The 54,505-nt window shown below is 60.0% G+C and carries 58 protein-coding genes and 1 pseudogene (1 of these 59 cut by a window edge); 37 read left to right on the top strand and 22 right to left on the bottom strand.

Annotated elements, in window-relative coordinates; genetic code table 11:
* The 5 genes from HX783_RS07925 to HX783_RS07905 all read left to right on the top strand — a co-directional run.
* Nucleotides 1–91, top strand: partial view of a cytochrome bc complex cytochrome b subunit gene (locus HX783_RS07925; RefSeq protein WP_159954232.1) — the final stretch only. 1,121 nt of this gene lie to the left of the window's left edge; only the last 91 of its 1,212 coding nucleotides appear in the window; its start codon lies off the left edge, out of view; the stop codon is at nt 89–91.
* Nucleotides 91–870 carry a cytochrome c1 gene (locus HX783_RS07920; protein ID WP_159954233.1) on the top strand — a complete coding sequence of 260 codons (780 nt, stop codon included), beginning with the start codon at nt 91–93 and terminating at the stop codon, nt 868–870. The genes HX783_RS07925 and HX783_RS07920 overlap by 1 nt, the downstream gene beginning before the upstream one ends.
* Before the next feature lie 149 nt (nt 871–1,019).
* Nucleotides 1,020–1,637, top strand: a complete 618-nt coding sequence (locus tag HX783_RS07915) for a glutathione S-transferase N-terminal domain-containing protein (RefSeq protein WP_159954234.1) — start codon at nt 1,020–1,022, stop codon at nt 1,635–1,637.
* A 17-nt stretch (nt 1,638–1,654) separates the two neighbouring features.
* A complete protein-coding gene (locus HX783_RS07910) occupies nt 1,655–2,074 on the top strand; it encodes a ClpXP protease specificity-enhancing factor (RefSeq protein WP_177016515.1) in 420 nt (139 codons plus the stop codon).
* A gap of 158 nt (nt 2,075–2,232) precedes the next feature.
* Nucleotides 2,233–2,982 carry a FadR/GntR family transcriptional regulator gene (locus HX783_RS07905; protein WP_177016514.1) on the top strand — a complete coding sequence of 250 codons (750 nt, stop codon included), beginning with the start codon at nt 2,233–2,235 and terminating at the stop codon, nt 2,980–2,982.
* Between the two features lie 162 nt (nt 2,983–3,144).
* On the opposite strand, the gene HX783_RS07900 is transcribed toward HX783_RS07905, so the two are convergent.
* A complete protein-coding gene (locus HX783_RS07900; protein WP_177016513.1) occupies nt 3,145–4,302 on the bottom strand; it encodes a phospholipase in 1,158 nt (385 codons plus the stop codon).
* Nucleotides 4,303–4,538: 236 nt separating this feature from the next.
* Here HX783_RS07900 and kdgD point away from each other — a divergent pair, with 236 nt between their 5' ends.
* The 5 genes from kdgD (at nt 4,539) to HX783_RS07875 (ending at nt 11,184) form a co-directional block, all read left to right on the top strand.
* Nucleotides 4,539–5,450, top strand: coding sequence for a 5-dehydro-4-deoxyglucarate dehydratase (gene kdgD, locus HX783_RS07895; RefSeq protein ID WP_159954238.1), 912 nt, complete (start codon nt 4,539–4,541; stop codon nt 5,448–5,450).
* 54 nt (nt 5,451–5,504) lie between these two features.
* Nucleotides 5,505–6,950 carry an aldehyde dehydrogenase family protein gene (locus HX783_RS07890; protein WP_110622098.1) on the top strand — a complete coding sequence of 482 codons (1,446 nt, stop codon included), beginning with the start codon at nt 5,505–5,507 and terminating at the stop codon, nt 6,948–6,950.
* Nucleotides 6,951–7,136: 186 nt separating this feature from the next.
* A complete protein-coding gene (locus HX783_RS07885) occupies nt 7,137–8,501 on the top strand; it encodes an MFS transporter (RefSeq protein ID WP_177016512.1) in 1,365 nt (454 codons plus the stop codon).
* An 11-nt stretch (nt 8,502–8,512) separates the two neighbouring features.
* Nucleotides 8,513–10,066 (top strand): galactarate dehydratase, encoded by a 1,554-nt coding sequence (gene garD, locus HX783_RS07880; RefSeq protein ID WP_177016511.1) that lies wholly within the window; start codon nt 8,513–8,515, stop codon nt 10,064–10,066.
* A 176-nt stretch (nt 10,067–10,242) separates the two neighbouring features.
* Nucleotides 10,243–11,184, top strand: a complete 942-nt coding sequence (locus tag HX783_RS07875; RefSeq protein WP_177016510.1) for an AEC family transporter — start codon at nt 10,243–10,245, stop codon at nt 11,182–11,184.
* 122 nt (nt 11,185–11,306) lie between these two features.
* On the opposite strand, the gene HX783_RS07870 is transcribed toward HX783_RS07875, so the two are convergent.
* The 6 genes from HX783_RS07870 to gatC all read right to left on the bottom strand — a co-directional run bounded on the left by HX783_RS07870 (nt 11,307) and on the right by gatC (nt 16,507).
* A complete protein-coding gene (locus HX783_RS07870; RefSeq protein ID WP_159954242.1) occupies nt 11,307–11,687 on the bottom strand; it encodes a carboxymuconolactone decarboxylase family protein in 381 nt (126 codons plus the stop codon).
* Nucleotides 11,684–12,739 (bottom strand): calcium/sodium antiporter, encoded by a 1,056-nt coding sequence (locus HX783_RS07865; RefSeq protein WP_177016657.1) that lies wholly within the window; start codon nt 12,737–12,739, stop codon nt 11,684–11,686. Before HX783_RS07865 ends, HX783_RS07870 begins: the two co-directional genes overlap by 4 nt.
* Nucleotides 12,740–12,789: 50 nt before the next feature.
* Nucleotides 12,790–13,161, bottom strand: coding sequence for a septal ring lytic transglycosylase RlpA family protein (locus HX783_RS07860; protein ID WP_159954243.1), 372 nt, complete (start codon nt 13,159–13,161; stop codon nt 12,790–12,792).
* A gap of 134 nt (nt 13,162–13,295) precedes the next feature.
* Entirely contained in the window at nt 13,296–14,741 is a 1,446-nt protein-coding gene (gene gatB / locus HX783_RS07855; protein WP_159954244.1) for an Asp-tRNA(Asn)/Glu-tRNA(Gln) amidotransferase subunit GatB, read from the bottom strand.
* Nucleotides 14,742–14,751: 10 nt separating this feature from the next.
* Complete coding sequence (gene gatA / locus HX783_RS07850) at nt 14,752–16,203, bottom strand: Asp-tRNA(Asn)/Glu-tRNA(Gln) amidotransferase subunit GatA (RefSeq protein WP_177016509.1); 1,452 nt, start codon at nt 16,201–16,203, stop codon at nt 14,752–14,754.
* A gap of 16 nt (nt 16,204–16,219) precedes the next feature.
* A complete protein-coding gene (gatC, locus tag HX783_RS07845) occupies nt 16,220–16,507 on the bottom strand; it encodes an Asp-tRNA(Asn)/Glu-tRNA(Gln) amidotransferase subunit GatC (protein ID WP_003171764.1) in 288 nt (95 codons plus the stop codon).
* A gap of 210 nt (nt 16,508–16,717) precedes the next feature.
* On the opposite strand from gatC, the gene mreB reads away from it, so the two are divergent.
* The 8 genes from mreB (at nt 16,718) to tldD (ending at nt 27,934) form a co-directional block, all read left to right on the top strand.
* A complete protein-coding gene (mreB, locus tag HX783_RS07840) occupies nt 16,718–17,755 on the top strand; it encodes a rod shape-determining protein MreB (protein WP_002555108.1) in 1,038 nt (345 codons plus the stop codon).
* A 139-nt stretch (nt 17,756–17,894) separates the two neighbouring features.
* The gene (gene mreC, locus HX783_RS07835; protein ID WP_177016656.1) at nt 17,895–19,022 is read left to right on the top strand and encodes a rod shape-determining protein MreC; all 1,128 of its coding nucleotides are present in this window, start codon (nt 17,895–17,897) and stop codon (nt 19,020–19,022) included.
* A complete protein-coding gene (gene mreD, locus HX783_RS07830; RefSeq protein ID WP_017138250.1) occupies nt 19,022–19,510 on the top strand; it encodes a rod shape-determining protein MreD in 489 nt (162 codons plus the stop codon). Before mreC ends, mreD begins: the two co-directional genes overlap by 1 nt.
* 51 nt (nt 19,511–19,561) lie before the next feature.
* Nucleotides 19,562–20,158, top strand: a complete 597-nt coding sequence (locus HX783_RS07825; RefSeq protein WP_177016508.1) for a nucleoside triphosphate pyrophosphatase — start codon at nt 19,562–19,564, stop codon at nt 20,156–20,158.
* 70 nt (nt 20,159–20,228) lie between these two features.
* Nucleotides 20,229–21,686: a ribonuclease G gene (gene rng, locus HX783_RS07820; protein WP_159954247.1), complete on the top strand. Its 1,458-nt coding sequence runs from the start codon at nt 20,229–20,231 to the stop codon at nt 21,684–21,686.
* 76 nt (nt 21,687–21,762) lie between these two features.
* A complete protein-coding gene (locus HX783_RS07815; RefSeq protein WP_177016507.1) occupies nt 21,763–25,578 on the top strand; it encodes a YhdP family protein in 3,816 nt (1,271 codons plus the stop codon).
* 48 nt (nt 25,579–25,626) lie between these two features.
* The gene (locus HX783_RS07810; RefSeq protein ID WP_177016506.1) at nt 25,627–26,475 is read left to right on the top strand and encodes a carbon-nitrogen hydrolase family protein; all 849 of its coding nucleotides are present in this window, start codon (nt 25,627–25,629) and stop codon (nt 26,473–26,475) included.
* A gap of 16 nt (nt 26,476–26,491) precedes the next feature.
* Nucleotides 26,492–27,934, top strand: coding sequence for a metalloprotease TldD (tldD, locus tag HX783_RS07805; protein ID WP_159954250.1), 1,443 nt, complete (start codon nt 26,492–26,494; stop codon nt 27,932–27,934).
* Nucleotides 27,935–27,979: 45 nt separating this feature from the next.
* Here the strand turns inward: tldD and yjgA are convergent, their stop codons facing one another.
* Nucleotides 27,980–28,501, bottom strand: coding sequence for a ribosome biogenesis factor YjgA (gene yjgA / locus HX783_RS07800; protein ID WP_017138246.1), 522 nt, complete (start codon nt 28,499–28,501; stop codon nt 27,980–27,982).
* Between the two features lie 108 nt (nt 28,502–28,609).
* Here yjgA and pmbA point away from each other — a divergent pair, with 108 nt between their 5' ends.
* From pmbA to HX783_RS07770, 6 genes are all read left to right on the top strand, one after another.
* Complete coding sequence (gene pmbA, locus HX783_RS07795; protein ID WP_177016505.1) at nt 28,610–29,956, top strand: metalloprotease PmbA; 1,347 nt, start codon at nt 28,610–28,612, stop codon at nt 29,954–29,956.
* 149 nt (nt 29,957–30,105) lie between these two features.
* Nucleotides 30,106–30,501: a FagA protein gene (locus HX783_RS07790; protein WP_177016504.1), complete on the top strand. Its 396-nt coding sequence runs from the start codon at nt 30,106–30,108 to the stop codon at nt 30,499–30,501.
* Nucleotides 30,494–31,870: an aspartate ammonia-lyase gene (locus tag HX783_RS07785; protein ID WP_159954253.1), complete on the top strand. Its 1,377-nt coding sequence runs from the start codon at nt 30,494–30,496 to the stop codon at nt 31,868–31,870. The genes HX783_RS07790 and HX783_RS07785 overlap by 8 nt, the downstream gene beginning before the upstream one ends.
* A 27-nt stretch (nt 31,871–31,897) precedes the next feature.
* Nucleotides 31,898–32,341: a hypothetical protein gene (locus HX783_RS07780; RefSeq protein ID WP_159954254.1), complete on the top strand. Its 444-nt coding sequence runs from the start codon at nt 31,898–31,900 to the stop codon at nt 32,339–32,341.
* 1 nt (nt 32,342) lies between these two features.
* Nucleotides 32,343–32,954, top strand: a complete 612-nt coding sequence (locus tag HX783_RS07775; RefSeq protein ID WP_177016503.1) for a superoxide dismutase — start codon at nt 32,343–32,345, stop codon at nt 32,952–32,954.
* 32 nt (nt 32,955–32,986) lie between these two features.
* Nucleotides 32,987–33,880, top strand: coding sequence for a ZIP family metal transporter (locus tag HX783_RS07770; protein ID WP_177016502.1), 894 nt, complete (start codon nt 32,987–32,989; stop codon nt 33,878–33,880).
* A 37-nt stretch (nt 33,881–33,917) separates the two neighbouring features.
* On the opposite strand, the gene HX783_RS07765 is transcribed toward HX783_RS07770, so the two are convergent.
* The 10 genes from HX783_RS07765 to HX783_RS07720 form a co-directional block, all read right to left on the bottom strand.
* On the bottom strand, nt 33,918–34,190 hold the full coding sequence (locus HX783_RS07765) for an HPr family phosphocarrier protein (protein WP_177016501.1): 273 nt from the start codon (nt 34,188–34,190) through the stop codon (nt 33,918–33,920).
* A 16-nt stretch (nt 34,191–34,206) separates the two neighbouring features.
* Nucleotides 34,207–35,064, bottom strand: coding sequence for an RNase adapter RapZ (gene rapZ, locus HX783_RS07760; protein WP_159954257.1), 858 nt, complete (start codon nt 35,062–35,064; stop codon nt 34,207–34,209).
* A gap of 2 nt (nt 35,065–35,066) precedes the next feature.
* A complete protein-coding gene (gene ptsN / locus HX783_RS07755; RefSeq protein ID WP_177016500.1) occupies nt 35,067–35,531 on the bottom strand; it encodes a PTS IIA-like nitrogen regulatory protein PtsN in 465 nt (154 codons plus the stop codon).
* A gap of 9 nt (nt 35,532–35,540) precedes the next feature.
* Nucleotides 35,541–35,846 carry a ribosome hibernation-promoting factor, HPF/YfiA family gene (gene hpf, locus HX783_RS07750; protein WP_003171804.1) on the bottom strand — a complete coding sequence of 102 codons (306 nt, stop codon included), beginning with the start codon at nt 35,844–35,846 and terminating at the stop codon, nt 35,541–35,543.
* A gap of 75 nt (nt 35,847–35,921) precedes the next feature.
* Nucleotides 35,922–37,415, bottom strand: a complete 1,494-nt coding sequence (locus HX783_RS07745) for an RNA polymerase factor sigma-54 (RefSeq protein WP_024073469.1) — start codon at nt 37,413–37,415, stop codon at nt 35,922–35,924.
* A gap of 184 nt (nt 37,416–37,599) precedes the next feature.
* Nucleotides 37,600–38,325 carry an LPS export ABC transporter ATP-binding protein gene (lptB, locus tag HX783_RS07740; protein ID WP_003171806.1) on the bottom strand — a complete coding sequence of 242 codons (726 nt, stop codon included), beginning with the start codon at nt 38,323–38,325 and terminating at the stop codon, nt 37,600–37,602.
* Entirely contained in the window at nt 38,325–38,900 is a 576-nt protein-coding gene (lptA, locus tag HX783_RS07735; RefSeq protein WP_159954260.1) for a lipopolysaccharide transport periplasmic protein LptA, read from the bottom strand. The genes lptB and lptA overlap by 1 nt, the downstream gene beginning before the upstream one ends.
* Complete coding sequence (lptC, locus tag HX783_RS07730; RefSeq protein WP_159954261.1) at nt 38,887–39,459, bottom strand: LPS export ABC transporter periplasmic protein LptC; 573 nt, start codon at nt 39,457–39,459, stop codon at nt 38,887–38,889. Before lptC ends, lptA begins: the two co-directional genes overlap by 14 nt.
* Before the next feature lie 8 nt (nt 39,460–39,467).
* Nucleotides 39,468–39,992 carry an HAD family hydrolase gene (locus tag HX783_RS07725; protein ID WP_177016499.1) on the bottom strand — a complete coding sequence of 175 codons (525 nt, stop codon included), beginning with the start codon at nt 39,990–39,992 and terminating at the stop codon, nt 39,468–39,470.
* Nucleotides 39,993–40,967, bottom strand: a complete 975-nt coding sequence (locus HX783_RS07720; protein ID WP_159954263.1) for a KpsF/GutQ family sugar-phosphate isomerase — start codon at nt 40,965–40,967, stop codon at nt 39,993–39,995.
* A 298-nt stretch (nt 40,968–41,265) separates the two neighbouring features.
* Here HX783_RS07720 and HX783_RS07715 point away from each other — a divergent pair, with 298 nt between their 5' ends.
* The 7 genes from HX783_RS07715 (at nt 41,266) to murA (ending at nt 45,943) form a co-directional block, all read left to right on the top strand.
* Nucleotides 41,266–42,075 (top strand): ATP-binding cassette domain-containing protein, encoded by an 810-nt coding sequence (locus HX783_RS07715; protein ID WP_159954264.1) that lies wholly within the window; start codon nt 41,266–41,268, stop codon nt 42,073–42,075.
* Nucleotides 42,075–42,872, top strand: coding sequence for a lipid asymmetry maintenance ABC transporter permease subunit MlaE (gene mlaE / locus HX783_RS07710; protein ID WP_177016498.1), 798 nt, complete (start codon nt 42,075–42,077; stop codon nt 42,870–42,872). The genes HX783_RS07715 and mlaE overlap by 1 nt, the downstream gene beginning before the upstream one ends.
* Entirely contained in the window at nt 42,872–43,339 is a 468-nt protein-coding gene (gene mlaD / locus HX783_RS07705; protein ID WP_005784855.1) for an outer membrane lipid asymmetry maintenance protein MlaD, read from the top strand. The genes mlaE and mlaD overlap by 1 nt, the downstream gene beginning before the upstream one ends.
* 11 nt (nt 43,340–43,350) lie before the next feature.
* Complete coding sequence (locus tag HX783_RS07700; protein WP_177016497.1) at nt 43,351–43,998, top strand: phospholipid-binding protein MlaC; 648 nt, start codon at nt 43,351–43,353, stop codon at nt 43,996–43,998.
* A complete protein-coding gene (locus tag HX783_RS07695) occupies nt 43,995–44,300 on the top strand; it encodes a lipid asymmetry maintenance protein MlaB (protein WP_159954267.1) in 306 nt (101 codons plus the stop codon). The genes HX783_RS07700 and HX783_RS07695 overlap by 4 nt, the downstream gene beginning before the upstream one ends.
* Nucleotides 44,301–44,414: 114 nt before the next feature.
* Nucleotides 44,415–44,654, top strand: coding sequence for a BolA family protein (locus HX783_RS07690; RefSeq protein WP_008434291.1), 240 nt, complete (start codon nt 44,415–44,417; stop codon nt 44,652–44,654).
* 23 nt (nt 44,655–44,677) lie between these two features.
* Nucleotides 44,678–45,943, top strand: a complete 1,266-nt coding sequence (gene murA / locus HX783_RS07685; protein ID WP_159954268.1) for a UDP-N-acetylglucosamine 1-carboxyvinyltransferase — start codon at nt 44,678–44,680, stop codon at nt 45,941–45,943.
* A gap of 26 nt (nt 45,944–45,969) precedes the next feature.
* On the opposite strand, the pseudogene HX783_RS30215 reads toward murA, so the two are convergent.
* Nucleotides 45,970–46,062: pseudogene (locus tag HX783_RS30215) on the bottom strand (N-acetyltransferase); the annotation flags it as partial.
* A 115-nt stretch (nt 46,063–46,177) separates the two neighbouring features.
* On the opposite strand from HX783_RS30215, the gene hisG reads away from it, so the two are divergent.
* From hisG to hisC, 3 genes are all read left to right on the top strand, one after another.
* Nucleotides 46,178–46,813: an ATP phosphoribosyltransferase gene (gene hisG / locus HX783_RS07680; RefSeq protein WP_003188599.1), complete on the top strand. Its 636-nt coding sequence runs from the start codon at nt 46,178–46,180 to the stop codon at nt 46,811–46,813.
* 126 nt (nt 46,814–46,939) lie between these two features.
* On the top strand, nt 46,940–48,259 hold the full coding sequence (hisD, locus tag HX783_RS07675; protein WP_159954269.1) for a histidinol dehydrogenase: 1,320 nt from the start codon (nt 46,940–46,942) through the stop codon (nt 48,257–48,259).
* A gap of 3 nt (nt 48,260–48,262) precedes the next feature.
* Complete coding sequence (hisC, locus tag HX783_RS07670) at nt 48,263–49,315, top strand: histidinol-phosphate transaminase (RefSeq protein WP_177016496.1); 1,053 nt, start codon at nt 48,263–48,265, stop codon at nt 49,313–49,315.
* 128 nt (nt 49,316–49,443) lie between these two features.
* Here the strand turns inward: hisC and HX783_RS07665 are convergent, their stop codons facing one another.
* Nucleotides 49,444–50,718 carry a uracil-xanthine permease family protein gene (locus tag HX783_RS07665; protein WP_177016495.1) on the bottom strand — a complete coding sequence of 425 codons (1,275 nt, stop codon included), beginning with the start codon at nt 50,716–50,718 and terminating at the stop codon, nt 49,444–49,446.
* 2 nt (nt 50,719–50,720) lie between these two features.
* Nucleotides 50,721–51,359, bottom strand: a complete 639-nt coding sequence (upp, locus tag HX783_RS07660) for a uracil phosphoribosyltransferase (RefSeq protein ID WP_024073483.1) — start codon at nt 51,357–51,359, stop codon at nt 50,721–50,723.
* Between the two features lie 164 nt (nt 51,360–51,523).
* Here upp and HX783_RS07655 point away from each other — a divergent pair, with 164 nt between their 5' ends.
* Together HX783_RS07655 and HX783_RS07650 are read left to right on the top strand one after the other, a co-directional pair.
* Entirely contained in the window at nt 51,524–52,081 is a 558-nt protein-coding gene (locus HX783_RS07655; protein WP_010213093.1) for a hypoxanthine-guanine phosphoribosyltransferase, read from the top strand.
* A 3-nt stretch (nt 52,082–52,084) separates the two neighbouring features.
* Nucleotides 52,085–52,552: a WbuC family cupin fold metalloprotein gene (locus tag HX783_RS07650; RefSeq protein ID WP_177016494.1), complete on the top strand. Its 468-nt coding sequence runs from the start codon at nt 52,085–52,087 to the stop codon at nt 52,550–52,552.
* A gap of 3 nt (nt 52,553–52,555) precedes the next feature.
* Here HX783_RS07650 and HX783_RS07645 read toward each other — a convergent pair whose 3' ends face one another.
* Nucleotides 52,556–53,749, bottom strand: a complete 1,194-nt coding sequence (locus HX783_RS07645; RefSeq protein WP_177016493.1) for a M20 aminoacylase family protein — start codon at nt 53,747–53,749, stop codon at nt 52,556–52,558.
* 151 nt (nt 53,750–53,900) lie between these two features.
* Here HX783_RS07645 and HX783_RS07640 point away from each other — a divergent pair, with 151 nt between their 5' ends.
* The gene (locus HX783_RS07640) at nt 53,901–54,386 is read left to right on the top strand and encodes a hypothetical protein (protein ID WP_159954274.1); all 486 of its coding nucleotides are present in this window, start codon (nt 53,901–53,903) and stop codon (nt 54,384–54,386) included.
* Nucleotides 54,387–54,505 lie beyond the last annotated feature (119 nt).

Genomic DNA, 54,505 nt, shown 5'->3' with positions numbered 1-54,505 from the left:
CACCTTCCTGTACTTCGCCTACTTCATTCTGATGCCGTTCTACACCCGGCTCGAGAAGACCAAACCGGTTCCGGAAAGGGTGACTGGCTGATGAAAAAATTATTTGTTGCATTGATGCTTGCGGCGCTGCCGCTACTGTCCTTCGCCGCCGAGCATGGCGCAGAGCTGGAGAGCGTCGACATCGACGTCTCTGACAAGGCCGCCATGCAGGATGGCGCGCGTACGTTCGCCAACTACTGCATGGGTTGTCACAGCGCCAAGTTCCAGCGTTATGAGCGTGTCGCCGATGACCTGGGAATACCCCACGAACTCATGATGGAAAAACTGGTGTTCACGGGCGCCAAGATCGGCGATCACATGAACATCGGCATGCAGCCTGCCGACGCCAAGGCCTGGTTCGGTGCTGCACCGCCTGACTTGACCCTGGTGGCGCGCGTGCGCGGCACCGATTGGCTGTATGGCTACCTCAAATCCTTCTACGAGGACCCGGCGCGCCCTTGGGGTGTGAACAATAAAGTCTTCCCGAACGTCGGCATGCCTAACGTTCTGGTCGGCCTGCAGGGTCGCCAAGTGGTAGGATGCAAGCAGGTTCAGGTCGTTGAAGACGGCAAGAAGCAATATGATCCGTTGACCGGCACGCCTTTGACTCATGAAGCGTGCGATCAACTGACCATCGTGCCCAAGACCGGTACGCTGAATGAAGAGCAGTTCGACGAGAAGGTCAAGAATCTGGTGACCTTCCTGGCCTACTCGGCCAACCCGGTCAAACTGCAACATCAGCGCATCGGCACCTATGTATTGCTGTACCTGGCTTTCTTCTTCGTGTTCGCCTATCTGCTTAAACGCGAATACTGGAAGGATGTGCATTGATCCAACCGTAAGCAATTGCTGTTAATCTTGCGCGCCCAGCGGCATCTCTGAACACGTAGCGCTCTGGTTCAACCAGGCACTGCAGAGATGCTCTCTGGGCGCGCTCGTTTTTGAGCTTTCGATAATTTCAACAAGCGAGGAGGACCGCCATGGGCGTGACCAATCGGTTGGCCTGTTACTCCGACCCCGCCGACCACTATTCCCACCGAGTACGCATCGTGCTCGCAGAGAAGGGTGTCAGCGCCGAGATCATCAGTGTGGAGGTGGGTCGTCATCCACCAAAACTGATCGAAGTGAACCCTTACGGCAGCTTGCCCACCCTGGTCGATCGTGACCTGGCGTTGTGGGAGTCAACCGTGGTGATGGAATACCTGGATGAGCGTTACCCTCATCCGCCTTTGCTGCCGGTGTACCCGGTGGCGCGTGCCAACAGCCGCCTGCTGATCCATCGGATCCAGCGTGACTGGTGCGGGCTGGTGGATGTGATTCTGGATTCACGTACAAAAGAAGCCGTTCGAGTGCAGGCACGCAAGGAATTGCGTGAGAGCCTGACCGGTGTTTCGCCGCTGTTCGCCGACAAACCTTTTTTCCTCAGCGAGGAACAAAGTTTGGTGGATTGCTGCCTATTACCCATACTCTGGCGCTTGCCGATTCTCGGTATTGAACTGCCGCGGCCGGCCAAGCCGTTGCTTGATTACATGGAGCGCCAGTTTGCGCGTGAGGCTTTCCAGGCGAGTCTGTCTGGTGTCGAACGCGATATGCGCTAAGGCTTAAGGAGCCGCTGATGAACTCCAGTCGACCCTATTTGGTCCGCGCGCTCTATGAGTGGATTGTGGACAACGATTGCACCCCGCACATGCTGGTCAACTCTGAATTTCCGAAAGTTGACGTACCGCAGGGTTTTGCCAGTGATGGGCAAATTGTGCTGAACGTATCGCCGAGTGCCGTGCGCCACCTGCACATGGACAACGAGGCGGTGAGCTTTGAAGGGCGTTTTGGCGGCGTGCCGCATACGCTGTTCGTGCCGATTGGCGCGATTCTCGGGATCTATGCCCGTGAGAATGGCCAAGGCATGGTGTTTGATCTGGAGTCGCCTTTCGAGGACGACGAATCGATCGAAGGCGAAGACGGTGATGATTTGCCACCACCCGATTCCGAGCCACCGCGTCCAAGCGGTCGGCCGAGCCTGAAAGTGGTGAAGTAAGCGGCTTTCACCCTCGGGTGGGTCGTAAAGATGCCTCGACATATGTCGGGGCATTTTTTTGCGTGAAGGATGTGGATGAAAGTCGCGACAGAACGGTGATCGTACAACCGCCATGGGCTATGATGCGGGCTCAAGTTCGCCGAGAAAGATGGTTCATCATGGAAAACGCCAACACCGCCCTTCGTCTTCCCCGCAAGCGCCGCAGCCTTGCCCAGGAATTGGTCACGGTGTTGTCCGAGCAGATCCGCGACGGCCAACTCAAGCGTGGCGATAAGTTGCCCACCGAGTCGGCCATCATGGAAGCCCATGGCGTCAGCCGCACCGTGGTGCGTGAAGCCATCTCGCGCTTGCAGGCGGCGGGGCAGGTGGAAACCCGCCATGGTATCGGCACCTTTGTGCTGGACACGCCAAGCCCCAGCGGTTTTCGCATTGACCCGGCCACGGTGGTGACATTGCGTGATGTGCTGGCGATTCTGGAACTGCGCATCAGCCTGGAAGTGGAGTCGGCAGGCCTTGCCGCGTTGCGTCGCAGCGACGAGCAACTGGCCGCCATGCGTGCCGCCCTCGATGCCCTGAATGAAAGCGCGGCGCACGCCGGCGATGCAGTGGCCTCAGACTTCGCGTTCCACCTGGAAATTGCGCTGTCCACCGGCAACCGCTACTTCACCGACATCATGACCCACCTGGGCACCAGCATCATTCCGCGTACTCGCTTGAATTCGGCGCGCCTGGCCCATGATGACCAGCAGCACTACATGGGCCGCCTGAGCCGCGAACACGAAGAGATTTATGAGGCGATTGCCCGCCAGGATTCGGATGCGGCGCGGGCAGCCATGCGCTTGCATTTGACCAACAGCCGCGAGCGGCTGCGCCATGCCCATGAAGAGGCAGAGGCGCAGCGCGTTTAACCGGGCAACCGAGTTGCGCCGGGTGTAAATTGATCCAAGTGTGGGAGCGGGCTTGCTCGCGAATGCGGTGTGTCAGTCTGCACATGCATCAACTGAAAGAACGCCTTCGCGAGCAAGCCCGCTCCCACATTTGATCTCCTTGGCCTGGAGGTTTGCGTCTATTTAGCTGGCCGGCTGGTTAGGCTTGTAAGACTGAAGCAGCAAGTAAGTACTCCAACCCCACCAATCATTGGTCCAGTGTTTGTCGTTGAGGTCATTCACGTCCTTGCGACGCAGCACCTTGTCTCCCTCCATCTTGAACAGCGGCGAGAAGTTGTTCGCCGGGTTCTGCGCGGCATTCAGGTCCGGCACGTACAGCGGCGCCTTGAAGTTGGCCGGGGAGGGCGCGACACCGCTGATAAAGGTCTCGAAGATCTCATCAGCCGAGGCCTGCACCGCGCGTTTGACCATCGCCCGATTGTCCGCGTCGATGGCGTCGAAGTAGCGTTTATCCCCATAGGCATGCCATTGATCACCCTTGGCATTGCGCACCTTGAGCCCGAACTTGCTGTCTTCATCGTGCATGAAGCGGCTGATCAGCGAGCCCAGTTCGCCCGGCGTCACCACCGCCGCCAATTGTTTGCGCGGCACGCGCAGATGGCCGGCGGAAAACAGGTCGGTCAAAAAGTGATCAGCAAAGCTGTTCATTGCATAGGCCAGTTCCAGTGCCTGGTCGGTGCCGGTTTGATGGGCCACGACTGCTTGTTGCAACGCCGCCGTATGCCCGGCCAGGTAGGCCGACAGCGCCCATTCGCCGAAGTGGTCGGCGTTGTCCGCGGCCAGCTTCAAATAGCGCCCCAGCGGAATCAAGGCCGACACCGCACTGCCACCGCCGGTGATGCGGTTCCATTCTTCAGACAACGTATCGCCCAGCGCGTCATAGGCTTCGTGGGGTTGTTTGCCGTCCTTGATCGCCTGCTTGACCGCGTTGATCTCCTTTTGCATCACCGCGAGGATCTTCCCGGCTTCTTCCCGCGAGGCGGGCAGCACTGCCAGCGAATTGAACGCGGCGCCAAAGCGTTGCACGCGCTCTGCAGGCGTGGCGCCGTCGCTGATGGGTTGGCCAGGGATGCCATAGAAGTCACCGCCCAAGGCGATCACTTGGCCGTAGGTGAGCGCCAGCCCGTTGGGCAGGTGCAGCTCGACTTGGTGGGCGGGAATCGCCGGGGCATCTTTGACGAAACGCAACAGCGTTTCATCGCCGATAGCCGTGTGTTCACCGCCTTCGAAACGCAGAGTCGGTGGGTTTTTTTCGGGTGCTGCGAGTTCAAGACCTGACATGTTAGCTCCTTGCTATGTCGTAGGAATCTTCCTTAATAACTGTATGTATATACAGTTAACTGGAGCATAGAGGAATAATTTCCTACGTCAAGAAGTCAGATTTAAACGCTCAGCCTCGGATGAAGCCCGATGAATTGCTGTTGACGAATCTTTTTATAGTTGTACGATGACGTACGACATCACCAAAACCAACAACAACCTTTCGACAGAAAGTCTTCGCCCAGGGTGTTCGAATAATGAATCCACAAGAACTGAAGTCCATCCTCTCCCACGGTCTGCTGTCTTTCCCCGTGACCGATTTCAATGCGCAGGGTGACTTCCACCAGGCGGGTTACATCAAGCGTCTGGAATGGCTGGCCCCGTACGGCGCCACGGCCTTGTTCGCCGCCGGCGGCACCGGTGAGTTTTTCTCCCTGGCCGCCAGCGAATACTCCCAAGTGGTGAAGACCGCTGTTGATACCTGCGCCACCAGCGTGCCGATCCTCGCCGGTGTCGGTGGTTCGACGCGCCAGGCCATCGAGTACGCCCAGGAAGCCGAACGCCTGGGTGCCAAAGGCCTGCTGTTGCTGCCGCACTACCTGACCGAAGCCAGCCAGGACGGTGTTGCCGCCCACGTGGAAGCGGTGTGCAAGTCGGTCAAGATCGGCGTGGTGGTCTACAACCGCAACGTCTGCCGCCTGACCGCGCCATTGCTGGAACGCCTGGCCGAACGCTGCCCGAACCTGATCGGCTACAAAGACGGCCTGGGTGATATCGAGTTGATGGTGTCCATCCGCCGTCGCCTGGGTGACCGTTTCAGCTACCTCGGCGGCCTGCCGACTGCAGAAGTTTACGCCGCTGCCTACAAGGCCCTGGGCGTGCCGGTGTACTCCTCGGCGGTGTTCAACTTCATCCCGAAAACCGCGATGGACTTCTACCACGCGATTGCTCAGGACGATCACGCCACCGTCGGCAAGATCATCGACAACTTCTTCCTGCCTTACCTCGACATCCGTAACCGCAAAGCCGGTTATGCCGTGAGCATCGTCAAGGCCGGTGCAAAAATCGCCGGCTACGACGCAGGCCCGGTCCGCACGCCGCTGACCGATCTGCTGCCGGAAGAATACGAAGCCCTGGCCGCGCTGATCGACAAGCAAGGTCCGCAGTAACTCATCAACAAGGCCGCTGAGAGATCAGCGGCCTTTTGCGTCAGGAGAAGATTTGTGTCCCAAGCCAAACGTTTTGAGAACTACATCAACGGCGAGTGGGTGGCCGGTGCCGACTACTGCAACAATATCAACCCGTCGGAGTTGTCCGATGTCATCGGCGAATACGCCAAGGCTGACGTAGCCCAAGTCAACGCCGCCATCGACGCCGCCCGCGCTGCTTTCCCAGCCTGGTCGACCTCCGGCATCCAGGCTCGGCACGATGCCCTGGATAAAGTCGGCAGCGAAATCCTCGCCCGCCGCGAAGAACTCGGCACCCTGCTGGCCCGGGAAGAGGGTAAGACCCTGCCCGAAGCCATCGGCGAAGTGACCCGCGCCGGCAACATTTTCAAGTTCTTCGCCGGTGAATGCCTGCGCTTGTCCGGTGACTACGTGCCGTCGGTGCGCCCGGGCGTCAATGTTGAAGTCACCCGCGAAGCCCTGGGTGTGGTCGGCTTGATCACGCCGTGGAACTTCCCGATTGCCATCCCCGCCTGGAAAATCGCCCCGGCCCTGGCCTACGGCAACTGCGTGGTGATCAAACCGGCCGAATTGGTGCCGGGTTGCGCCTGGGCCCTGGCCGAAATCATTTCCCGCGCCGGCTTCCCTGCCGGTGTGTTCAACCTGGTAATGGGCAGCGGCCGCGTGGTCGGCGACGTGTTGGTCAACAGCCCGAAAGTCGACGGCATCAGCTTTACCGGCTCGGTCGGCGTTGGTCGTCAAATCGCCGTCAGCTGCGTGTCGCGCCAGGCCAAAGTGCAGTTGGAAATGGGCGGCAAGAACCCGCAGATCATTCTCGACGACGCCGACCTCAAGCAGGCTGTCGAGTTGTCGGTACAGAGCGCGTTCTACTCCACCGGCCAGCGTTGCACCGCCTCCAGCCGCTTGATCGTCACGGCCGGTATTCACGACCAGTTCGTCGCGGCCATGGCCGAGCGCATGAAGTCGATCAAAGTCGGCCACGCGCTGAAAAGCGGCACCGACATTGGCCCGGTGGTTTCCCAGGCCCAGCTGGATCAGGACCTGAAATACATCGACATCGGCCAAAGCGAAGGCGCGCGGCTGGTCAGCGGTGGCGGCCTGGTCACCTGTGACACCGAAGGTTACTACCTGGCGCCGACGCTGTTTGCCGACAGCGAAGCCGCCATGCGCATCAGCCGTGAAGAAATCTTCGGCCCAGTGGCCAACGTGGTGCGCGTAGCGGACTACGAGGCGGCGCTGGCCATGGCCAACGACACCGAGTTCGGCCTCTCGGCGGGTATTGCCACCACCTCGCTGAAGTACGCCAACCACTTCAAGCGCCACTCCCAGGCCGGGATGGTGATGGTCAACCTGCCGACCGCCGGTGTGGATTATCACGTGCCGTTCGGTGGGCGTAAGGGTTCGTCGTACGGTTCGCGTGAGCAAGGTCGCTACGCGCAAGAGTTCTACACCGTGGTGAAAACCAGCTACATCGGGTCGTAACACGCAACACCCGTGGGAACTGGCTTGTGTGGGAGCTGGCTTGCCTGCGATAGCGGTACATCAGTCATAGAGAGGTTGACTGGTACACCGCTATCGCAGGCAAGCCAGCTCCCACATCGAGCGGCTCCTGCACTTAAAACAGAAATGCTTACCCGCAAAAAAAATAATTAGTGGGAGTACATCTTCATGCAAGCGACCAAGCCGACCCACGTCCGCTATTTGATCCTGCTCATGCTGTTTCTGGTGACCACGATCAACTACGCCGACCGGGCTACTATCGCTATCGCCGGCTCCAGCCTGCAAAAAGACCTCGGCATCAGCGCGGTCACCCTCGGTTATATCTTCTCCGCATTCGGTTGGGCCTACGTGGCCGGGCAAATCCCCGGCGGCTGGCTGCTGGACCGGTTCGGCTCGAAAAAAGTCTATGCCCTGAGCATCTTCACCTGGTCGCTGTTCACCATCCTGCAAGGCTATGTCGGCGAGTTTGGTGTCTCCACTGCCATCGTCGCGCTGTTTATGCTGCGCTTCATGGTGGGCTTGGCCGAAGCGCCGTCGTTCCCCGGTAATGCGCGCATCGTGGCCGGCTGGTTCCCCACCGCCGAACGCGGTACGGCCTCGGCGATCTTCAACTCGGCGCAATACTTCGCCACGGTGCTGTTCGCGCCGCTGATGGGCTGGATCGTCTACACCTTCGGCTGGCAGCATGTGTTTATCGTGATGGGTGGCATTGGCGTACTGTTCTCGCTGATCTGGCTGAAAATTATCCACAGCCCGCGCCAGCACCCGATGATCAACGACGCCGAACTCAAGTACATCTCCGAGAACGGTGCGATGGTCGACATGGACCAGGAAAAAGCCAAGGGCCAGAAAACCGACGGACCCAAGTGGGATTACATCCGCCAACTGCTGACCAATCGCATGATGCTCGGCGTGTACCTGGGCCAGTACTGCATCAATGGCATCACCTATTTCTTCCTGACCTGGTTCCCGGTGTACCTGGTGCAGGAACGCGGCATGACCATTCTCAAGGCCGGTTTCATTGCGTCGCTGCCGGCGATCTGCGGGTTTATCGGCGGCGTATTGGGCGGGTTGATTTCCGATTACCTGCTGCGCAAGGGCCACTCGCTGACCTTCGCGCGCAAGGCGCCGATCATTGGCGGCTTGCTGGTGTCGTGCAGCATCGTCGCGTGCAATTACGTGGATATCGAATGGATGGTGGTGGGCTTCATGGCCTTGGCCTTCTTCGGTAAAGGCGTTGGCGCACTGGGTTGGGCGGTGGTGTCCGACACCTCGCCGAAACAAATCGCCGGGCTCAGTGGCGGCCTGTTCAATATGTTTGGCAACCTGGCGTCCATCAGCACGCCGATCGTGATTGGCTACATCATCGCCACCACCGGCTCGTTCAAGTGGGCCTTGGTATTTGTCGGTGCCAACGCGCTGCTGGCGGTGTTCAGCTACCTGGTGATCGTTGGCCCGATCAAGCGTGTGGTGCTCAAAGAGCCGCCCAGCAAAGGGCCTGAGCTGACCCAATTTACCCAAGCGCATTCCTGAGGGGCGATGTAATGCAGTTGATTGAACATGCCGACTCGCCGCGCTCGATCCGTTTGCACGAGCGCGACAACGTGGTGATCGTGGTCAACGACCAGGGCGTACCGGCCGGGACCGAGTTCCCGGACGGCCTGGTGACCGTGGATTTCATCCCGCAAAGCCATAAGGTGACCCTGGAAGACATCCCCGAAGGCGGTCAGATTATTCGCTACGGCCAGACCATTGGTTACGCCCTGGCGCCGATTCCACGTGGCAGTTGGGTGCAGGAAGACCAACTGCGCATGCCCACCGCGCCGCCGTTGGACAGCTTGCCGCTGTCCACTGAAGTGCCTGAAACCCAGGCGCCGTTGGAAGGCTTTACCTTCGAGGGGTATCGCAATGCCGACGGCACCGTGGGCACGCGCAATATCCTCGGCATCACCACCACGGTGCAGTGCGTCACCGGCGTGCTGGACCATGCGGTCAAGCGCATCAAGGACGAGTTGCTGCCCAAGTACCCACATGTCGATGACGTGGTGGCGCTGACCCACAGCTACGGCTGCGGCGTGGCGATTACCGCGACGGATGCTTACATCCCGATTCGCACCGTGCGCAACCTGGCGCGCAACCCGAACCTGGGCGGCGAAGCGCTGGTGATCAGCCTGGGCTGCGAGAAGCTGCAGGCCGGGCAGGTGATGCACGACAACGACAGCTCCGTCGACCTGAGCGAGCCGTGGCTGTATCGGCTGCAGGATTCCAGTCATGGCTTTACCGAGATGATCGAGCAGATCATGGCGCTGGCCGAGGTGCGCTTGAAGAAACTCGACCAGCGCCGCCGCGAAACCGTGCCGGCGTCGGAGCTGATCCTGGGCATGCAGTGCGGCGGCAGCGATGCGTTTTCCGGCATCACCGCCAACCCGGCGCTCGGCTATGCCTCGGACCTGCTGCTGCGAGCCGGGGCGACGGTGATGTTTTCCGAAGTCACTGAAGTGCGTGACGCCATTTACCTGCTGACTTCTCGTGCCGAGAGCAAAGAAGTTGCCCAGGCCCTGGTCAGGGAAATGGACTGGTACGACCGTTACCTGGCCAAAGGCGAGGCGGACCGTAGCGCGAACACCACGCCGGGCAACAAGAAAGGCGGGTTGTCGAATATCGTCGAGAAGTCCCTGGGCTCGATCGTCAAATCCGGCAGCAGCGCGATCAACGGCGTGCTCGGCCCGGGCGAGCGCTTCAAAGGCAAAGGTCTGATTTTCTGCGCGACGCCGGCCAGTGACTTTGTCTGCGGCACCTTGCAGCTGGCGGCCGGGATGAACCTGCACGTGTTCACCACCGGGCGTGGCACGCCTTATGGGTTGGCGATGGCGCCGGTGGTGAAGGTCTCGACGCGTACGGAATTGGCGCAACGCTGGCCGGACCTGATCGATATCGATGCCGGACGCATCGCTACCGGGCGTGCGAGCATTGAGGAATTGGGCTGGGAGTTGTTCCACTTCTACCTGGACGTGGCCAGCGGCAAGAAACAGACGTGGGCGGAGCGGCATAAGCTGCATAACGACATCACCCTGTTCAACCCGGCACCGATCACCTGAAACCGCGTGATCGTTCCCACGCTCCGCGCGGGAATGCCTCTTTGGACGCTCCGCGTCCGCTGTGAAGGGGCGCGGAGCGCCCCGGGCTGCGTTCCCACGCAGAGCGTGGGAACGATCCGGGTGAATCTGGCTTATCATTAGCCACCTGACGACACCCACCCAAGGTTCTCCCCGGCATGCTGGCTATCTTCCTCACCACCCTCACCATCACCGCGCCGGTGTTTGCCATGCTGTTTCTCGGTGTGCTGCTCAAGCGCATCAACTGGATCAACGACAACTTTATCCACACCGCCTCGTCCCTGGTGTTCAACGTCACCATGCCGGCGCTGCTGTTTCTCGGCATTCTGCATGCCGACCTGCACGCGGCGCTCAAGCCGGGTTTGCTGATTTACTTCGCTGTCGCCACGCTGCTGAGTTTTGCCCTGGCCTGGGGCTGGGCGATTTTCCGCTGCCCGCCCGAAGACCGCGGCATCTACACCCAGGGCGCGTTTCGCGGCAATAACGGCGTGATCGGCCTGGCGCTGGCGGCCAGCATGTACGGCGACTACGGCATTTCCCTCGGCGCGATCCTCGCCGCCCTGGTGATCCTGTTCTACAACACTCTGTCGACCATCGTGCTGGCGGTGTACAGCCCCGTGATCAAATCCGACCCGTGGAGCATCTGCAAAAGTGTGGTGGCCAACCCGCTGATCATCAGCGTGATTGCGGCGGCGCCGTTCGCGATTTTCAAGATCGGCCTGCCGGGCTGGCTGGAGTCGTCCGGGCAGTACCTGGCGGACATGACCTTGCCGCTGGCGTTGATCTGTATCGGTGGCACCTTGTCGTTGGCGGCCTTGCGCAAAAGCGGGAGCATGGCGTTGAGTGCCAGCCTGGTGAAGATGGTGGGCCTGCCGGTGTTCGCGACGCTGGGTGCGTGGTTGCTGGGCTTTCGAGGGCCGGAACTGGGGATTCTGTTTTTGTACTTCGGCGCACCGACGGCGGCGGCGAGTTTTGTCATGGCCCGGGCGGCCGAGGGCAATCATGAACTGGCGGCGGCGATTATTGTGATTACTACCTTGATGGCGGCGGTGACCACCAATATCGGGATTTTTGTGTTGCAGGCGGGTGGTTGGATCTGAATGTTGTGGTGGGTTCGAGGGCCATTCGCGAGCAAGCCCGCTCCCACATTTGACTGAGTTCCGGCATGAAAATGCGGTCGAATGTGGGAGCGGGCTTGCTCGCGAAAGCTATCTGACAGTCACTACTTATCTGCCTGATACGCCTCAATCACTTCCTGCGCTGCCCGAAACGCATCAATCGCCGCCGGCACGCCCGCGTACACCGCGCAATGCAGCAGCGCCTCGCGAATCTCCTCCACCGTGCACCCGTTGTTCAGGGCGCCACGTACGTGGCCCTTGAGTTCCTGCGGGCACTTGAGCGCAGTGAGGGCGGCGAGGGTGATCAGGCTGCGCGTCTTCAGCGGCAGGCCTTCACGGTTCCACACGCTGCCCCATGCGTGTTCGTTGACGAAATCCTGCAGCGGCTGGGTGAACTCGGTGGCATTACCCAAGGCGCGGTCGACAAACACATCGCCCATAACCTGGCGACGCATTTCAACCCCGGGCTTTTTCTGATCGGTCATTGCGATTCCCTCTTGTGTTGGCGGCGCCAGGCTTGCAGCGAGCTGAACAACAGGAACGCCACCAGCGCCGGCAGGACGTAATACAGCATCAATTGTTCAAGCTTGGTCGCCAGCGGCATGCCAAAGGTGAACGACACCACATGCAGCCCATACGCCAGGTACAGGCCCAGGAACACCAGGCCTTCGGCGCGGGTGACGCGGTAGCCGGTATAAAACACCGGCAGGCACAGCACAATCACACCGAGCATCACCGGCAAATCAAAATCCAGCGCATTGGGCGACACGGACAGCGGCGACGGCGCCACGAGGGCGGTAAACCCGAGCACCCCAAGCAGGTTGAACAGGTTGCTGCCGATCACGTTGCCCACGGCAATCTCGCGCTCGCCGCGCAGCGCGGCAATCAGTGACGTGGCCAGGCACGGCAGCGAGGTGCCGACACCAATCAGCGTGAGGCCGATGATGCGCTCGGACAAGCCCAAGTCGCTCGCCACGTCCACTGCCGCGCCCAGCAGCAAATGCCCGGCCAGCACCAGGATCAACAGCCCGCTCAGCATCAGCGATGCGCTGCTCAGCCAGGGCGCCCTGGCCACGGTGTCCAGTGTGCGCGGGCGGCGGGAGTGGCGGGTCTGATAGTGCAAAACACCCAGGTAGGCCGCCAGTGCAATCAGCAGGAACAGGCCATCGAGCGGGGTCAGTTCTTCGTTGGCGGCCAGGGTAAACACCAGCAGGCCGGCACAAATCATCACCGGGATATCCAGGCGCACCAACTGCCGGGACACGCGCAATGGGATGATCAGCGCGGCGAGGCCCAGAGTGACCAGCGTGTTGAAGATACTGCTGCCGATCACGCTGCCCACTGCGATATCGGTATTACCGGCCAGGGTGGCCTGCAGGCTCACGGTCATCTGCGGCGCGCTGCTGCCGAAGGCGACGATGCTCAGGCCGATGATCAGTGGCCGCACCTTGAGGCTGGCCGCCAGGCGCACGGCGGCGCGCACCAGGATTTCGGCGCCGACGATCAGCAGCACCAGGCCGCTGACCAGTTCGATCAGGCTCCAGGATGAGAGGGCGGTTAATGCGGAAATGGCCAAGGCTCCCTTGATTAGTTGCTCATGGCTTGCACGCGAACCCGCGCAGTGCCGCTGCCCAGCATACCGAGTTGTTCGGCGGCCCTGCGTGAAACGTCGATCAGGCGCCCACGGGTATGTGGGCCGCGATCATTGATGCGCAGTACCACGGATTTGTTGTTGTCGAGGTTGGTTACCTTGACCTGTGTGCCGAAGGGCAGGCGCCGATGGGCGGCGGTCAGGGCATTCTGGTTGAAGGGTTCACCGCTGGCGGTTTTGTTGCCATGGTGCTTGGCGCCGTAATACGAGGCGGTGCCGGTTTCGTCGTAGCCGTTGGGGTCGATGAGGCCGCTGGCGCAACCGGCCAACAGAGAGAACAGGGCCAGCAGGCCGAGTAGACGCTTCATTCAAGGTGTCCCCGGTGATCGTTCCCACGCTCCGCGTGGGAATTCAGCCCGTGACGCTCCGCGTCACAAAAGCGGACGCGGAGCGTCCTGTGAGGCGTTCCCACGCAGAGCGTGGGAACGATCAGTGTTGCGAATCAGCCTTCGAGCTTGCTCTTCAGCAGTTCGTTCACTTGTTGCGGGTTGGCCTTGCCTTTGGACGCTTTCATTGCCTGGCCGACAAAGAAGCCGAACATCTTGCCGCGCTTGGCTTCGTCGGCGGCGCGGTATTGCTCGACCTGTTCGGCGTTGGCCGCCAGCATTTCATCGAGTACGGCCGAAATCGCGCCGCTGTCGGTGACTTGCTTGAGGCCGCGCTTCTCGATGATGTCGTCGGCATTGCCTTCACCGCTGGCCATGGCTTCAAACACGGTCTTGGCGATTTTGCCGGAGATGGTGTTGTCCTTGATGCGCAGCAGCATGCCGCCCAGTTGCTCGGCGGTGACAGGGGCTTCGTCGATTTCCAGGCCCTGTTTGTTCAACAGGCTGCCCAGCTCAACCATCACCCAGTTGGCTGCCAACTTGGCGTCGCCGGCAATGCTCACGACTTTTTCGAAGTAGTTGGCTTGCTCACGGCTGGAAGCCAGCACGCTGGCATCGTAGACCGACAGGCCGAACTGCGCCTGGAAGCGCTCGCGTTTCTGCTGCGGCAATTCCGGCAGGGTGGCGCGGATGTCATTGAGGAACGAATCTTCAAGGACCACCGGCAACAGGTCCGGGTCGGGGAAGTAACGGTAGTCGTTGGCTTCCTCTTTGCTGCGCATGGCGCGGGTTTCGTCTTTGTTCGGGTCGTACAGGCGCGTTTGCTGGATCACCTTGCCGCCGTCTTCGATCAGCTCGATCTGGCGACGCACTTCGCTGTTGATCGCCTTTTCGATAAAGCGGAACGAGTTGACGTTCTTGATCTCGCAGCGGGTGCCGAACTCGACCTGGCCTTTTGGACGGATCGACACGTTGCAGTCGCAGCGCAGCGAGCCTTCGGCCATGTTGCCATCGCAGATGCCCAGGTAACGCACCAGCGCGTGGATGGTCTTGACGTAGGCCACGGCCTCCTTGGCGCTGCGCATGTCCGGCTCGGATACGATTTCCAGCAACGGCGTGCCGGCACGGTTCAAGTCGATGCCGGTAGCGCCCGGGAATTCTTCGTGCAGGCTCTTGCCGGCGTCTTCTTCCAGGTGCGCGCGGGTCACGCCGACACGTTTGATGGTGCCGTCTTCCAGCGGGATGTCCAGGTAGCCCTTGCCGACGATCGGCAACTCCATCTGGCTGATCTGGTAGCCCTTGGGCAGGTCCGGGTAGAAGTAGTTCTTGCGCGCGAACACGTTGTGCTGGCCGATCTCGGCGTCAATCGCCAGGCCGAACATCACCGCCATGCGCACCGCTTCCTGGTTCAGCACCGGCAAGACGCCGGGCATGCCCAGGTCTACCAGGCTGGCCTGGGTATTCGGCTCGGAGCCGAAGGTGGTGGCGCTACCGGAGAAAATCTTCGATTGGGTGGCGAGCTGGGTATGAATCTCCAGCCCGATCACAACTTCCCATTGCATAGTGTTCTCCTCAGAAGCCGGTAGGGGTGCGGGTGTGCCAGTCGGTGTTCAACTGGTACTGGTGCGCCACATTGAGCAGGCGGCCTTCCTGGAAATACGGGGCGAGCAATTGCACGCCGACCGGCAGGCCATCGACGAAACCGGCGGGCATGGACAAGCCCGGCAAGCCCGCGAGGTTGGCGGTGATGGTGTACAGGTCTTCCAGGTACTCGGCGATCGGGTCGCCGGTCTTGGCGCCGATCTTCCAGGCCGGGTTTGGCGTGGTTGGGCCGAGGATCACGTCGACTTCTTCGAAGGCGGCCATGAAGTCGTTCTTCACCAGACGACGGATTTTTTGCGCCTTGAGGTAGTAGGCGTCGTAGTAGCCGGCCGACAGGGCGTAGGCACCGACCATGATCCGGCGTTGTACTTCGGCACCGAAGCCTTCGCCACGGGAGCGTTTGTACAGGTCGGTGAGGTCTTTCGGGTTTTCACAGCGATAGCCGAAGCGCACGCCGTCAAAGCGCGACAGGTTGGAAGAGGCTTCTGCCGGCGCGATCACGTAGTACGCAGGAATCGCGTGCTGGTTGTTCGGCAGGCTGATTTCCTTGATCACGGCGCCGAGCTTTTCCAGCTCCTTGACGCTGTTGTGCACCAGTTCGGCGATACGCGGGTCGAGGCCGGCGCTGAAATACTCTTTCGGCACGCCGATGCGCAGGCCTTTGATCGAGGTATTCAGGCTGGCGCTGTAGTCCGGCACTGGCTCATCGATGCTGGTGGAGTCCTGTGTGTCGAACCCGGCCATACCTTGTAACAAAATCGCGCAGTCTTCAGCAGTGCGCGCCAGAGGGCCGCCCTGATCCAGGCTGGACGCGTAGGCGATCATGCCCCAACGGGAAACGCGACCGTAGGTCGGCTTCAAGCCGGTGAGGTTGGTGAAGGCCGCTGGCTGGCGGATCGAGCCACCGGTGTCAGTGGCTGTAGCGGCCGGCAGGAAGCGCGCGGCAACGGCGGCAGCCGAACCGCCGGACGAACCGCCGGGCACGTGTTCCAGGTTCCACGGGTTTTTTACCGCGCCGTAGTAGCTGGATTCGTTGGCCGAACCCATGGCGAACTCGTCCATGTTGGTCTTGCCCAGGGTCACGGCCCCGGCGGCAGCCAGCTTGGACACCACGGTGGCGTCGTAGGGTGCTTTAAAATTGTCGAGCATCTTCGAGCCGCAACTGGTGCGAATGCCCTGGGTGCAGAACAAGTCTTTGTGGGCGATTGGTGCGCCCAGCAGTGCGCCATTCTCACCGTTGGCGCGACGAACGTCGGCGGCCTTGGCCTGGCTCAGGGCCAGCTCTTCGGTGAGGCTGATGAAGCTGTTGACCTTGGGATCGTGCTCGGCAATGCGCGCAAGCAGGGTCTTGGTCAGCTCTTCGGAAGAAAACTTTTTGTCGGCGAGACCGCGGGCGATCTCGGCCAGAGTCATGTGATGCATGAAAGGCTCTTTCCCTTTAGTCGATGACTTTCGGAACCAGGTACAGGCCGTTTTCGACCGCTGGCGCGATGGACTGGTAGGCTTCGCGATTATTTCGCTCGGTCACAACGTCTGCGCGCAGGCGCTGGCTGGCTTCCAGCGGGTGAGCCAGGGGCTCGATGCCGTCGGTATTGACGGCCTGCATTTGGTCAACCAGCCCGAGAATGCTGTTCAGGGCTGCGGTGGTCTGTGGAAGATCGGCTTCATTCAAGCCAAGCGAGGCCAGATGAGCGATTTTTTCCACGTCGGAGCGTTCAAGCGCCATGGGATTCTCCAGTGGAAAACAGAACGGAGGGCGTCCGTGTGTTAGATTGTCGGAACACTACCGCATTTCTACGGTCATATGGCCGCGATTGTGGGGGTTGGTGCACAGAAAGTCGGCCAATTTAGCACATTGGCGCCTTGCCCAAAATCCCTGTCGTTGTTAGAGTTTGCCGCACTTTTTTACCCACGCGTTGCCTAGGGTCCTTTCCCCATGTTCAAGAAACTGCGTGGCATGTTTTCCAGCGATCTTTCCATTGACCTGGGCACTGCCAACACCCTTATTTACGTGCGCGAGCGCGGAATCGTTCTGAATGAGCCATCGGTTGTGGCCATTCGGACCCATGGTAATCAGAAAAGTGTCGTTGCCGTTGGCACCGAGGCCAAGCGCATGCTCGGCCGAACACCAGGCAATATTGCTGCCATTCGTCCGATGAAAGACGGCGTGATCGCCGACTTCAGTGTCTGCGAGAAGATGCTGCAGTATTTCATCAACAAGGTTCACGAAAACAGTTTCCTGCAGCCCAGCCCTCGTGTGCTGATCTGCGTTCCGTGCAAGTCCACCCAGGTTGAGCGTCGTGCCATCCGTGAATCGGCCCTTGGCGCCGGCGCACGTGAAGTGTTCCTGATCGAAGAGCCAATGGCTGCTGCGATCGGTGCCGGCCTGCCGGTTGAAGAAGCACGCGGTTCGATGGTGGTGGATATCGGTGGTGGTACTACCGAAATCGCCCTGATTTCCCTGAACGGTGTGGTGTATGCCGAATCCGTACGCGTAGGCGGCGACCGCTTCGACGAAGCGATCATCACCTATGTGCGCCGTAACTACGGCAGCCTGATCGGCGAATCAACCGCCGAGCGTATCAAGCAGGAAATCGGCACCGCCTACCCAGGCGGCGAAGTGCGCGAAGTTGATGTTCGCGGTCGCAACCTGGCCGAAGGCGTTCCACGTGCCTTCACCCTGAACTCCAATGAAGTGCTGGAAGCTCTGCAAGAGTCCCTGGCCACCATCGTTCAGGCCGTGAAAAGCGCCCTGGAGCAATCGCCTCCGGAACTGGCTTCCGATATCGCCGAGCGTGGCCTGGTGCTGACCGGTGGTGGTGCCTTGCTGCGTGACCTCGACAAACTGCTGGCCCAGGAAACCGGCCTGCCGGTAATCGTCGCCGAAGACCCGCTGACCTGCGTCGCCCGTGGCGGTGGCCGTGCACTGGAAATGATGGATAAACACACCATGGACCTGCTCTCCAGCGAATAAGATTGCCTGGATGGTTCATGCTTCGTCCGCAGGCAGCACTTTGCAGTGCTGCCTGTTGGCGTTTATCTTCTTCAATCTGCATCCAGGCCGGTTTGATGCCGTATGAATAAAGAGAACATTTGCCTGGGAGGAGCGGCTTATTAAACCGCTTTTCGCCAAAGGCCCCTCATTGGGCGTGCGCTTATTGGTGCTGGTCGTGCTTTCGGTCGCGCTGATGGTGGTCGATGCCCGCTTTGCACTGCTCAAGCCCGTGCGTAGCCAGATGTCGCTGGTGTTGATGCAGACTTACTGGATCACCGACCTGCCGCAACGTCTCTACCAGGGCGTGGCCAGCCAATTCGGCAGCCGCACTGAGCTGGTCGCCGAGAACGAAAAACTCAAGACTGAAAACCTGCTGCTGCAGGGGCGCATGCAAAAGCTGGCGGCCCTCACCGAGCAGAACGTTCGGCTGCGCGAGTTGCTCAATTCTTCCGCACTGGTCAACGAGAAGGTCGAAGTGGCCGAGTTGATCGGCATGGACCCAAATCCGTTTACCCATCGCATCATCATCAACAAGGGTGAGCGCGACGGTGTGGTCCTTGGCCAGCCGGTGCTCGATGCCCGTGGCCTGATGGGCCAGGTGGTCGAGTTGATGCCCTACACCTCGCGGGTATTGCTGCTGACGGACACCACCCACAGCATCCCGGTGCAGGTGAATCGCAACGGCTTGCGCGCGATTGCCAGCGGTACCGGTAACCCGGAGCGCCTTGAGTTGCGCCATGTTGCCGATACTGCCGACATCAAGGAAGGCGACCTGTTGGTCAGTTCCGGCCTGGGCCAGCGCTTCCCGGCGGGTTACCCGGTGGCGACGGTGAAGGAAGTGATCCACGATTCCGGTCAGCCGTTCGCCATCGTGCGTGCCGTGCCGACGGCTGCCTTGAACCGTAGCCGCTACCTGCTGCTGGTGTTCAGTGACAACCGCACCCCCGAAGAGCGGGCCAATGACGCCGCCCAGGCGCAGGAAGCGGAAGACAAGCAGAACGGCGCCGTACCCACCATCCCCGCTACGGTGCCGAAACCGGCGTTTGTCGGGCCGCCCGCACCGTCGGCAACCCCGGCCGCACCCGTCGCGACGCCTGCCAAGCCAGCAGCTCACAGCACGCGTGCGGCCAAACCACCGGCGTCTACACCCGCTGCCACCGCGCCAGCGGCTAAACCGCCTGCTGCCACACCGGCAACCCGGCCAGCGGCTACCGCCCCGGCAACCACGCGGCAGAGGGAGGAATAATGGCCGGTACTCATTCGCGCAATGGCTGGATCGTCTGGCTGACGTTCGCAATCGGTTTGCTGCTCAGCGTTTCGCCGCTGCCGCAATTCATGGAAATCCTGCGTCCTTTATGGCTGGCCTTGCTGCTGGCTTTCTGGTCGCTGACCTTGCCGCATAAAGTCGGGATGGTCACCGCGATGTGCCTGGGCTTGGCGGAAGATGTGCTCTATGGCACCTTGCTGGGCCAGAACGCGTTGATCCTCACCCTGATCACCTTCCTGGTGCTGTCGTTGCAACAACGCTTGCGCATGTTCCCGATGTGGCAGCAGTGCCTGGTGATCCTGGTGATCTTCGGCCTGGCGCAGTTGGTGCAACTGTGGCTCAGCGCCTTGACCGGTAACCGCCAGCCGACCCTGGCGTTGGTGCTGCCGGCGCTGGTCAGTGCGTTGCTGTGGCCATGGGTCAGTTTCGGTCTGCGTGGATTACGTCGTCGCTACAAAATCAATTGAATGGATTGCGAGGCTCTGCCTGGTTATCGAACCCTACAGGGAGAGTCTGGAATGAATTCGCTTTATCTGGCCTCGGGCTCCCCAAGGCGGCGTGAACTGCTGACCCAGATCGGTGTGCCCTTCACCGTGGTCAGCGCCGCTATTGATGAAACTCCTCTTACAAACGAACCTGCTGTGGCCTACGTCGAGCGCCTTGCGCGCGGCAAGGCTACGGCGGGTTTTGCTGCGCTTGAACGCACCGCGGACACCTGCGTGCTGGGCGCTGACACGGCCGTGATCGTAGATGGGCAGATCCTCGGCAAGCCGGTGGATCAGGCCGACGCCCTGGCGATGTTGATGGCCTTGGCCGGGCGTGAGCACGAGGTGCTGACCGCCATTGCCGTCACCGACGGTTCGCGCTGCGAAACACGCTGTGTAAGCAGTCGTGTACGGTTTCGCGGTATTTCTGTCGAGGAGGCGACAACCTACTGGCACAGTGGCGAACCTCAGGACAAGGCAGGCGGCTATGCTATCCAGGGGCTTGGTTCGGTGTTTGTCGCCGGGCTCAATGGCAGTTATTCCGCCGTGGTAGGCCTGCCGGTGTGCGAAACCGCGCAACTGCTTGGCCAATTCGGCATACCCTGTTGGCAAAACCTTACCGCGCGCTGAACGCCTTACTTGCGCGCCAAGCCTTAAGCGATCGGTCACTATTGTGAAAACGCCTGAACGAGACCCAGCCATGAGTGAAGAGATTCTGATCAATATCACGCCGATGGAATCGCGCGTGGCGGTGGTAGAGAACGGTGTTCTGCAAGAAGTGCACGTCGAGCGCACCCAGAAGCGCGGCATTGTCGGCAATATCTATAAAGGCAAAGTGGTACGCGTGTTGCCGGGGATGCAGGCTGCTTTCGTCGATATCGGCCTGGACCGCGCGGCGTTTATCCATGCCTCGGAAATCTCCTTGCGCGAAGGCCCGGCGGTCGAAAGCATCAGTGCGCTGGTGCATGAAGGGCAGAGCCTGGTGGTGCAAGTCACCAAGGACCCTATCGGCTCAAAGGGCGCGCGGCTGACGACTCAGCTGTCGATTCCTTCGCGTTACCTGGTGTACATGCCGCGCACCGCCCACGTCGGCATTTCCTTGAAGATCGAAGATGAAGCCGAGCGTGAGCGCCTGAAAAAGGTGGTCAGCGACTGCGTGGCTGCCGAAGGCATCAAGGAAGCGGGTGGCTTTATCCTGCGCACCGCCGCAGAAGGCGCCGGTGCCGATGAAATCCTCATGGATATCCGCTACCTGCGGCGTTTGTGGGACCAGATCGGCGCGCAGATCAAAACCATCGGCGCACCAAGCGTAATCTATGAAGACCTCGGCCTGGCCCTGCGCACCCTGCGCGATCTGGTCAGCCCGAAGATTGAGAAAATTCGCATCGATTCGCGGGAAACTTTCCAGCGCACCACGCAATTTGTCGCCGAATTGATGCCGGAAATTGCCGATCGCCTGGAGCACTACCCTGGCGAACGGCCGATTTTCGACTTGTATGGCGTTGAAGACGAGATCCAGAAAGCTCTGGAGCGCAAGGTGCCGCTCAAGTCCGGCGGCTATCTGGTGGTCGACCCGGCGGAAGCCATGACCACCATTGACGTCAACACCGGCGCGTTCGTTGGCCACCGCAACCTCGAAGAGACTATCTTCAAGACCAATCTCGAGGCGGCCACCGCCATTGCCCGTCAGATGCGCCTGCGCAACATGGGCGGCATCATCATCATTGACTTCATCGACATGGAAGACGAAGAACATCAGCGCCAGGTGCTGCGCACGCTCGAGAAGCAACTGGAACGCGATCACGCCAAGACCAATATCATCGGCATCACCGAGCTTGGCCTGGTGCAGATGACCCGCAAGCGTACCCGCGAAAGCCTCGAGCAAGTGCTCTGCGAGCCTTGCAGCAGTTGCCAGGGACGCGGCAAGTTAAAGACCCCGGAAACGGTTTGCTACGAGATTTTCCGCGAAATCTTACGGGAGGCACGCGCCTATCAAGCCGAAGGTTATAGAGTGCTCGCCAACCAGAAAGTGGTTGATCGGTTGCTGGATGAGGAGTCCGGTAACGTCGCAGAACTGGAGGTTTTTATCGGGCGCACGATTCGCTTCCAGGTCGAAACCATGTATTCCCAGGAACAATACGACGTGGTGCTGCTCTGATCCCCAATCGCTTTCTTTCTTCGAGACCGGCAGACCTTGATCTGCCGTCCGCTAACTGCCTTGAGGGTCGCCTGACATGGAGCGTCTGAAACGCTTTTTTGCCGCTTTGACCCGTTGGGGCCTGGGCTTGTGCGCCTTGCTGCTGGTGTTGGCAGCGGTGTACGTGAGCCTGGGTCGTGAATTGACCCCGCTGGTGGCTGAATACCGCGCCGAAATCGAAGCCAAGGCCCAGGCCGCGGTGGATATGCCCGTGCACATCGGCAGCCTGGAAGGGCGCTGGAGCGGCTTCGCGCCGGTGCTGCTGGCCCACGACGTGATGGTCGGCGAGGGCAGCAGTGCCTTGCGCCTTGACCAGGTTGAAGTGGTGCCGGATCTGTGGGCCAGCTTGATGGCGCGCGAAGTGCGCATTGCCCACCTGGAAGTCAGTGGCCTGCAATTGAGCGTCAAGGAAGACAAGGATGGCCGTTGGGCGCTGCAAGGCTTGCCGGTGCAGGATGACCAGCCGCTCGACCCGGAGCAATTGCTCACACGTATGCAAATGGTCAAGCGTGTGTCGTTGCTCGATAGCCAAGTCACCTTGCAACCCTTCGACCAGTCGCCGCTGACCCTGACTTACGTGGGCCTGAGCCTGCACACCGGCGCCACCCGCCAACGCCTCGATGCCCGCCTGACCTTGCCTGATGGCCAGCCTCTTGCCCTGAGCCTGCGCAGCCGAATTCGCGCCAGCCAATGGAAAGACGGCCAAGTCGAAGCCTACCTGAGCCTGCCCCAAAGCGATTGGGCAAAATGGATTCCGGCCAAGCTGACCCAGCAGTGGAAACTCACCCAATTCAAAGCGGGTGGCGAGTTCTGGCTGACCTGGGCAAAGGGCGCTGTGCAAAGCGCAGCGGTGCGCCTCAATTCACCTCAGGTGAAGGGCAGCTACGCCGAGCGCAAGCCGGTGCATATTGAAAACCTTGCCCTGACAGCTTACCTGCAACGCAGCGATACCGGCCTCAAGGTGCTGTTTGATTCGCTGGCGATGAACATCGGTGAGGCGCGCTGGGAGTCACGCCTGCAATTGCAGCAGAGCCTGGCTACCGACAAGGACCTGGAAGTCTGGAAGCTGCAGGCTGATCGCCTCAACCTGACGCCCATCACGCCGCTGCTGAATGCCTTGGCACCCTTGCCTGAAGGCTTTGCCAAAACCATAGAACACCTCAAAGCCACCGGCTTGCTGCGCAATGTGTTGGTGGATTTCCGCCCCCAGGACACCAGCGACCAGAAGGTCAGCTTTGCCGCAAACCTGGAGCGCATCGGCTTCGATGCTTACCTTGGGGCGCCAGCCGCGCGGAACGTGTCCGGCAGCATCAGCGGCGACCTGGGCCACGGCGAACTGCGCATGGACAGCAAGGACTTTTCCTTGCACCTGTTCCCGATCTTCGCCAAACCCTGGCAGTACATCCAGGCCAACGCGCGCCTGACGTGGAAGCTGGATAAGGAAAGCTTCACCCTGATCGCTCCGTACATCAAGGTGCTGGGCGAGGAGGGCAAGGTTGCTGCGGACTTCCTGATTCGTCTGCATTTTGACCACAGCCAGGAAGACTACATGGACCTGCGGGTCGGCATGGTCGATGGCGATGGCCGTTTCACGCCCAAGTACCTGCCAGCGGTGTTGAGCCCGTCACTGGATGAATGGCTGCGCACGGCGATTCTCAAGGGTGCGGTTGACCAGGGTTTCTTCCAGTACCAAGGCTCGCTGAACCACGATGCATTGCCGGCTGCACGCAATATCAGCCTGTTCTTCAAGGTGCATGACGCCGAACTGGCATTCCAGCCGGGCTGGCCCCATGTGAGCAAGGTCAATGGCGAAGTGTTCGTTGAGGAGAGTGGCGTACGCATCCTGGCGAGCAAGGGCCAGTTGCTCGACACCAAGGTCAAGGACGTCTACGTCAACATTCCTCACGCGCCGGCCGGAAAGGACAGTCACCTGCTGATCACCGGTGGGTTTGCCGGCGGTTTGGGCGATGGCTTGAAAATCCTCCAGGATGCGCCGATAGGCACCGGCTCGACCTTTGCCGGGTGGAAAGGCGAGGGTGACCTGCAAGGCTCGCTGGACCTGGACATTCCATTGGCCAAGGGCACTGAGCCGAAGATTGTGGTGGATTTCCAGACCGACAAGTCCCGCCTGCAATTGGCCGAGCCGACCCTGGACCTGACTCAGCTCAAAGGTAATTTCCGCTTCGACAGTGCCAAGGGCTTGAGTGGTCAGAACATCTCGGCGCAGGCGTTTGACCGACCGATCACTGCGCAAATCTTCGCTGATGGCAAGCCGGGCAATATCAGTACGCGCGTTACCGCCAAAGGCCAAGTCACGGTTAAACGCCTGACGGACTGGTTAAAAATCAGCCAGCCAATGCCGGTGTCCGGCGATATTCCCTATCAACTGCAACTGACCCTGGATGGCGCCGATAGCCAGCTGATGGTCAGCTCCACCATGAAGGGCGTAGCGGTCGATTTGCCAGCACCGTTTGGCATGCCCGCCAGCCAGGGTCGCGACAGCGTGTTCCGCATGACTTTGCAGGGCCCCGAGCGTCGCTACTGGTTCGACTACGGCGAGCTGGCGAGCTTTACCTTTGCCTCGCCACCCGACAAATTCAATGATGGCCGCGGGGAGTTGTTCCTGGGTGATGGGAGTGCCGTGCTCCCGGCTGCCAAAGGCCTGCGCATTCGCGGTGTGTTGTCTGAGCTGGACATCGACCCTTGGAAAAAACTGGTAAACCGCTACGCCGGCAATGATCCAGGCGGCAGTGCCAAGCAACTGCTCAGTAGCGCAGATTTCAAGGTAGGCAAACTGACCGGTTTTGGTACGCAGTTTGATCAGGTCAATCTGCAATTGGATCGTAAGCCGGCTGCCTGGGGTTTGCAGTTCGACAGCCAGCAGGCCAAAGGCGCTGTGAACCTGCCGGATGCCAAGGGTGCACCTATTGCGATCAACTTGCAGTACGTGAAATTGCCGGCGGTGGACCCGACGGTGCAGGCGGATGAGAATGCGCCGGACCCGTTGGCTGATATTGATCCAAAAGACATCCCTGCCCTGGATATAGCCATCAATCAGTTGTTCCAGGGGCCGGACCTGGTGGGGGCCTGGTCGCTGAAGATCCGGCCAACCGCCAAAGGGCTGGCCTTCAACAACCTGGACCTGGGCCTCAAAGGCATGCAACTCAAGGGTGCCGGTGGCTGGGAAGGTGCGCCGGGCGCCAGCAGCAGTTGGTACAAAGGCCGCCTGGATGGCAAGAACATCGCCGATGTACTCAAGGGCTGGGGCTTTGCGCCAACGGTGACCAGCGAGGACTTCCACCTCGACGTGGACGGTCGCTGGCCGGGTTCGCCGGCCTGGGTTGGGCCCAAGCGTTTCTCCGGCAGCCTGGATGCGGCGTTCCGCAAAGGCCAGTTCGTTGAGGTTGAAGGTGGTGCCCAAGCCCTGCGGGTGTTTGGTTTGCTGAACTTCAACTCTATTGGGCGCCGTTTGCGACTGGACTTCTCGGACTTGTTGGGCAAAGGCTTGAGTTATGACCGGGTCAAAGGTTTGTTGGCCGCCAGCAATGGCGTGTTCGTGACCCGTGAGCCCATCACCATGACTGGGCCATCCACTAACCTTGAGCTAAATGGCACGTTGGACCTGGTCGCTGACCGGGTCGATGCCAAGCTGCTGGTTACATTGCCGGTGACCAATAACCTGCCGATTGCCGCGTTGATCGTGGGGGCGCCGGCCATTGGTGGCGCGCTGTTCCTGATCGACAAGTTGATCGGTGACCGCGTGTCGCGTTTCGCCAGCGTGCAATACAAGGTGCAAGGCCCTTGGAAGGATCCAAAAATCACCTTCGACAAGCCATTTGAAAAACCAAACTGAGAGCCTGTGGAGTAGCATGGCCGCATGCCCTTTACGGAGTGTCGGCCTATGTCCCTTGCGGTAATTCAAATGGTCAGCCAGAGCGATGTTCTGGCCAACCTGGCCCAGGCCCGGCGCTTGCTGGAACAAGCGGCGGCAGGCGGTGCGAAGCTGGCAGTGCTGCCGGAAAACTTCGCCGCCATGGGCCGCCGTGACGTAGCCGATATCGGTCGCGCCGAAGCATTAGGCGAAGGCCCGATCCTGCCATGGTTGAAACAGACGGCCCGCGACCTCACCTTATGGATAGTGGCCGGCACATTGCCGTTGCCGCCCAAGGACCAACCCACCGCCAAGTCCAACGCTTGCTCGCTGCTGATCGACGATCAGGGCGAAATCGTTGCCCGTTACGACAAGCTGCACCTGTTCGATGTCGACGTGGCGGATGCTCGAGGTCGTTATCGCGAATCCGACGACTATGCTTTCGGTGGCAATGTGGTGGTGGCGGACACGCCGGTGGGGCGTTTGGGCCTGACGGTGTGCTACGACTTGCGCTTCCCCGAGCTGTACAGCGAGTTGCGCGCGGCGGGGGCTGAATTGATTACCGCGCCCTCGGCCTTTACAGCCGTAACCGGTGCTGCGCATTGGGATGTACTGATTCGTGCGCGTGCCATCGAAACCCAGTGCTATCTGCTGGCGGCCGCTCAAGGCGGCGTACATCCAGGCCCGCGTGAAACCTACGGCCACGCGGCGATTGTCGACCCTTGGGGGCGTGTGCTGACACAACAGGATCAAGGCGAAGCGGTGTTACTGGCCGAACGCGACAGCAGTGAACAGGCGTCGATACGGGCGCGCATGCCGGTGGTCAACCATCGGCGCTTTTTCTCGCAGGGCGCGCAGCGGCCTGCCTCGGAACGATGAATTTAAGGCCAAACCTATGAGCGAGTTGTTGTCCTCAGTCAGTGAACACCTCCTGGCACCCGGTGGCGTGACCATCGAAAGTTTGCAAACCGTGCTCGGCGATCTGGCCGGGCCAGGCATCGACGCAGCCGACCTGTATTTCCAGGGGCAGATTTCCGAGTCCTGGGCTCTGGAAGACGGCATCGTCAAGGAAGGCAGCTTCAACCTTGACCAAGGTGTGGGCGTGCGCGCGCAATCCGGTGAAAAGACCGGTTTTGCCTACAGCAACGCAATCACCCCTGAAGCCCTGGGCCTGGCGGCGCGTGCGGCGCGCTCGATTTCCCGCGCCGGCCAGAACGGTACGGTGCAGGCGTTCAGCACTCAGGACGTGGCGCAGTTGTATGCCCCGGACAATCCCCTTGAAGTGATCAGCCGCGCGGAAAAAGTTGATTTGCTCAAGCGTATCGACGCCGCTACCCGCGCGCTCGACCCGCGCATCCAGCAAGTCACGGTGAGCATGGCCGGCGTTTGGGAACGCATTCTGGTGGCGTCCACTGACGGTGGCCTGGCGGCGGATGTGCGGCCGCTGGTACGGTTTAACGTCAGTGTGATCGTCGAACAGAACGGTCGCCGCGAGCGCGGTGGCCATGGCGGCGGCGGGCGTACCGACTACCGTTATTTCCTCGCTGAAGACCGCGCCATGGGTTACGCCCGTGAAGCGCTGCGCCAGGCGCTGGTCAACCTGGAGGCCATTCCGGCGCCGGCGGGTACGTTGCCGGTGGTATTGGGTTCGGGTTGGTCCGGGGTTCTACTCCACGAAGCGGTGGGCCATGGCCTTGAAGGCGACTTCAACCGCAAGGGCAGTTCCGCCTACAGCGGGCGCATGGGCGAAATGGTCGCGTCCAAGCTGTGCACCATTGTCGATGACGGCACCCTGGCCGGTCGCCGTGGCTCGCTGAGCGTCGACGACGAAGGCACGCCCACCGAGTGCACCACGCTGATTGAAAACGGCGTGCTCAAGGGCTACATGCAAGACAAGCTCAATGCTCGCCTGATGGGCGTGGCGCGCACCGGTAACGGCCGTCGCGAGTCCTACGCGCACCTGCCGATGCCACGCATGACCAACACCTACATGCTCGGCGGCGAAAGCGACCCGGCAGAAATCATAGCCTCGGTAAAACGCGGGATCTACTGCGCCAACCTCGGCGGCGGCCAGGTGGATATCACCAGCGGCAAGTTTGTGTTCTCCACCAGCGAGGCGTACCTGATCGAAGACGGCAAGATTACCGCGCCGGTCAAGGGGGCGACGTTGATTGGTAACGGGCCGGAAGCCATGAGCAAGGTGTCGATGGTCGGTAACGACCTGTCGCTGGACAGCGGCGTGGGCACATGCGGGAAGGATGGGCAGTCGGTGCCAGTCGGCGTAGGCCAGCCAACCCTGAAAATTGATGCGATCACCGTGGGTGGCACGGGGTCGTAAGGGCCGGAGCTTCGGGTGGCGGAGGTCGCCACCCGGGGAAGAGGATCAGCGCAGACCGCGTTGAGTCTCGTCCAGCTCACGGATGTACTTGAAGATTTTACGGCTGGTGGCCGGCGCCTTGTTATGCGCCTGCTCGTGCTGAGCCTGACGGATCAGGGAGCGCAGTTGCTGGCGGTCAGCATCCGGGTAGTCCAGCACGAATTTCTCCAGCACCGCGTCATCGCCCGAGATCAGGCGGTCACGCCAACGTTCCAGGTTATGGAAACGTTCGTTGTACTGGCGAGTGGAGGCATCGGTTTGATCAAGCAACGCCAGAATCGCGTCAGTGTCCTGATCGCGCATCAGCTTGCCGATAAACATGATGTGCCGTTTACGCGCGATATTCGCGGTGTGCTTGGGTGCATCCGCAAGCGCCCGGCGCATTTCGTCGGTCAGTGGCAGTTTTGCAATCAAGTCTTTCTTGAGCGTTGTAAGGCGCTCGCCGAGGTCAACCAGAGCATGCAGCTCACGTTTGACCTGGGTTTTGCTTTTCTCCCCATCGAGGGAGTCGTCGTAAGAATCAACCATGGTGGCAGTCCGCAAAGAAACGCCGCCATGATAACCAGTCGGGGGCCGCTTGTCCGGCCCGGTCGCTCGATGGCCTTAACCGAAAGCAGAATTTGAGTGGAGAAAACCATGAGTGCAGCCCAAAGCGTCGGTCCGCAAGCGTTACCGGCACTGCAGGAACAAGTCGAGCAGATCCTTGCCGAGGCCAAGCGCCAGGGGGCCAGTGCCTGTGAAGTGGCGGTGTCGCTGGAGCAGGGGCTGTCGACGTCGGTACGCCAGCGCGAAGTGGAAACCGTTGAGTTCAACCGTGACCAGGGTTTCGGTATCACCTTGTATTCGGGGCAGCGCAAGGGCTCGGCCAGCACGTCGGCCAGCGGGCCGGAGGCGATTCGTGAAACTGTCGCCGCGGCATTGGCAATTGCCAAACACACCTCTGAAGACGAAAGCTCAGGTCTCGCCGACAAAGCGTTGATGGCGAAGGACTTGAAGGATTTCGATCTGTTTCACGCCTGGGACATCACGCCTGAACAGGCGATCGAATTGGCGCTGACCTGCGAAGCGGCGGCCTTTGATGCCGACCCCCGTATCAAAAATGCTGACGGCACCACGTTGAACACGCATCAGGGCTGCCGTGTATACGGCAACAGCCATGGTTTTATCGGTGGTTACGCCTCCACTCGGCACAGCCTGAGCTGCGTGATGATCGCCGAAGCCGATGGCCAGATGCAGCGTGATTACTGGTACGACGTGAGCCGTAAGGGCGAATTGCTGGCGGACCCGGTCAGCATTGGCCAGCGCGCGGCGCAGCGTGCGGCGAGCCGTCTGGGCGCGCGCCCGGTGCCGACCTGTGAAGTGCCTGTGCTGTTTTCGGCCGAACTCGCAGGTGGCCTGTTCGGCAGCTTCCTGGGCGCCATCTCGGGTGGCAATCTGTACCGCAAGTCCTCATTCCTTGAGGGGGCAATCGGCCAGAAGCTGTTTCCTGAGTGGTTGACCATCGATGAGCGTCCGCACCTGATGCGCGCAATGGGCAGTGCGGCGTTCGACGGTGATGGCCTGGCGACCTATGCCAAACCGTTCGTCGAGAAGGGCGAGTTGGTGTCCTATGTCCTGGGTACTTACTCCGGTCGCAAACTCGGCCTGCCAAGCACCGCCAACGCCGGTGGCGTGCACAACCTGTTCGTGACCCATGGCGACGAGGACCAGGCTGCGCTGTTGCGTCGTATGGGCAGAGGTTTGCTGGTCACCGAATTGATGGGCAGTGGCCTGAATATGGTGACTGGTGATTACTCACGTGGCGCGGCGGGTTTCTGGGTGGAAAACGGTGAGATTCAGTTCGCCGTTCAGGAAGTGACCATTGCTGGCAACATGCGCGATATGTTCAAGCAAATCGTCGCGGTGGGTAATGACTTGGAATTGCGCAGCAACATTCGTACGGGGTCGGTACTGATCGAGCGGATGACTGTCGCCGGTAGCTAAAACACCACCACGCTCCACTAAAAAGGCGCGCCATCCTACAGATGGCGCGCCTTTTTTATGCCTGTGTCACAGGTGGATTCATGTGCCACTCTTGTTTTGATTCTCAATATCATTTAATAATAAATATCATTACCGAATGAGTGTGGATCATGAGTTCTGTCCTGCATGAGGATCCGTACCTGGAAAGCTGGCGCTGGATGAGTCGTCAGATTCGCTGCGGCCTCGATCCCAATGAACCTCGCCTGATCGAACATTACCTCAACGAGGGTCGATACCTGGCGTGTTGCACCGCGACGCATCCATGGACGATTGCCGAAACATCCTTCCGCCTGTTGATCGACACTGCCAGTGATATCGCCTTGCCTTGGCATTGGCGATCCACGTGTCTCGACCAAGCGTGGCGCCCGCTGCGCGACCTGGAAAACCTCTCTCACTGTGCCTGCCGCCTAAAGCGCTGGCAGACCTTTGCCTGGCAATTGGCAACTTGCGAATTGCTGCCTTCCATTTCTGTTTCTGACCTGGTGCAAGGATCCTCCGATGAGTAACACCCGTATCGAACGCGACAGCATGGGCGAACTGCAGGTGCCGGCCGAGGCCTTGTATGGCGCGCAAACCCAGCGCGCGGTGAACAATTTTCCGATCAGCAACCAACGCATGCCGAAGCAATTTATTCGCGCGCTGATCCTGGCCAAGGCCGCCGCCGCCAAGGTCAATGTCGACCTCAAGCAGATCAGCGAAAGCCAAGGCAAGGCCATCGTCGATGCCGCCCAAGGCTTGCTGGAAGGCGATTTCATGCCGCACTTCCCGGTGGATATCTTCCAGACCGGTTCCGGCACCAGCTCCAACATGAACGCCAACGAAGTGATTGCGACCCTGGCCACACGGCTGTTGGGCGAGACGGTCAACCCCAACGACCATGTCAATTGTGGCCAAAGCAGCAACGACATCATTCCGACCACGATCCACGTCAGCGCCGCATTGGTGCTGCACGAGCAAACGCTGCCGGCCCTGCTGCATCTGGTCCAGGTAATCGAACACAAGGCCGAGGAGGTTCACCCGTACATCAAGACCGGCCGCACTCACCTGATGGACGCCATGCCGGTGCGCATGAGCCAGGTGCTCAATGGTTGGGCGCAACAGCTCAAGGCCAATATCGGCCACTTGCAAGACCTGCTGCCGAGCTTGCAGGCCCTGGCCCAGGGCGGTACGGCGGTCGGCACGGGGATCAACGCGCACCCTGAATTCGCGGCACGTTTCAGCCAACAACTGAGCAGCCTCACTGGCGTGAAGTTCACGCCGGGCAAAAACCTGTTCGCATTGATCGGCTCTCAGGACACGGCCGTCGCCGTCTCCGGCCAGCTGAAAGCCACCGCGGTCTCGCTGATGAAAATCGCCAATGACCTGCGCTGGATGAACTCCGGCCCGCTTGCAGGTCTGGGTGAAATCGAGCTGGAAGGCCTGCAGCCAGGCTCCTCGATCATGCCGGGCAAAGTCAACCCGGTGATTCCGGAGGCGACCGCCATGGTCGCGGCCCAGGTGATCGGCAATGACACGGTCATTACCGTCGCCGGCCAATCCGGTAACTTCGAGCTGAATGTGATGCTGCCGATCATTGCCCAGAACCTGCTAGGCAGCCTCGAACTGCTGGCCAATGCCAGCCGCTTACTGGCCGACAAGGCCATCGCCAGCTTCAAGGTCAACGAAGCCAAGCTCAAGGAGGCGCTGTCGCGCAACCCGATCCTGGTCACCGCACTTAACCCAATCATTGGTTACCAAAAAGCCGCTGAAATCGCCAAGAAGGCCTATCAGCAGGGCCGTCCGGTCATTGACGTCGCCCTCGAGCACACCGACCTGCCCCGCAGCCAGCTTGAGATCCTATTGGATCCGGAAAAGCTCACGGCTGGCGGCGTGTAATCACCGACTCTGCTTTGGAGGCTCACCATGGAGCACTGGAAACGCACGATCGAACGGGCCAATCGCTGCTTTATGCAGGGCGAACTGGTCGACGCTCGCGAGGCCTATCTGCAAGCCCTGGCCCTGGCTCAAGTGTTATTCGAGCGCTGGGCGGATGCCGACGAAGCAGTGGCGGCTTGCGTCATTTCCCATCACAACCTGGCGGACCTGCACTTGCGCCTGAACCAGCCTGAGGAAAGCGCGGAATACCTCTGCGCTATCCATCAACGCCTGTTGCAGACCATGCAGGACCCGCGCCTGAGCCCGCAATTGCGCGAGGCGGCACTGCGCCAGAGCAGCAAGACTTACGTCGAACTGTTGAATTTCATCAGCGATCACGGCGAGTACCCGCGTACCCATCGCTTGCTCGGTGGCACTGCGGCGCAATCGGATGCGTCGACCCGCAACAGTCCTTATTACGGAGCACATTGATATGTCCTACACCTTGCCTGCCTTGCCTTACGCCTACGATGCGCTGGAGCCGCATATCGATGCGCAAACCATGGAAATCCACTACACCAAGCACCACCAGACCTACATCAACAACTTGAATGCGGCGGTCGAGGGCACAGAGTTCGCGGGCTGGCCAGTTGAGAAGCTGGTGTCCAGCGTTCAGCAACTGCCGGAAAAACTACGTGCCGCCGTCATCAACCAGGGCGGCGGGCATGCGAACCACTCGTTGTTCTGGGCGGTGATGTCGCCAAAAGGCGGCGGCAAACCTGAAGGTGCATTGGGCAAAGCGATCGAGGAGCAGTTGGGCGGTTTCGACAGCTTCAAAGACGCTTTCACCAAAGCCGCCTTGACCCGTTTCGGCAGCGGTTGGGCCTGGCTGAGCGTCACGCCGCAGAAGACCCTGGTGGTCGAAAGCAGTGGCAATCAGGACAGCCCGTTGATGAACGGCAATACGCCAATCCTCGGCCTCGACGTCTGGGAGCACGCCTATTACCTGCGCTACCAGAACCGCCGCCCCGAATACATCAACGCCTTCTACAGCGTCATCAATTGGCCGGAAGTCGCCGCACGCTACCAGGCCGCCCTGGCCTGATATTCACCCAATAACAAGATCTAAGGCCGACTATGGGCACTGAAACACTGGCGATCAGCAGCGGACGGATGTTTCGTTATGCGTTTGGCTCGCTGCTGCTATTGGCAGGCACTGCATTGCTGGTGGCCCACGGGCTGGCCTGGCTGGATCTTGAACCGCGAATCCTGCGCGCCTTGCAGGGCGGGGCGATTTGCGCGCTCGGCACGGCACTGGGTGCGGTCCCGGTGCTGGTTATTCGTCGCATGCCGGTGGCGCTCAGCGACACGTTGCTGGGCTTTGGTGCCGGCGTGATGCTGGCGGCGACGGCATTTTCGCTGGTCGTCCCAGGTATTGCTGCCGCTGAAAGCTTGGGGCTCTCGCCGTGGGGCGCCAGTGGTTTGATCAGCTTCGGCATCATGCTGGGGGCATTCGGGCTGTACCTGGTTGACCGCAAGGTCTCTGGCGCCAGCCCGGAAATGTTGGTGGGCACGCCGGATAAACCGGTGATTCCACCCCGCATCTGGCTGTTTGTGTTTGCCATCATTGCCCACAACATCCCGGAGGGCATGGCCGTTGGCGTCTCTGCCGGTGGCGGGATGCCGGATGCCGACAGCTTGGCCATGGGTATTGCCTTGCAGGACGTGCCGGAAGGTTTGGTGATTGCGCTGGTATTGGCTGGAGCAGGGATGTCGCGGGTCAAAGCCTTTCTGATAGGTGCAGCGTCAGGTCTGGTTGAGCCGGTGTTTGCCGTCCTCTGTGCCTGGCTGGTAAGCCTGGCCGAAGTGCTGTTGCCTTTGGGGTTGGCGCTAGCCGCTGGGGCGATGCTGTTGGTGGTGACTCATGAAGTCATTCCCGAGTCACGGCGTAACGGCCACGAAAAGCTTGCCAGCCTTGGGCTGTGCATCGGGTTTTGTTTGATGATGGCGATGGATACAGCATTAGGGTGAGGCTATTGCAGCCTCACACTCATCTTAAAGGCGGGGTTTATTCACCCTCGTCGAAGTAGTTATTGATCAGCTCCACCAAGGCGTCCATCGCTTCCTGTTCTTGCTCGCCTTCTGTCTTCAAGTGGATCTTGGTGCCCTTGCCAGCGGCCAGCATCATCATTGCCATGATGCTCTTGCCGTCAACCATGGATTCCGGCGTGCGCCCTGCGCGGATCTGGCAGGGGAATCGCCCGGCAACACCGACGAATTTGGCTGAAGCGCGAGCGTGCAGGCCCAGCTTGTTGATGATTTCAATTTCCAGAGCGGGCATCGCGGGGGTGTTCCTTTCAGCTAAGGTCGCGGTGGCGAACCTGGACATTCTTGAGGGTTTGTTGCAGCACCTGGCCGAGGCGTTCGGTCAGGTAGACGGAGCGATGGTGACCGCCGGTACAGCCAATGGCAATGGTGACATAGGCCCGATTGCTCGCAGCAAACCGCGGCAACCATTTGAGCAGGTAGCTGGAGATATCCTGGAACATCTCCTCCACATCCGGTTGTGCGGCCAGGTATTCGGCCACGGGTTGGTCCAGCCCCGACTGATCACGCAGTTCAGGCTTCCAATAAGGGTTGGGCAGGCAGCGCACATCGAAGACCAGGTCGGCATCCACGGGCATGCCGCGCTTGAAACCGAACGACTCAACGAGGAATGCCGTACCGGGCTCGGGCTGGTTCAGCAGACGCAGCTTGATGGCGTCGCGCAACTGATACAGGTTCAGGCCGGTGGTGTTGATCTTGAGGTCGGCGAGGTCAATGATCGGGCCCAGCAGGGTGGTCTCGTCCTCGATGGCTTCGGCCAGCGAGCGGTGAGGGCTGCTGAGAGGGTGGCGTCGTCGGGTCTCGGAGAAACGCTTGAGCAGTGTTTCCTCGTCGGCGTCCAGGTACAGCACGTCGCAATGAATATGCTTGGCACGTACCTCCTCGAGCAATTGCGGGAATCGCTCAAGGTGGCTGGGAAGGTTGCGGGCGTCGATTGAAACGGCAACCAGAGGTTGCGCGAGTTCGGTGTGGATCAGCGCACGTTCCGCCAGTTCCGGCAGCAGGCCTGCGGGCAGGTTGTCGATGCAATAGAAACCGTTGTCCTCAAGAACGTTGAGGGCGGTGCTTTTACCCGAGCCAGAGCGGCCGCTGACGATGATCAAACGCATGATTACGGCCTGTTTTGTTCATCCAGGACAACCTGATAGAGCGCCTCATTGGTACTGGCACTGCGCAGTTTGTCGCGTACTTCCTTGCGGTCGAGCATGCTGGCGATCTGCCGGAGCAGTTCCAGGTGCGCATCGGTAGCAGCTTGCGGGACCAGCAGAACGAACAGCAGGTCGACCGGCGCGCCGTCGATGGCGTCGAAATCGATTTTTTCTTGCAGGTGCAATAGTGCACTTACGGGAGCAGTGCAGCCTTCCAGGCGGCAGTGAGGAATGGCGATGCCGTTGCCAAAACCGGTTGAACCCAGTTTTTCACGGTCAATCAGGGCCTTGAACACGACTTGCTCGTCCAGCTCAGGCACTTCGCGGCTGATTAGGTTGGCAATGTGTTCGAGGGCTTTTTTCTTGCTGCCACCCGGCGCGTTCACTAGGGAACGGCCGGGGGTCAGGATGGTTTCAAGTTGGATCATGGGGGAGAGTTAACGACCTGTACCTTGCATCAGGTGCAGATTCTTTTCCTTATGCTTTATGAGTTGGCGGTCCAGCTTGTCGTAGAGGGAGTCAATCGCCGCGTACATATCTTCATGCTCCGCATTGGCGACGAGCTTCGCATTCGGTACGTGCAGGGTGGCCTCGATTTTCTGCTTGAGCTTATCGACCTCCATGATGACCTGCACGTTGGTGATCTTGTCAAAATGCCCCGCAAGCTTGTTCAGCTTGCTCTCGGTGTACTCACGCAGGGGCTTGGTGACTTCCAGCTGGTGTCCACTGATGTTGACTTGCATACAGCTTCTCCTTCGTTGCCAGTGCATAAAGCGGCAGGCCGGGGTGCCTGCCACTGGAACGCTATGGCCCGCCCGTCACATCAAACGCTTACGCTCGCTGGAAGGCGCGATCCCGAGAGACTCGCGGTACTTGGCGACGGTTCGACGGGCGACCTGAATGCCTTGTGCCTCCAGTAAACCAGCGATCTTACTGTCACTCAATGGCTTTTTCTGATTTTCCGCGGCAACCAGTTTTTTGATGATCGCGCGGATTGCCGTGGACGAGCATTCGCCGCCTTCGGAAGTGCTGACGTGGCTGGAGAAAAAGTATTTCAACTCATAAATACCCCGCGGGGTATGCATGAATTTCTGCGTGGTCACCCGCGAAATCGTTGATTCGTGCATGCCCACCGCCTCGGCGATGTCATGCAGTACCAGCGGCTTCATGGCCTCATCGCCATATTCCAGGAAACCGCGCTGGTGCTCGACGATCTGGGTGGCCACTTTCATCAGGGTTTCGTTGCGGCTTTGCAGGCTCTTGATGAACCAGCGTGCTTCCTGCAACTGGTTGCGCATGAAGGTGTTGTCGGCGCTGGTGTCGGCACGGCGAACAAAACCAGCGTATTGCGGGTTGACCCGCAGGCGCGGCACTGATTCCTGGTTCAACTCCACCAGCCAACGCTCGTTGTCCTTGCGCACGATCACATCGGGCACGACGTATTCAGCTTCGCTGGACTCAATCTGCGAGCCTGGGCGAGGGTTGAGGCTCTGTACCAGCTCGATGACCTGGCGCAGGTCGTCTTCCTTGAGCTTCATGCGGCGCATCAGCTGGCTGTAGTCGCGGCTGCCCAGCAGGTCAATGTAGTCGGTAACCAGGCGCTGGGCCTCAGCGAGCCAAGGGGTCTTGGCGGGCAGTTGGCGCAGTTGCAGCAGCAGGCACTCGCTGAGAGTGCGGGCGCCGATACCGGCCGGCTCGAACTGCTGGATGCGGTGCAGCACGGCTTCGATTTCGTCCAGCTCGATGTCCAGTTCCGGGTCGAAGGCCTCGAGGATTTCATCGAGGGTTTCGTCCAGATAGCCCTGGTTATTGATGCAGTCGATCAGGGTGACGGCGATCAGGCGATCGGTGTCGGACATCGGTGCCAGGTTCAATTGCCAGAGCAAATGGCTCTGCAGGCTCTCGCCGGCGGACGTGCGGGTAGTGAAATCCCACTCGTCATCATCATTGCTCGGCAGGCTGCTGGCGCTGGTCTGGTAGACGTCTTCCCAGGCAGTGTCCACGGGAAGCTCGTTGGGGATGCGTTCGTTCCAATCGCCTTCCTCAAGGTTATCCACCGTGGGGGCGGTTTCCTGGTAGGAGGGTTCCTGTACGTCGGGATTGGGTTTTTGCTCGATGTTATCGGCCAGCGGGTCTGCGTTATCGAAGTCGTCGCCTTCTTCCTGGCGTTCGAGCATCGGATTGGACTCCAGGGCCTCCTGGATTTCCTGTTGCAGGTCCAGGGTCGACAATTGGAGCAGGCGGATGGCCTGTTGCAGCTGCGGTGTCATCGTCAGCTGCTGGCCCATTCTCAGGACTAGCGATGGTTTCATGGCAGGGGCTTAACACCTTATTCGCCGGCGCAATGCGCCATCCACGACAGGGCGCGTGAGCGCCAAACATAAGCAAATTATATGCCTGATATCGGGGGCTTTGCCTAGAGCGCGGTAACAATAAAAAAGTGGAGGTTTTTATTGACTCCCGCGCGCCTTGGCGAATGGCCAGACACCGCAGTGCTTACAGGCGGAACTCGTGGCCCAGGTACACTTCCTTGACCAGTTCGTTAGCCAGGATGGTGGCGGAATCGCCTTCGGCGATCAGCTGGCCATCGTTGACGATATAAGCCGTTTCACAGATATCGAGGGTCTCACGGACGTTGTGGTCGGTGATCAGCACACCGATGCCCTTGGCCTTGAGGTGATGGATGATCTGCTTGATGTCGCCAACCGAGATCGGGTCGACGCCGGCAAACGGTTCGTCGAGCAGGATGAACTTCGGCGCGGTGGCCAGGGCGCGGGCGATTTCCACACGACGACGCTCACCACCCGACAGGCTCATGCCCAGGTTGTCGCGTATGTGGTTGATGTGGAACTCCTGCAGCAGGCTTTCCAGCTCTTTGCGACGGCCGTCACGGTCGAGTTCCTTGCGGGTCTCGAGGATCGCCATGATGTTGTCGGCAACCGACAGTTTGCGGAAGATCGACGCTTCCTGGGGAAGATAGCCGATACCGGCGCGTGCACGACCGTGCATTGGCTGGTGGCTGACGTCCAGGTCGTCAATCAATACACGTCCCTGATCCGCCTGAACCAACCCGACGATCATATAGAAGCAGGTGGTCTTGCCGGCACCGTTCGGGCCAAGCAAACCGACGATCTGGCCACTGTCGATCGACAGGCTCACGTCGCGTACGACTTGGCGGCTTTTATAGGCCTTGGCCAAGTGCTGGGCTTTCAGGGTTGCCATTAGTTCGCCTTCTTCGCAGCGGGTTTAGGCGCAGGCTGAGCCGCACCGTCTTTCTGCTTCGGCTGGATAACCATGTCGATACGCGGCTTCGGAGTGCCGATCTTGGCGCCAGTGGCGCGACCAGCCTGAGCGATCTGCTTCACGGTGTCATAGGTGATTTTCTCACCGTCTGTCGTGTTGCCATCGCTGCTCACAACCCTGGCCTGATCGATCAGGATGATACGGTTCTGCTGGGCGTGGTATTGGATGGTCTTGCCATAGCCCTTGATCGGGGCAGGGTCGGCGGCGGCCTGCTTCTGTTCGAAGTAAGCCAGGTTGCCCACGGATGTCACCACGTCAATGTCGCCAGCTGGCGTACGCGTGAGCGTCACCGTGTTGCCGGTGATTTTCATCGAGCCCTGGGTGATGATCACGCCGCCGGTGTAGGTGGCGACACCTTGTTTGTCATCCAGCTGCGCATCGTCAGCCTGAATGTGGATCGGTTGCTGGCTATCGTTCGGCAGAGCCCAGGCGCTCACGCTTCCCAGTGCTGCGCCCAGACCGAGCAAAATAGGGAGGGTTTTAACGAGCCTCATACTGTCCTCTTACGTTCGATAGCAGGTGTATCCTGCTTTCTTTCAAATACGCTTTCATTCCCTTGCCAGTCGATACACCGCCAGCGCCGTCGATTCTAACGTCTTGCTCGGTCTGCGCATATTGCTGTTGTGGGAAAACGGTCATGCGACTACTGGTAATGATGGTGTCGCGCTTCTTTTCGTCAGTGCGCGCAACGCGCACCGAGTCGATCAGTTCCACTTGAGTGCCGCCCTTGTTCACCTCACCGCGCTTGCTGGTGACGTGCCATGGGAACTCGGTGCCTCGGTAGAGGTTCAGGTCGGGATTGGTCAGCAGGCTGACGTCCGTGGCCTTGAGGTTCTCGACTTTATCAGCGGTCATTTCGTACTGAACCTTGCCATCGGGCAGGAACTGTATGGTGTGAGCGTTGATGGCGTAATAGGCGATAGCACTATCGTCGACGGCCGCGACTGGCTTGTCGAGGAAGCGCTCCGGGCTGATATTCCAGTAGCCCACCGCCAGGAACAGCGCGGCGATGACTGCGAATAGCAGGAAGTTGCGAATCTTTTTGCTCAGCATAAAACGCTCTATAGGTAGGCGGCGTGGGCCGCTTCAAGGCTGCCCTGGGCACGCAGAATCAACTCGCAGAACTCGCGGGCAGCACCTTCACCGCCACGGGCGGTAGTAATGCCGTGGGCGTGTTCGCGAACAAACGCCGCCGCATTCGCGACGGCCATGCCCAGGCCTACCCGGCGAATCACCGGCAGGTCAGGCAGATCGTCACCCAGGTAAGCGACCTGCTCATAGCTTAGGTTGAGTTGGCCAAGAAGCTCGTCCAGAACCACCAGTTTATCCTCGCGGCCCTGATACAGGTGAGGAATCCCCAGGTTTTGTGCGCGGCGTTCCACTACCGGTGTTTTTCGACCACTGATAATCGCCGTTTGCACACCCGCCGCCATCAACATCTTGATGCCTTGGCCGTCGAGGGTGTTGAACGTCTTGAATTCACTGCCATCTTCGAGAAAGTACAGGCGGCCATCGGTCAACACGCCATCGACGTCGAAAATCGCCAGCTTGATGTTTTTGCCGCGTTGCAACAGGTCGTCGGACATTTACATCACTCCCGCACGCAGCAAGTCGTGCATATTCAGGGCGCCAATCGGGCGGTCGTCGCTATTGACCACCACCAGCGCGCCGATCTTGTGGTCTTCCATGATCTTCAGCGCTTCGGCTGCAAGCATCTCGGGGCGGGCGGTCTTGCCGTGTGGTGTCATGACCGCGTCAATCGTTGCAGTATGGATATCGATGGTGCGGTCCAGGGTGCGGCGCAGGTCGCCGTCAGTGAACACGCCGGCCAGTCGCCCGTCGGCTTCCAGGATGACGGTCATGCCCAGGCCCTTGCGGGTCATTTCCATCAGCGCGTCCTTCAGCAAGGTGCCGCGCTGCACGTGGGGCAATTCATCGCCCGAGTGCATGACGTTTTCCACTTTCAGCAGCAAGCGACGGCCGAGGGCGCCGCCTGGATGGGAAAACGCAAAATCTTCAGCGGTAAAGCCGCGGGCTTCCAGCAGTGCCACGGCCAATGCATCGCCCATGACTAGGGCGGCAGTCGTAGAGGACGTCGGCGCCAGGTTCAGCGGGCAGGCTTCGTGGTCCACGTGAACATTCAAGTTGACCTCGGCGGCCTTGGCCAGCGTCGAGTCCGGGTTGCCGGTAATGCTGATCATCTGGATGCCCAGGCGCTTGATCAGCGGCAACAGTGTCACGATTTCATTGGTACTGCCGGAGTTCGACAGCGCCAGGATGATGTCATCCTTGGTGATCATGCCCATGTCGCCGTGGCTGGCTTCGGCCGGGTGTACGAAAAAAGCCGTGGTGCCGGTGCTTGCCAGCGTGGCAGCGATCTTGTTGCCGACGTGGCCGGATTTGCCCATGCCGACCACGACAACGCGGCCCTTGCTGGCCAGAATCATCTCGCAGGCGCGTACGAAATCCGCGTCGATATGGGCCAGTAAACCTTCTACGGCTTCAAGCTCGAGGCGGATGGTGCGTTGTGCGGATTGAATGAGGTCGCTGGATTGGCTCATGTCTGAAATCGTATAGCCTGACGAAAAGTCGGCGATTATAGCGGTAATGATCAATTCCCTCACGCAAGTTCGTCAGGCTTTATTCGGCAGTTGCTTGAGATTCGTCCTCAGCAGCGTTTTTTCCCTGTCCCGAATCTGAACGAGCGCGGTTCCGGCCTTGGGGACGCTGTACCAGCAGTGATATAGTTCGCCGCCAGTTCGGTCCGCCCAACCCATGTTGCTAATTATTGCGCATCTGTCGCAAACGAATGTCGCAAGCGTGGTGTCTGAGTGAAAGGCTGCATCCCAAGGAGATTAGATGAGTGCCGATAACGCCTACGCGGTCGAGCTGAAGGGCCTTACCTTCAAGCGCGGGACGCGCAGCATCTTCAATAACGTCGATATTCGCATTCCCCGCGGCAAGGTCACGGGCATCATGGGGCCTTCCGGTTGCGGCAAGACCACCCTGTTGCGCCTGATGGGCATGCAATTGCGGCCTAGCGCCGGCGAAGTTTGGGTCAACGGCCAGAACCTGCCGACGCTGTCGCGCAGCGATCTGTTCGATGCGCGCAAGCATATGGGTGTGTTGTTCCAGAGCGGTGCGCTGTTCACCGACCTCGATGTTTTCGAGAACGTAGCCTTTCCGCTGCGGGTGCACACCGAGCTGTCCGATGAAATGATTCGTGACATCGTATTGCTGAAACTGCAGGCCGTCGGCCTTCGCGGCGCCATCGACCTGATGCCCGACGAATTGTCCGGCGGCATGAAGCGCCGCGTTGCGCTGGCGCGGGCCATCGCCCTCGATCCGCAGATCCTCATGTATGACGAGCCCTTCGTAGGCCAGGACCCGATCGCCATGGGCGTGCTGGTGCGCCTGATCCGCCTGCTCAACGATGCGTTGGGGATCACCAGTATCGTGGTATCCCACGACCTGGCCGAAACCGCGAGCATTGCCGACTACCTTTATGTAGTCGGCGATGGTCAGGTGCTGGGGCAGGGCACGCCTGAAGAGCTGATGAACGCTGATAACCCGCGCATTCGCCAATTCATGACCGGCGATCCCGATGGCCCGGTGCCCTTTCATTTTCCGGCAGCGGACTACCGCGCAGATCTTCTGGGGAAGCGCTGATGCGCAAGACATCTTTACTCGAGAAGGTTCGCCTTTTCGGTCGTTCCGGTATTGACCTCGTCGAGGTGCTGGGGCGTTCGACGATTTTCCTGTTTCACGCGTTGCTCGGTCGCGGCGGCATTGGCGGCGGTTTCGGCTTGCTGATCAAGCAGCTGCATTCGGTCGGCGTGATGTCCCTGGTCATCATCGTGGTTTCCGGGATTTTCATCGGCATGGTGCTGGCGCTGCAGGGGTTTAACATTCTCTCCAGCTACGGTTCGGAGCAGGCGGTCGGGCAGATGGTGGCCCTGACGCTGTTGCGCGAACTTGGCCCGGTGGTCACCGCCTTGCTGTTTGCCGGGCGTGCAGGTTCTGCATTGACTGCCGAGATCGGCAACATGAAGTCCACCGAGCAGTTGTCCAGCCTGGAAATGATCGGCGTGGACCCGCTCAAGTACATTGTTGCCCCGCGCCTGTGGGCCGGCTTCATTTCCCTGCCTCTGCTGGCAATGATTTTCAGCGTGGTGGGCATTTGGGGCGGTTCCTGGGTGGCGGTTGACTGGCTGGGCGTCTATGACGGCTCGTACTGGGGCAACATGCAAAACAGCGTGACCTTCAGCGGCGACGTGCTCAACGGCATCATAAAGAGCATCGTCTTTGCCTTTGTAGTGACCTGGATCGCCGTATTCCAAGGCTACGACTGTGAGCCCACTTCAGAAGGGATCAGTCGTGCCACCACCAAGACCGTTGTGTACGCCTCGCTGGCGGTACTGGGCCTTGACTTCATTTTGACCGCCTTGATGTTTGGAGATTTCTGATGCAAAACCGCACTGTGGAAATCGGTGTCGGCCTTTTCTTGCTGGCTGGCATCCTGGCTTTACTGTTGCTGGCCCTGCGAGTCAGTGGCCTGTCGGCCAGCCCCACCGCCGATACTTATAAACTTTACGCGTACTTCGACAATATCGCCGGTTTGACTGTCAGAGCTAAAGTGACCATGGCTGGTGTAACCATCGGCAAGGTCACGGCAATCGATCTGGATCGCGACAGCTTCACCGGCCGAGTGACCATGCAAGTGGACAAGAAGGTAGATAATCTGCCGACTGACTCCACTGCATCTATCCTCACTGCGGGTTTGCTGGGCGAGAAGTACATCGGCGTCAGCGTGGGCGGGGAAACAGCCTTGCTCAAGGATGGTTCGACAATCCACGACACACAGTCGTCGTTGGTGCTTGAAGACTTGATCGGTAAATTCCTGCTCAATACGGTCAATAAAGACGCCAAATGAGGAATCTGTTCATGATCTCTACCTTGCGACGTGGCCTGCTGGTGCTGCTTGCAGCACTGCCTATGATGGCCAACGCGGCGGGTTCTGCACACGATCTGGTGCAGGATACGACCAACAAGATGTTGGCTGACCTGACCGCCAACAAAGAGCAGTACAAGCAAGACCCGAGCAAATTTTATGATGCGCTGAATACCATTGTCGGTCCGGTGGTCGATGCCGAAGGCATTTCCCGCAGCATCATGACCGTCAAGTATTCACGCAAGGCCACGCCTGCGCAGATGAAGACCTTCGAGGAAAACTTCAAGAAGGGCCTGTTCCAGTTCTATGGCAATGCCCTGCTGGAGTACAACAACCAAGGCATTACCGTGGCACCGGCCGGGGATGAGTCGGGTGATCGCACCAGCGTCAACATGACCGTCAAGGGCACCAACGGCGCCGTCTACCCTGTGCAGTACACGCTGGAGAAGGTTAACGGCGAGTGGAAACTGCGCAATGTGATCATCAACGGCATCAACATTGGCAAGCTGTTCCGCGATCAGTTCGCTGACGCCATGCAGCGCAATGGCAACGACCTGGACAAGACCATCAATGGTTGGGCCGGTGAAGTCGCCAAAGCCAAGGAAGAAACCGACAAACAAGCTGGGAAGCCAGCGCAATGACCGAGTCGGCTGTTCGTCTTGGCGACGCCGGCGAGTTGTTTATCAGCGGCGTGCTGGATTACCGCTCCGGGCCCGACCTGCGCAAGCAAGGTCAGGCGCTGATCAACAGCAGCAATGCGCCTGCGCTGGTGCTGGATTGTTCGGCGGTGACCAAGTCCAGCAGCGTCGGCCTGTCGTTGTTGCTGTGCTTTATGCGTGATGCCGAAGCGGTCAAGAAGCCGGTCAGCGTCCGTGCGTTGCCCGAAGACATGCGCGAAATTGCGCAAGTTTCCGGTCTGACCGAGCTGTTGGCACATCCTTAATACACACTATTAAAGAAGCCCCCCGTCAGAGTCCTGCTATGCGGGGTTCGCAGGCGCGGGGCTTTTTTGTATGATGTGCGACCCGTGCGCACTGGGCGCCGATAGAGGTTGAGCATGCAGGCCCTAGAAGTTAAAAGCTTCCTTGAAGGAAAGCTGCCCGAAACGAACGTAGAAGTTGAAGGCGAAGGCTGCAATTTCCAGCTGAACGTGATTAGCGATGAACTGGCGGCACTCAGCCCGGTCAAGCGTCAACAGCAGATCTATGCCCATTTGAACCCGTGGATCACCGATGGCAGCATCCACGCGGTCACTATGAAATTTTTCAGCCGCGCGGCCTGGGCCGAGCGCACCTGAGCCCCCAAGGCGTCGAGATTCTTATGGATAAATTGATTATTACCGGCGGTGCCCGCCTAGATGGCGAGATCCGCATTTCCGGTGCGAAAAACTCCGCCTTGCCGATCCTGGCAGCGACCCTGCTGTGCGATGGCCCGGTCACCGTGGCCAACCTGCCGCACCTGCACGACATCACCACCATGATCGAGCTGTTCGGTCGCATGGGCATTGAGCCGGTGATCGATGAGAAGCTGTCGGTCGAAATCGACCCGCGCACCATCAAAACCCTGATCGCCCCGTACGAACTGGTGAAAACCATGCGTGCGTCGATCCTGGTACTGGGCCCGATGGTTGCTCGTTTCGGTGAAGCCGAAGTCGCACTGCCTGGCGGTTGCGCCATCGGTTCGCGTCCGGTCGACCTGCATATCCGAGGCCTTGAAGCCATGGGCGCGACCATCGACGTCGAAGGTGGCTACATCAAGGCCAAGGCGCCGGAAGGCGGCCTGCGTGGTGCCAACTTCTTCTTTGATACCGTCAGCGTAACCGGCACCGAGAACATCATGATGGCCGCTGCCCTGGCCAACGGTCGCAGCGTTCTGCAAAACGCCGCGCGCGAGCCGGAAGTGGTCGACCTGGCCAACTTCCTGATCGCCATGGGTGCCAACATCACCGGCGCCGGCACCGATACCATCACCATCGAAGGTGTTAAGCGCCTGCACTCGGCCACCTACAAGGTGATGCCAGACCGCATCGAGACCGGCACCTACCTGGTGGCTGCTGCCGTTACCGGTGGCCGCGTCAAGGTCAAGGACACCGATCCGACCATCCTTGAAGCTGTGCTGGAAAAACTCAAGGAAGCCGGCGCTGAAATCACCACCGGTGCCGACTGGATCGAGCTGAACATGCACGGCAAGCGGCCAAAAGCCGTGAACGTGCGTACCGCTCCGTACCCGGCGTTCCCGACCGACATGCAAGCGCAGTTCATTTCCTTGAACGCAATTGCCGAAGGCACCGGCGCCGTGATCGAGACCATCTTCGAAAACCGCTTCATGCACGTGTATGAACTGCACCGCATGGGCGCCAAGATCCAGGTAGAAGGCAACACGGCCATCGTTACCGGTATCGACAAGCTCAAGGGCGCGCCAGTGATGGCTACCGACCTGCGTGCTTCGGCCAGCCTGGTGATCTCGGCGTTGTGCGCCGACGGCGACACCCTGATCGACCGCATCTACCACATCGACCGTGGTTACGAGTGCATCGAAGAGAAACTGCAGATGCTCGGCGCCAAGATCCGCCGCGTACCGGGCTAGTCCCGGTAGCAGCAAACACCGTCACTGTGGCGAGGGAGCTTGCTCCCGCTGGACTGCGCAGCAGTCCCGCTCTTTGGGGCCGCTTCGCGACCCAACGGGAGCAAGCTCCCTCGCCACAGGAAGGTGTTTGTTGTTAAATGGTTTGTTTCAAATCGAGGCTGTAATGGCCTCGATCTGTGTCTGGCGCCGTTTGCGACCGGACAGCAATAGCCTGATGAAGGACTGACGTTTCCCATGTTGACCATCGCACTGTCCAAGGGCCGCATCCTTGACGACACTTTGCCGCTTCTGGCTGAAGCGGGCATCGTGCCAACCGAGAATCCGGACAAGAGCCGCAAGCTGATCATCCCCACGACCCAGGACGACGTTCGCCTGCTGATCGTGCGCGCCACCGACGTGCCGACTTACGTGGAGCATGGCGCAGCCGACCTCGGCGTGGCCGGTAAAGACGTGCTGATGGAATACGGCGGCCAGGGCCTGTACGAGCCGCTGGACCTGCGCATCGCCCTGTGCAAGCTGATGACCGCCGGCCGCGTCGGTGACGTCGAGCCTAAAGGCCGCCTGCGCGTGGCCACCAAGTTCGTCAACGTTGCCAAGCGCTACTACGCCGAGCAAGGCCGCCAGGTCGACATCATCAAGCTCTACGGTTCGATGGAGCTGGCCCCGCTGATCGGCCTGGCCGACAAGATCATCGACGTGGTCGACACCGGCAACACCCTGCGCGCCAACGGTCTTGAGCCCCAGGATTTCATCGCTGACATCAGCTCCCGCCTGATCGTCAACAAAGCCTCCATGAAAATGCAACACGCCCGTATCCAGGCGTTGATCGACACCCTGCGCAAGGCAGTGGAGTCTCGACACCGCGGTTGACTCACCCGCGCGACCCCAGGTCGCGCCCGTCTATCCGCCTCATAGCCAGAATTCTCAGGTGCCCAAGCGGAAATGACTGCTAGTTTAGGGCGCCTGAGTTTTTGCCAATCCTATGAGGCCCTCGCTATGACCACGTCCACTGCAATTGCCCGACTCAACGCTGCCGACCCGGATTTCGCCCATCATCTGGATCATCTGCTGAGCTGGGAAAGCGTGTCCGACGACTCGGTCAACGGGCGGGTGCTCGACATTATCAAGGCCGTGCGCGAGCGCGGTGATGCGGCGCTGGTGGATTTCACCCGCCAGTTTGACGGCCTGGATGTGGCGTCCATGTCCGACCTGATCCTGCCGCGCGAGCGCCTTGAGCTGGCCCTGACGCGCATCACCGCGCCTCAGCGTGAAGCCCTCGAAGTCGCGGCGGCGCGGGTTCGCAGCTACCACGAGAAACAGAAGCAGGATTCCTGGAGCTACACCGAGGCCGATGGCACCGTGCTGGGCCAGAAGGTCACGCCGCTGGATCGCGCCGGTTTGTACGTGCCAGGCGGTAAAGCCTCGTATCCGTCTTCGGTGTTGATGAACGCAATCCCGGCCAAAGTGGCGGGCGTGACCGAAGTGGTCATGGTGGTGCCGACGCCACGCGGCGAAATTAACGAGCTGGTGCTGGCGGCTGCGTGCATCGCCGGTGTTGACCGCGTGTTCACCATCGGCGGCGCCCAGGCCGTTGCGGCCCTGGCCTACGGCACCGAAAGCGTGCCGAAGGTCGACAAGGTGGTGGGCCCTGGCAACATCTATGTGGCCACCGCCAAGCGTCACGTGTTCGGCCAGGTCGGTATCGACATGATTGCCGGCCCTTCGGAAATCCTCGTGGTGTGTGACGGCCAGACCGACCCGGACTGGATCGCCATGGACCTGTTCTCCCAGGCCGAGCACGATGAAGACGCCCAGGCGATCCTGGTCAGCCCCGACGCCGAGTTCCTCGACAAGGTCGCCGCCAGCATCGACAAGCTGCTGCCGACCATGGACCGCGCCGAGATCATCGAGAAATCGATCAATGGCCGCGGTGCGCTGATTCTGGTGCGTGACATGGAGCAGGCCATCGAAGTGGCCAACCGCATCGCCCCGGAACACTTGGAGTTGTCCGTCGCCGACCCACAAGCCTGGCTGCCGTCGATTCGTCACGCCGGTGCGATCTTCATGGGTCGCCACACCAGCGAAGCGCTGGGCGACTACTGCGCAGGCCCGAACCACGTGCTGCCGACCTCCGGCACCGCACGGTTCTCGTCGCCGCTTGGGGTGTATGACTTCCAGAAGCGTTCGTCGATCATCTTCTGCTCGCCACAAGGCGCCTCCGAACTGGGCAAGACCGCCTCGGTGCTGGCCCGTGGTGAATCGCTCAGCGCCCACGCCCGCAGCGCTGAATACCGCATCCTTGAAGAGGGGAAATAAGACATGAGTAAATTCTGGAGCCCCTTCGTCAAGGACCTCGTGCCTTACGTGCCCGGCGAACAGCCGAAGCTGACCAAGCTGGTCAAGCTCAACACCAACGAGAACCCCTACGGCCCGTCGCCCAAGGCATTGGCCGCGATGCAGACCGAGTTGAACGACAACCTGCGCCTGTACCCGGACCCCAACAGCGACCTGCTCAAGCAGGCGGTGGCCAAGTATTACGCAATCGACGCCAGCAAAGTCTTCCTTGGTAACGGTTCCGACGAAGTCCTGGCGCACATCTTTCACGGCTTGTTCCAGCACGATTTGCCGCTGCTGTTCCCGGACATCAGCTACAGCTTCTATCCGGTTTACTGCGGCCTCTATGGCATAAAATCCGACCCGGTGCCATTGGACGAGCAGTTCCAGATTCGTGTGGCCGACTACGCCAAGCCCAACGGCGGGATCATCTTCCCCAACCCGAACGCGCCGACCGGCTGCGTGCTGGCGTTGGATGCAGTCGAGCAGATCCTCAAGGCCAGCCCGGATTCGGTGGTGGTGGTTGATGAAGCCTATATCGACTTCGGTGGCGAAACCGCTATCAGCCTGGTAGACCGTTACCCAAACCTGCTGGTGACCCAGACCCTGTCCAAATCGCGCTCACTGGCCGGTTTGCGTGTGGGCCTGGCCGTGGGCCACCCGGACCTGATCGAGGCGCTGGAGCGGGTCAAGAACAGCTTCAACTCCTACCCGCTCGATCGCCTGGCGATTGTTGGTGCGGCGGCGGCGTTCGACGACCGTGAATACTTCGAGAAGACCTGCCAGTTGGTGATCGAGAGCCGCAACAAAGTGGTCGCGCAGTTGGAAGGCAAGGGCTTTGAAGTGCTGCCGTCGGCAGCCAACTTCATCTTTGCCCGTCACCCACGGCACGATGCCGCCGGGTTGGCAGCCAAGTTGCGTGAGCAGGGTGTGATCGTGCGGCACTTCAAGCAGGAGCGGATTGCCCAGTTCCTGCGGATCAGCATCGGTACGCCGGAGCAGAACCAGGCGCTTATCGATGGCCTCGGCGAGCTCTAAGCCACACTGAAGATCAAAAATGTGGGAGCGGGCTTGCTCGCGAATGCGGTGTATCAGTCACATGTTTATCGACTGACACTCCGCATTCGCGAGCAAGCCCGCTCCCACATTGGGTTTTGCGGTGCTAATTAGATCAACGGCTCATCCGGCTTCTTGTTCTTCCAGCCATCATTACCCGGCAGCAGCAAGTTCAACGCAATCGCTACCACCGCACACAGGGCGATGCCCTTGAGGCCGAAATCATCCGGGCCCGTGCCGGTGCCGACCAGCACACCGCCAATACCAAACACCAGGGTCACCGACACAATCACCAGATTGCGCGCTTCGCCGAGGTCGATCTTGTGGCGGATCAGCGTGTTCATGCCCACGGCCGCAATCGAGCCGAACAGCAAGCACAGAATCCCGCCCATCACCGGCACCGGGATGCTTTGCAGCAGTGCGCCGAACTTGCCGATAAACGCCAGGCTGATGGCAAACACCGCCGCCCAGGTCATGATTTTCGGGTTGTAGTTCTTGGTCAGCATCACCGCGCCGGTCACTTCGGCGTAGGTGGTGTTCGGCGGGCCGCCAAACAGGCCGGCAGCCGTGGTGGCAATGCCGTCACCCAACAGCGTGCGGTGCAAGCCAGGCTTCTTCAGGTAGTCGCGACCGGTCACGCTGCCCACCGCAATCACACCGCCGATATGCTCGATCGCCGGGGCCAGGGCCACCGGCACGATGAACAGAATCGCCTGCCAGTTGAATTCCGGCGCGGTGAAGTGGGGCAGGGCAAGCCAGGGCGCTGCAGCGATTTTCGCCGTGTCGACCACACCAAAGTAGAACGACATGGCAAAGCCAACCAGCACGCCGGAGATAATCGGCACCAGGCGGAAAATGCCTTTACCGAACACCGCCACGATCAAGGTGGTCAGCAGCGCGGGCATCGAGATCAGCATCGCCGTCTGGTAATGGATCAGTTCGCTGCCATCACCGGCTTTACCCATCGCCATGTTGGCGGCAATCGGCGCCATGGCCAGGCCGATGGAAATGATCACCGGGCCGATCACAACCGGCGGCAGCAGCCGGTCGATGAAACCGGTGCCTTTGATCTTCACCGCCAAGCCGAGAAAGGTATAAACGAAACCCGCCGCCATCACTCCGCCCATGGTCGCCGCCAGGCCGAACTGGCCCTTGGCGAGAATGATCGGGGTGATAAACGCAAAGCTCGATGCCAGGAATACCGGCACCTGCCGCCCTGTCACCACCTGGAACAACAACGTGCCCAGGCCCGCGGTAAACAGTGCGACGTTTGGATCAAGACCTGTGATCAGTGGCATCAACACCAGCGCGCCAAATGCTACGAAGAGCATCTGTGCGCCAGACAGGATCTGGCGCCAAAGCGGGTCGTTGAATTCATCCTGCATGCTCACGCGTCCTTCTGCTTGGTGCCGAAGATCTTGTCACCGGCATCGCCCAGGCCTGGGATGATGTAGCCGTGTTCGTTCAGGCGCTCATCGATGGACGCGGTGTAGATCTGCACGTCCGGGTGGGCTTTCTCGACGGCGGCAATGCCTTCGGGCGCGGCAACCAGCACCATGGCGCGGATGTCCTTGCAACCGGCCTTTTTCAGCAGGTCGATGGTGGCAACCATGGAACTGCCGGTGGCGAGCATCGGGTCGATGATCATTGCCAGGCGCTCGTTGATTTCCGGGACGAGTTTTTCCAGGTAGGTGTGGGCCTGCAATGTTTCTTCATTGCGGGCCACGCCGACGGCGCTGACTTTGGCGCCCGGGATCAGGCTGAGTACGCCTTCGAGCATGCCGATACCGGCGCGCAGGATCGGCACCACGGTGATTTTCTTACCGGCGATTTTTTCCACCTGCACGGGACCGGCCCAACCAGGGATCTCGTAGCTTTCCAGGGGCAAATCTTTGGTGGCTTCATAAGTGAGCAGCGCTCCGACTTCCTGAGCAAGCTCACGGAAATTCTTCGTGCTAATGTCGGCACGGCGCATAAGGCCGAGTTTGTGTCTGATCAGCGGGTGGCGGATCTCGCGAGTGGGCATGGGAAAAGCTCCGGCGGCGGGCAAAAAAACCGGCCTAGATTAATCTATCCGAGGGTGTTGTCCTATAGACATCTAGTACGTTAGTCCATTAAGGCTTGATCGTTGCGCCTCACATGCGTACCTTTGCCCGCTTTTCTTGCCACAGCACCCCCTTGGAGAGCGCCATGTCCGCTGATCTCGAGCATATCCGTCAAATCATGCGCGAGGCTGACTGCCTGTACACCGAAGCGCAAGTCGAAGAGGCCATCGCCAAGGTCGGCGCGCACATCACCCGCGAAATGGCCGACACCAACCCGGTGGTCTTCTGCGTGATGAACGGTGGCCTGATCTTCGCCGGCAAATTGCTGACTCACCTGCAATTTCCGCTGGAAGCCTCCTACCTGCACGCCACCCGTTATCGCAACGAAACCAGCGGCGGCGATCTGTTCTGGAAGGCCAAGCCGGAAGTCTCGTTCATCGACCGCGACGTGCTGATCATCGACGACATCCTCGATGAAGGTCACACCCTGGGCGCGATCATCGATTTCTGCAAACACGCCGGCGCGCGCAAAGTACACACCGCCGTGCTGATCGACAAAGACCACGACCGCAAAGCTCGCCCCGACCTGAAAGCCGATTACGTCGGCCTGCCGTGCATCGACCGTTACATTTTCGGTTATGGCATGGACTACAAAGGCTACTGGCGTAACGCCAATGGGATCTACGCCGTTAAAGGGATGTAACCGATGGCCCGCTTTCTTGATCAGGCGTTGTTCACCGAATTGGCCGAGAAAGCGGCCGCCAACCCTCGTGGTCGGCACCATCACAACTTCCATCAGATGGAAGAGCCCTGCCATCGCCTGGCCGTGGGCCTGCAGCCCGACACTTATGTGCCCCCGCATCGGCACCTGAGCGCGGACAAGGCGGAAACCCTGCTCGTGCTAAAAGGCAGCCTGGGCCTGTTGGTGTTCAGCGACACCGGCGAAGTCATTGCCAAGCGCGTGCTGCAGGCGGGCGGCGAGTGCGCGGGTGTTGACCTGCCGCCTGGCGTGTTTCACGGCCTGGTGGTGCTGGAGCCCGACAGCGTGATGTTTGAATGCAAGGCCGGGCCGTATCGCGCGTTGGGCGAAGGCGAATCACCGGCCTGGGCGCCCCGCGAAGGCGATGCCGGCGTCGCCGCGTATCAACGCTGGATGCTCGCCCAGTTCGATTGAGCCTCAGCGCAACGGTAATCCTTGTTCTACCAGAGAGGCCAGCAGGCCCGCGCCCAGCGGGATGATGCTGTCATTGAAGTCATACCGGTCGTTGTGCAATTGGCAATGACCGACACCTTCGCTCGTCGAGCCGCCTTGGCCGAGGTAAATATAGGCCCCCGGCCGCTCCTGCAGCATGTATGAAAAGTCTTCGGCGCCCATGGTGAGGGGTTCGTTGCACCTCACGTTTGCCTCTCCAACCAGACTTCTGGCAACGCCTGCCGCGAACAATGCCTGCTCGGTATGATTGACGGTTGCGGGGTAACCTCGTTGATAGTCATAGGTGACGGTAGCGCCAAACGCGGTCGCAACGCCATGGGCGATTTCGCCAATGCGTTTCTCCAGCAGATCTCGATTGGCGCTGGTAAAGCTGCGTGCGGTTCCGATCATCTTAACGTGGGCGGGAATAACGTTGTTCGCCGTGAGCTGGCTGGTTTGCAGGCTGGCCACCGTCACGACCCCCGACTCCAGTGGGTGCAGATTGCGGCTGATAATGCTTTGCAAAGCGACAATGATATGACTGGCAGCCAGCACCGGGTCGATTGCGGCGTGAGGGATGGCCGCATGGCCGCCGCGGCCGGTTACGACAATTTCAAAGCTGTCCGCCGCCGCTTCCACCGGGCCGGGCTGTACGGCAATGACCCCGGCGGGGTAGTCGGGGTTGTTGTGCAGGGCATACACCGAATCCACTGGGAAATGCTTGAAGAGCCCTTGTTCGATCATTACGCGAGCACCGCCGCCGCCTTCTTCGGCGGGTTGGAAAATCACGACGGCTTTGCCACTGAATCGGCGCGTCTGGGCCAGGTAACGCGCAGCGGCCATCAACATCACTGTATGCCCGTCATGCCCGCAGCCGTGCATGAGGCCCGGGTGGATGGAGCGGTGGGCGAAGTCGTTGGCCTCGAACATGGGCAGGCAGTCCATGTCCGCACGCAGGCCTATGCTTGCGCCGGGCTGTGTGCCCTGAATGACGCCGACTACGCCGGTTCCCGCCAGCCCACGGTGTACTTCAATACCGTGTTCTTCAAGAAAGCTGGCAACAATCTCGCTGGTTCGGTGTTCATCAAACCCCAGCTCTGGGTGCGCGTGGAGGTCGCGTCTCAAGGCAGTAAGTGCTTGAAGCTGTGTTTGGATGTGTTCAACAGGATTCGTGGTCATGGGCGAGACTCTTGTTATTTTGGTTGAGCTGGGAATCTACAGCCTTCGCGTGTTCTTTCAATCAGGCCAGTGCAACCAGAAATGTCGGGCATGATGTAGGCCGTTCAAAGCTGACCTGCGTGCTAGCATGGCTGCCCCTTCGGAGGTGTACATGAGTGTTTTGATCCGCAGTTGCGCCGCCTTGGCGTTGATCTTCAGTTTGCCTTTGTGTGCCGCTCCAGCATTGATGCACAGCCAATTCCTGCCGCCGGACGACCTTACCCTGCGCGCGCAAACCCCTGACCAACAGCAACTGCTGCAAATCACTGAGTACGCGGTAGTGGTCGGCAACCAGCGGCAATCCACCCAGCAGCCGATCCCGGTAACGTCGCCGCTGATGATTCGTCTCAAGGGCAAAGCCCTGAATAAAGGCGCGACCATCGCTCAGGTGGTGCTCAATTTTGATGCCGAAAGCAAAAGCCTGAAAAAGCCGCTGTACGATGACGCCAGCAAAACCCTGACGTTGTCTTACCCGGTGGCGCAGTACCGCGTGATTGTCGACTTGCTGCGCAATGACACGGTGTATGTGCAGTTCCTCAGTTATGCCAATGGGCATATCTGGGCGGATCTGCATACCGGCGCCGTTCGCGCTAAATAGTGAGGCCACAGACAAACCAAATGTGGGAGCGGGCTTGCTCGCGAATGCGGTGGGTCAGTCAACTTTTCATTAACTGATCTACCGCATTCGCGAGCAAGCCCGCTCCCACATTGGTTCTG

The organism is Pseudomonas sp. D2002 (assembly GCF_013385735.1).
Lineage (GTDB): Bacteria > Pseudomonadota > Gammaproteobacteria > Pseudomonadales > Pseudomonadaceae > Aquipseudomonas.
This window is presented reverse-complemented; position numbering and strand designations above follow the sequence as displayed.

What these genes read in the sequence shown, in the direction of transcription:
- HX783_RS07920 (WP_159954233.1), top strand. Translation starts at nt 91, where the DNA reads ATGAAAAAATTATTTGTTGCATTGATGCTTGCGGCGCTGCCGCTACTG.
- HX783_RS07915 (WP_159954234.1), top strand. Translation starts at nt 1,020, where the DNA reads ATGGGCGTGACCAATCGGTTGGCCTGTTACTCCGACCCCGCCGACCAC.
- HX783_RS07910 (WP_177016515.1), top strand. Translation starts at nt 1,655, where the DNA reads ATGAACTCCAGTCGACCCTATTTGGTCCGCGCGCTCTATGAGTGGATT.
- HX783_RS07905 (WP_177016514.1), top strand. Translation starts at nt 2,233, where the DNA reads ATGGAAAACGCCAACACCGCCCTTCGTCTTCCCCGCAAGCGCCGCAGC.
- HX783_RS07900 (WP_177016513.1), bottom strand. Translation starts at nt 4,302, where the DNA reads ATGTCAGGTCTTGAACTCGCAGCACCCGAAAAAAACCCACCGACTCTG.
- kdgD (WP_159954238.1), top strand. Translation starts at nt 4,539, where the DNA reads ATGAATCCACAAGAACTGAAGTCCATCCTCTCCCACGGTCTGCTGTCT.
- HX783_RS07885 (WP_177016512.1), top strand. Translation starts at nt 7,137, where the DNA reads ATGCAAGCGACCAAGCCGACCCACGTCCGCTATTTGATCCTGCTCATG.
- garD (WP_177016511.1), top strand. Translation starts at nt 8,513, where the DNA reads ATGCAGTTGATTGAACATGCCGACTCGCCGCGCTCGATCCGTTTGCAC.
- HX783_RS07875 (WP_177016510.1), top strand. Translation starts at nt 10,243, where the DNA reads ATGCTGGCTATCTTCCTCACCACCCTCACCATCACCGCGCCGGTGTTT.
- HX783_RS07870 (WP_159954242.1), bottom strand. Translation starts at nt 11,687, where the DNA reads ATGACCGATCAGAAAAAGCCCGGGGTTGAAATGCGTCGCCAGGTTATG.
- HX783_RS07860 (WP_159954243.1), bottom strand. Translation starts at nt 13,161, where the DNA reads ATGAAGCGTCTACTCGGCCTGCTGGCCCTGTTCTCTCTGTTGGCCGGT.
- gatB (WP_159954244.1), bottom strand. Translation starts at nt 14,741, where the DNA reads ATGCAATGGGAAGTTGTGATCGGGCTGGAGATTCATACCCAGCTCGCC.
- gatA (WP_177016509.1), bottom strand. Translation starts at nt 16,203, where the DNA reads ATGCATCACATGACTCTGGCCGAGATCGCCCGCGGTCTCGCCGACAAA.
- gatC (WP_003171764.1), bottom strand. Translation starts at nt 16,507, where the DNA reads ATGGCGCTTGAACGCTCCGACGTGGAAAAAATCGCTCATCTGGCCTCG.
- mreB (WP_002555108.1), top strand. Translation starts at nt 16,718, where the DNA reads ATGTTCAAGAAACTGCGTGGCATGTTTTCCAGCGATCTTTCCATTGAC.
- mreD (WP_017138250.1), top strand. Translation starts at nt 19,022, where the DNA reads ATGGCCGGTACTCATTCGCGCAATGGCTGGATCGTCTGGCTGACGTTC.
- HX783_RS07825 (WP_177016508.1), top strand. Translation starts at nt 19,562, where the DNA reads ATGAATTCGCTTTATCTGGCCTCGGGCTCCCCAAGGCGGCGTGAACTG.
- rng (WP_159954247.1), top strand. Translation starts at nt 20,229, where the DNA reads ATGAGTGAAGAGATTCTGATCAATATCACGCCGATGGAATCGCGCGTG.
- HX783_RS07815 (WP_177016507.1), top strand. Translation starts at nt 21,763, where the DNA reads ATGGAGCGTCTGAAACGCTTTTTTGCCGCTTTGACCCGTTGGGGCCTG.
- HX783_RS07810 (WP_177016506.1), top strand. Translation starts at nt 25,627, where the DNA reads ATGTCCCTTGCGGTAATTCAAATGGTCAGCCAGAGCGATGTTCTGGCC.
- tldD (WP_159954250.1), top strand. Translation starts at nt 26,492, where the DNA reads ATGAGCGAGTTGTTGTCCTCAGTCAGTGAACACCTCCTGGCACCCGGT.
- yjgA (WP_017138246.1), bottom strand. Translation starts at nt 28,501, where the DNA reads ATGGTTGATTCTTACGACGACTCCCTCGATGGGGAGAAAAGCAAAACC.
- pmbA (WP_177016505.1), top strand. Translation starts at nt 28,610, where the DNA reads ATGAGTGCAGCCCAAAGCGTCGGTCCGCAAGCGTTACCGGCACTGCAG.
- HX783_RS07790 (WP_177016504.1), top strand. Translation starts at nt 30,106, where the DNA reads ATGAGTTCTGTCCTGCATGAGGATCCGTACCTGGAAAGCTGGCGCTGG.
- HX783_RS07785 (WP_159954253.1), top strand. Translation starts at nt 30,494, where the DNA reads ATGAGTAACACCCGTATCGAACGCGACAGCATGGGCGAACTGCAGGTG.
- HX783_RS07780 (WP_159954254.1), top strand. Translation starts at nt 31,898, where the DNA reads ATGGAGCACTGGAAACGCACGATCGAACGGGCCAATCGCTGCTTTATG.
- HX783_RS07775 (WP_177016503.1), top strand. Translation starts at nt 32,343, where the DNA reads ATGTCCTACACCTTGCCTGCCTTGCCTTACGCCTACGATGCGCTGGAG.
- HX783_RS07770 (WP_177016502.1), top strand. Translation starts at nt 32,987, where the DNA reads ATGGGCACTGAAACACTGGCGATCAGCAGCGGACGGATGTTTCGTTAT.
- HX783_RS07765 (WP_177016501.1), bottom strand. Translation starts at nt 34,190, where the DNA reads ATGCCCGCTCTGGAAATTGAAATCATCAACAAGCTGGGCCTGCACGCT.
- rapZ (WP_159954257.1), bottom strand. Translation starts at nt 35,064, where the DNA reads ATGCGTTTGATCATCGTCAGCGGCCGCTCTGGCTCGGGTAAAAGCACC.
- ptsN (WP_177016500.1), bottom strand. Translation starts at nt 35,531, where the DNA reads ATGATCCAACTTGAAACCATCCTGACCCCCGGCCGTTCCCTAGTGAAC.
- hpf (WP_003171804.1), bottom strand. Translation starts at nt 35,846, where the DNA reads ATGCAAGTCAACATCAGTGGACACCAGCTGGAAGTCACCAAGCCCCTG.
- HX783_RS07745 (WP_024073469.1), bottom strand. Translation starts at nt 37,415, where the DNA reads ATGAAACCATCGCTAGTCCTGAGAATGGGCCAGCAGCTGACGATGACA.
- lptB (WP_003171806.1), bottom strand. Translation starts at nt 38,325, where the DNA reads ATGGCAACCCTGAAAGCCCAGCACTTGGCCAAGGCCTATAAAAGCCGC.
- lptA (WP_159954260.1), bottom strand. Translation starts at nt 38,900, where the DNA reads ATGAGGCTCGTTAAAACCCTCCCTATTTTGCTCGGTCTGGGCGCAGCA.
- lptC (WP_159954261.1), bottom strand. Translation starts at nt 39,459, where the DNA reads ATGCTGAGCAAAAAGATTCGCAACTTCCTGCTATTCGCAGTCATCGCC.
- HX783_RS07725 (WP_177016499.1), bottom strand. Translation starts at nt 39,992, where the DNA reads ATGTCCGACGACCTGTTGCAACGCGGCAAAAACATCAAGCTGGCGATT.
- HX783_RS07720 (WP_159954263.1), bottom strand. Translation starts at nt 40,967, where the DNA reads ATGAGCCAATCCAGCGACCTCATTCAATCCGCACAACGCACCATCCGC.
- HX783_RS07715 (WP_159954264.1), top strand. Translation starts at nt 41,266, where the DNA reads ATGAGTGCCGATAACGCCTACGCGGTCGAGCTGAAGGGCCTTACCTTC.
- mlaE (WP_177016498.1), top strand. Translation starts at nt 42,075, where the DNA reads ATGCGCAAGACATCTTTACTCGAGAAGGTTCGCCTTTTCGGTCGTTCC.
- mlaD (WP_005784855.1), top strand. Translation starts at nt 42,872, where the DNA reads ATGCAAAACCGCACTGTGGAAATCGGTGTCGGCCTTTTCTTGCTGGCT.
- HX783_RS07700 (WP_177016497.1), top strand. Translation starts at nt 43,351, where the DNA reads ATGATCTCTACCTTGCGACGTGGCCTGCTGGTGCTGCTTGCAGCACTG.
- HX783_RS07695 (WP_159954267.1), top strand. Translation starts at nt 43,995, where the DNA reads ATGACCGAGTCGGCTGTTCGTCTTGGCGACGCCGGCGAGTTGTTTATC.
- HX783_RS07690 (WP_008434291.1), top strand. Translation starts at nt 44,415, where the DNA reads ATGCAGGCCCTAGAAGTTAAAAGCTTCCTTGAAGGAAAGCTGCCCGAA.
- murA (WP_159954268.1), top strand. Translation starts at nt 44,678, where the DNA reads ATGGATAAATTGATTATTACCGGCGGTGCCCGCCTAGATGGCGAGATC.
- hisG (WP_003188599.1), top strand. Translation starts at nt 46,178, where the DNA reads ATGTTGACCATCGCACTGTCCAAGGGCCGCATCCTTGACGACACTTTG.
- hisD (WP_159954269.1), top strand. Translation starts at nt 46,940, where the DNA reads ATGACCACGTCCACTGCAATTGCCCGACTCAACGCTGCCGACCCGGAT.
- hisC (WP_177016496.1), top strand. Translation starts at nt 48,263, where the DNA reads ATGAGTAAATTCTGGAGCCCCTTCGTCAAGGACCTCGTGCCTTACGTG.
- HX783_RS07665 (WP_177016495.1), bottom strand. Translation starts at nt 50,718, where the DNA reads ATGCAGGATGAATTCAACGACCCGCTTTGGCGCCAGATCCTGTCTGGC.
- upp (WP_024073483.1), bottom strand. Translation starts at nt 51,359, where the DNA reads ATGCCCACTCGCGAGATCCGCCACCCGCTGATCAGACACAAACTCGGC.
- HX783_RS07655 (WP_010213093.1), top strand. Translation starts at nt 51,524, where the DNA reads ATGTCCGCTGATCTCGAGCATATCCGTCAAATCATGCGCGAGGCTGAC.
- HX783_RS07650 (WP_177016494.1), top strand. Translation starts at nt 52,085, where the DNA reads ATGGCCCGCTTTCTTGATCAGGCGTTGTTCACCGAATTGGCCGAGAAA.
- HX783_RS07645 (WP_177016493.1), bottom strand. Translation starts at nt 53,749, where the DNA reads ATGACCACGAATCCTGTTGAACACATCCAAACACAGCTTCAAGCACTT.
- HX783_RS07640 (WP_159954274.1), top strand. Translation starts at nt 53,901, where the DNA reads ATGAGTGTTTTGATCCGCAGTTGCGCCGCCTTGGCGTTGATCTTCAGT.